The 57,671-nt window shown below is 31.3% G+C and carries 57 protein-coding genes, 1 tRNA gene and 1 pseudogene; 36 read left to right on the top strand and 23 right to left on the bottom strand.

Going from position 1 to position 57,671, the window contains the following annotated elements; genetic code table 11:
• Nucleotides 1-90 precede the first annotated feature (90 nt).
• Complete coding sequence (locus KTF99_RS02590; RefSeq protein ID WP_003538772.1) at nt 91-942, top strand: DMT family transporter; 852 nt, start codon at nt 91-93, stop codon at nt 940-942.
• A 127-nt stretch (nt 943-1,069) separates the two neighbouring features.
• Here the strand turns inward: KTF99_RS02590 and KTF99_RS02585 are convergent, their stop codons facing one another.
• Both KTF99_RS02585 and KTF99_RS02580 read right to left on the bottom strand, forming a co-directional pair.
• On the bottom strand, nt 1,070-1,672 hold the full coding sequence (locus KTF99_RS02585) for a Gfo/Idh/MocA family protein (protein ID WP_003538771.1): 603 nt from the start codon (nt 1,670-1,672) through the stop codon (nt 1,070-1,072).
• A complete protein-coding gene (locus KTF99_RS02580; RefSeq protein ID WP_003538770.1) occupies nt 1,672-2,022 on the bottom strand; it encodes a Gfo/Idh/MocA family protein in 351 nt (116 codons plus the stop codon). The genes KTF99_RS02585 and KTF99_RS02580 overlap by 1 nt, the downstream gene beginning before the upstream one ends.
• Nucleotides 2,023-2,124: 102 nt before the next feature.
• Between KTF99_RS02580 and KTF99_RS02575 the strand changes: the two genes are divergently transcribed.
• Both KTF99_RS02575 and KTF99_RS02570 read left to right on the top strand, forming a co-directional pair.
• Nucleotides 2,125-2,715, top strand: a complete 591-nt coding sequence (locus KTF99_RS02575) for an HdeD family acid-resistance protein (RefSeq protein ID WP_003538769.1) — start codon at nt 2,125-2,127, stop codon at nt 2,713-2,715.
• A 150-nt stretch (nt 2,716-2,865) separates the two neighbouring features.
• Nucleotides 2,866-3,732 carry a YwqG family protein gene (locus KTF99_RS02570; protein WP_008792192.1) on the top strand — a complete coding sequence of 289 codons (867 nt, stop codon included), beginning with the start codon at nt 2,866-2,868 and terminating at the stop codon, nt 3,730-3,732.
• On the opposite strand, the gene KTF99_RS02565 is transcribed toward KTF99_RS02570, so the two are convergent.
• A complete protein-coding gene (locus KTF99_RS02565; protein WP_003538767.1) occupies nt 3,729-4,142 on the bottom strand; it encodes a hypothetical protein in 414 nt (137 codons plus the stop codon). The genes KTF99_RS02570 and KTF99_RS02565 overlap by 4 nt on opposite strands.
• 11 nt (nt 4,143-4,153) lie before the next feature.
• Nucleotides 4,154-4,996 carry an AraC family transcriptional regulator gene (locus tag KTF99_RS02560; RefSeq protein ID WP_008792191.1) on the bottom strand — a complete coding sequence of 281 codons (843 nt, stop codon included), beginning with the start codon at nt 4,994-4,996 and terminating at the stop codon, nt 4,154-4,156.
• 262 nt (nt 4,997-5,258) lie between these two features.
• Between KTF99_RS02560 and KTF99_RS02555 the strand changes: the two genes are divergently transcribed.
• From KTF99_RS02555 to KTF99_RS02525, 7 genes are all read left to right on the top strand, one after another.
• Nucleotides 5,259-5,606: a cupin domain-containing protein gene (locus KTF99_RS02555; protein WP_003538765.1), complete on the top strand. Its 348-nt coding sequence runs from the start codon at nt 5,259-5,261 to the stop codon at nt 5,604-5,606.
• A 21-nt stretch (nt 5,607-5,627) separates the two neighbouring features.
• Nucleotides 5,628-6,212, top strand: a complete 585-nt coding sequence (locus KTF99_RS02550; protein ID WP_008792190.1) for a histidine phosphatase family protein — start codon at nt 5,628-5,630, stop codon at nt 6,210-6,212.
• A gap of 83 nt (nt 6,213-6,295) precedes the next feature.
• Nucleotides 6,296-7,306 carry an aldo/keto reductase gene (locus tag KTF99_RS02545; RefSeq protein WP_022007732.1) on the top strand — a complete coding sequence of 337 codons (1,011 nt, stop codon included), beginning with the start codon at nt 6,296-6,298 and terminating at the stop codon, nt 7,304-7,306.
• A 101-nt stretch (nt 7,307-7,407) separates the two neighbouring features.
• Nucleotides 7,408-8,925, top strand: coding sequence for a GGDEF domain-containing protein (locus tag KTF99_RS02540; RefSeq protein ID WP_003538760.1), 1,518 nt, complete (start codon nt 7,408-7,410; stop codon nt 8,923-8,925).
• A gap of 94 nt (nt 8,926-9,019) precedes the next feature.
• Nucleotides 9,020-10,573 (top strand): ABC-F family ATP-binding cassette domain-containing protein, encoded by a 1,554-nt coding sequence (locus KTF99_RS02535; RefSeq protein ID WP_003538758.1) that lies wholly within the window; start codon nt 9,020-9,022, stop codon nt 10,571-10,573.
• Between the two features lie 84 nt (nt 10,574-10,657).
• Nucleotides 10,658-11,737, top strand: coding sequence for a glycosyltransferase (locus tag KTF99_RS02530; protein WP_009008706.1), 1,080 nt, complete (start codon nt 10,658-10,660; stop codon nt 11,735-11,737).
• 256 nt (nt 11,738-11,993) lie between these two features.
• Complete coding sequence (locus KTF99_RS02525; RefSeq protein ID WP_217215432.1) at nt 11,994-13,253, top strand: exosporium glycoprotein BclB-related protein; 1,260 nt, start codon at nt 11,994-11,996, stop codon at nt 13,251-13,253.
• Between the two features lie 536 nt (nt 13,254-13,789).
• Here KTF99_RS02525 and KTF99_RS02520 read toward each other — a convergent pair.
• Nucleotides 13,790-14,374 carry a bifunctional 2-keto-4-hydroxyglutarate aldolase/2-keto-3-deoxy-6-phosphogluconate aldolase gene (locus KTF99_RS02520; RefSeq protein ID WP_233545912.1) on the bottom strand — a complete coding sequence of 195 codons (585 nt, stop codon included), beginning with the start codon at nt 14,372-14,374 and terminating at the stop codon, nt 13,790-13,792.
• A 267-nt stretch (nt 14,375-14,641) separates the two neighbouring features.
• On the opposite strand from KTF99_RS02520, the gene KTF99_RS02515 reads away from it, so the two are divergent.
• From KTF99_RS02515 to KTF99_RS02500, 4 genes are all read left to right on the top strand, one after another.
• Complete coding sequence (locus tag KTF99_RS02515) at nt 14,642-15,235, top strand: recombinase family protein (protein ID WP_003538749.1); 594 nt, start codon at nt 14,642-14,644, stop codon at nt 15,233-15,235.
• A 323-nt stretch (nt 15,236-15,558) separates the two neighbouring features.
• On the top strand, nt 15,559-15,816 hold the full coding sequence (locus KTF99_RS02510) for a hypothetical protein (RefSeq protein ID WP_003538747.1): 258 nt from the start codon (nt 15,559-15,561) through the stop codon (nt 15,814-15,816).
• Nucleotides 15,817-15,900: 84 nt separating this feature from the next.
• Nucleotides 15,901-16,230, top strand: a complete 330-nt coding sequence (locus KTF99_RS02505) for a hypothetical protein (protein ID WP_003538745.1) — start codon at nt 15,901-15,903, stop codon at nt 16,228-16,230.
• Between the two features lie 45 nt (nt 16,231-16,275).
• On the top strand, nt 16,276-16,497 hold the full coding sequence (locus KTF99_RS02500; RefSeq protein WP_003538743.1) for a hypothetical protein: 222 nt from the start codon (nt 16,276-16,278) through the stop codon (nt 16,495-16,497).
• Nucleotides 16,498-16,537: 40 nt separating this feature from the next.
• Here the strand turns inward: KTF99_RS02500 and KTF99_RS02495 are convergent, their stop codons facing one another.
• Nucleotides 16,538-17,881 (bottom strand): APC family permease, encoded by a 1,344-nt coding sequence (locus KTF99_RS02495; RefSeq protein ID WP_003538742.1) that lies wholly within the window; start codon nt 17,879-17,881, stop codon nt 16,538-16,540.
• Nucleotides 17,882-18,080: 199 nt separating this feature from the next.
• Here KTF99_RS02495 and KTF99_RS02490 point away from each other — a divergent pair, with 199 nt between their 5' ends.
• From KTF99_RS02490 to KTF99_RS02445, 10 genes are all read left to right on the top strand, one after another.
• Nucleotides 18,081-18,638: a DNA-3-methyladenine glycosylase I gene (locus KTF99_RS02490; RefSeq protein ID WP_003538740.1), complete on the top strand. Its 558-nt coding sequence runs from the start codon at nt 18,081-18,083 to the stop codon at nt 18,636-18,638.
• 52 nt (nt 18,639-18,690) lie between these two features.
• Nucleotides 18,691-19,419: an arginase family protein gene (locus KTF99_RS02485; protein WP_003538738.1), complete on the top strand. Its 729-nt coding sequence runs from the start codon at nt 18,691-18,693 to the stop codon at nt 19,417-19,419.
• 9 nt (nt 19,420-19,428) lie between these two features.
• Nucleotides 19,429-20,001, top strand: a complete 573-nt coding sequence (locus KTF99_RS02480) for an SOS response-associated peptidase (protein WP_003538735.1) — start codon at nt 19,429-19,431, stop codon at nt 19,999-20,001.
• A gap of 221 nt (nt 20,002-20,222) precedes the next feature.
• Entirely contained in the window at nt 20,223-20,831 is a 609-nt protein-coding gene (locus KTF99_RS02475; RefSeq protein WP_008792179.1) for a 4Fe-4S binding protein, read from the top strand.
• 3 nt (nt 20,832-20,834) lie between these two features.
• Nucleotides 20,835-22,376, top strand: coding sequence for an ABC transporter permease/substrate-binding protein (locus KTF99_RS02470; protein WP_009299537.1), 1,542 nt, complete (start codon nt 20,835-20,837; stop codon nt 22,374-22,376).
• A 9-nt stretch (nt 22,377-22,385) separates the two neighbouring features.
• Entirely contained in the window at nt 22,386-23,129 is a 744-nt protein-coding gene (locus tag KTF99_RS02465; RefSeq protein WP_022007453.1) for an ATP-binding cassette domain-containing protein, read from the top strand.
• 133 nt (nt 23,130-23,262) lie between these two features.
• Complete coding sequence (locus KTF99_RS02460; protein WP_009299539.1) at nt 23,263-23,730, top strand: RNA polymerase sigma factor; 468 nt, start codon at nt 23,263-23,265, stop codon at nt 23,728-23,730.
• Complete coding sequence (locus KTF99_RS02455; protein WP_217215430.1) at nt 23,723-24,922, top strand: hypothetical protein; 1,200 nt, start codon at nt 23,723-23,725, stop codon at nt 24,920-24,922. Before KTF99_RS02460 ends, KTF99_RS02455 begins: the two co-directional genes overlap by 8 nt.
• Before the next feature lie 29 nt (nt 24,923-24,951).
• Entirely contained in the window at nt 24,952-25,593 is a 642-nt protein-coding gene (locus tag KTF99_RS02450) for an HAD-IA family hydrolase (RefSeq protein ID WP_003538729.1), read from the top strand.
• Complete coding sequence (locus tag KTF99_RS02445) at nt 25,593-26,156, top strand: GNAT family N-acetyltransferase (protein WP_029481709.1); 564 nt, start codon at nt 25,593-25,595, stop codon at nt 26,154-26,156. The genes KTF99_RS02450 and KTF99_RS02445 overlap by 1 nt, the downstream gene beginning before the upstream one ends.
• Nucleotides 26,157-26,194: 38 nt before the next feature.
• Here KTF99_RS02445 and KTF99_RS02440 read toward each other — a convergent pair whose 3' ends face one another.
• The 7 genes from KTF99_RS02440 to queD form a co-directional block, all read right to left on the bottom strand.
• Nucleotides 26,195-27,361 (bottom strand): trans-sulfuration enzyme family protein, encoded by a 1,167-nt coding sequence (locus KTF99_RS02440; protein ID WP_029481708.1) that lies wholly within the window; start codon nt 27,359-27,361, stop codon nt 26,195-26,197.
• Nucleotides 27,362-27,460: 99 nt separating this feature from the next.
• Nucleotides 27,461-28,486: a zinc-dependent alcohol dehydrogenase family protein gene (locus KTF99_RS02435; RefSeq protein WP_009008719.1), complete on the bottom strand. Its 1,026-nt coding sequence runs from the start codon at nt 28,484-28,486 to the stop codon at nt 27,461-27,463.
• Between the two features lie 176 nt (nt 28,487-28,662).
• Nucleotides 28,663-29,139: a preQ(1) synthase gene (gene queF, locus KTF99_RS02430; RefSeq protein WP_009299540.1), complete on the bottom strand. Its 477-nt coding sequence runs from the start codon at nt 29,137-29,139 to the stop codon at nt 28,663-28,665.
• Nucleotides 29,140-29,141: 2 nt separating this feature from the next.
• Nucleotides 29,142-29,825 carry a 7-cyano-7-deazaguanine synthase QueC gene (gene queC, locus KTF99_RS02425; RefSeq protein ID WP_003538724.1) on the bottom strand — a complete coding sequence of 228 codons (684 nt, stop codon included), beginning with the start codon at nt 29,823-29,825 and terminating at the stop codon, nt 29,142-29,144.
• 11 nt (nt 29,826-29,836) lie between these two features.
• Complete coding sequence (gene folE / locus KTF99_RS02420; RefSeq protein WP_008792172.1) at nt 29,837-30,403, bottom strand: GTP cyclohydrolase I FolE; 567 nt, start codon at nt 30,401-30,403, stop codon at nt 29,837-29,839.
• A gap of 1 nt (nt 30,404) precedes the next feature.
• On the bottom strand, nt 30,405-31,067 hold the full coding sequence (gene queE, locus KTF99_RS02415) for a putative 7-carboxy-7-deazaguanine synthase QueE (protein WP_009299542.1): 663 nt from the start codon (nt 31,065-31,067) through the stop codon (nt 30,405-30,407).
• Nucleotides 31,064-31,486, bottom strand: a complete 423-nt coding sequence (queD, locus tag KTF99_RS02410) for a 6-carboxytetrahydropterin synthase QueD (protein WP_009008721.1) — start codon at nt 31,484-31,486, stop codon at nt 31,064-31,066. Before queD ends, queE begins: the two co-directional genes overlap by 4 nt.
• Before the next feature lie 274 nt (nt 31,487-31,760).
• On the opposite strand from queD, the gene KTF99_RS02405 reads away from it, so the two are divergent.
• Nucleotides 31,761-33,413, top strand: a complete 1,653-nt coding sequence (locus KTF99_RS02405) for a Na/Pi cotransporter family protein (RefSeq protein ID WP_003538720.1) — start codon at nt 31,761-31,763, stop codon at nt 33,411-33,413.
• Nucleotides 33,414-33,475: 62 nt separating this feature from the next.
• Here the strand turns inward: KTF99_RS02405 and KTF99_RS02400 are convergent, their stop codons facing one another.
• Nucleotides 33,476-33,775, bottom strand: coding sequence for an AAA family ATPase (locus KTF99_RS02400; protein WP_009299543.1), 300 nt, complete (start codon nt 33,773-33,775; stop codon nt 33,476-33,478).
• 191 nt (nt 33,776-33,966) lie between these two features.
• On the opposite strand from KTF99_RS02400, the gene KTF99_RS17605 reads away from it, so the two are divergent.
• From KTF99_RS17605 to KTF99_RS02385, 3 genes are all read left to right on the top strand, one after another.
• Nucleotides 33,967-34,137, top strand: coding sequence for a hypothetical protein (locus tag KTF99_RS17605; protein WP_442896713.1), 171 nt, complete (start codon nt 33,967-33,969; stop codon nt 34,135-34,137).
• A 180-nt stretch (nt 34,138-34,317) separates the two neighbouring features.
• Nucleotides 34,318-35,085 carry a 4Fe-4S binding protein gene (locus tag KTF99_RS02390; RefSeq protein ID WP_217215428.1) on the top strand — a complete coding sequence of 256 codons (768 nt, stop codon included), beginning with the start codon at nt 34,318-34,320 and terminating at the stop codon, nt 35,083-35,085.
• 151 nt (nt 35,086-35,236) lie between these two features.
• The gene (locus KTF99_RS02385; protein ID WP_003538716.1) at nt 35,237-36,208 is read left to right on the top strand and encodes a Gfo/Idh/MocA family protein; all 972 of its coding nucleotides are present in this window, start codon (nt 35,237-35,239) and stop codon (nt 36,206-36,208) included.
• Between the two features lie 696 nt (nt 36,209-36,904).
• On the opposite strand, the gene KTF99_RS02380 is transcribed toward KTF99_RS02385, so the two are convergent.
• The gene (locus KTF99_RS02380; protein ID WP_009008723.1) at nt 36,905-37,543 is read right to left on the bottom strand and encodes a hypothetical protein; all 639 of its coding nucleotides are present in this window, start codon (nt 37,541-37,543) and stop codon (nt 36,905-36,907) included.
• A complete protein-coding gene (locus KTF99_RS02375) occupies nt 37,540-38,247 on the bottom strand; it encodes a LytTR family DNA-binding domain-containing protein (RefSeq protein WP_029481706.1) in 708 nt (235 codons plus the stop codon). The genes KTF99_RS02380 and KTF99_RS02375 overlap by 4 nt, the downstream gene beginning before the upstream one ends.
• A gap of 222 nt (nt 38,248-38,469) precedes the next feature.
• Here KTF99_RS02375 and KTF99_RS02370 point away from each other — a divergent pair, with 222 nt between their 5' ends.
• From KTF99_RS02370 to KTF99_RS02345, 6 genes are all read left to right on the top strand, one after another.
• Complete coding sequence (locus KTF99_RS02370) at nt 38,470-39,057, top strand: cytidylate kinase-like family protein (RefSeq protein WP_003538713.1); 588 nt, start codon at nt 38,470-38,472, stop codon at nt 39,055-39,057.
• Nucleotides 39,058-39,224: 167 nt separating this feature from the next.
• Nucleotides 39,225-39,968: a Cof-type HAD-IIB family hydrolase gene (locus KTF99_RS02365; protein ID WP_118671890.1), complete on the top strand. Its 744-nt coding sequence runs from the start codon at nt 39,225-39,227 to the stop codon at nt 39,966-39,968.
• An 18-nt stretch (nt 39,969-39,986) separates the two neighbouring features.
• Complete coding sequence (locus KTF99_RS02360) at nt 39,987-40,652, top strand: Crp/Fnr family transcriptional regulator (protein WP_226910170.1); 666 nt, start codon at nt 39,987-39,989, stop codon at nt 40,650-40,652.
• Nucleotides 40,653-40,826: 174 nt separating this feature from the next.
• Nucleotides 40,827-42,170, top strand: coding sequence for a glycoside hydrolase family 1 protein (locus tag KTF99_RS02355; RefSeq protein ID WP_003538710.1), 1,344 nt, complete (start codon nt 40,827-40,829; stop codon nt 42,168-42,170).
• A gap of 42 nt (nt 42,171-42,212) precedes the next feature.
• Complete coding sequence (locus KTF99_RS02350; RefSeq protein WP_008792164.1) at nt 42,213-43,235, top strand: LacI family DNA-binding transcriptional regulator; 1,023 nt, start codon at nt 42,213-42,215, stop codon at nt 43,233-43,235.
• A 158-nt stretch (nt 43,236-43,393) separates the two neighbouring features.
• Complete coding sequence (locus KTF99_RS02345) at nt 43,394-48,907, top strand: discoidin domain-containing protein (RefSeq protein ID WP_029481705.1); 5,514 nt, start codon at nt 43,394-43,396, stop codon at nt 48,905-48,907.
• 35 nt (nt 48,908-48,942) lie between these two features.
• On the opposite strand, the gene KTF99_RS02340 is transcribed toward KTF99_RS02345, so the two are convergent.
• The 3 genes from KTF99_RS02340 to KTF99_RS02330 form a co-directional block, all read right to left on the bottom strand.
• Nucleotides 48,943-51,369 (bottom strand): CoA-disulfide reductase, encoded by a 2,427-nt coding sequence (locus tag KTF99_RS02340; protein WP_003538707.1) that lies wholly within the window; start codon nt 51,367-51,369, stop codon nt 48,943-48,945.
• A 642-nt stretch (nt 51,370-52,011) separates the two neighbouring features.
• Nucleotides 52,012-52,539, bottom strand: a complete 528-nt coding sequence (locus KTF99_RS02335) for a chromate transporter (RefSeq protein WP_003538706.1) — start codon at nt 52,537-52,539, stop codon at nt 52,012-52,014.
• The gene (locus tag KTF99_RS02330) at nt 52,533-53,102 is read right to left on the bottom strand and encodes a chromate transporter (protein WP_003538705.1); all 570 of its coding nucleotides are present in this window, start codon (nt 53,100-53,102) and stop codon (nt 52,533-52,535) included. The genes KTF99_RS02335 and KTF99_RS02330 overlap by 7 nt, the downstream gene beginning before the upstream one ends.
• 104 nt (nt 53,103-53,206) lie before the next feature.
• Between KTF99_RS02330 and KTF99_RS02325 the strand changes: the two genes are divergently transcribed.
• Nucleotides 53,207-54,073 carry a LysR family transcriptional regulator gene (locus tag KTF99_RS02325; RefSeq protein ID WP_008792162.1) on the top strand — a complete coding sequence of 289 codons (867 nt, stop codon included), beginning with the start codon at nt 53,207-53,209 and terminating at the stop codon, nt 54,071-54,073.
• A 223-nt stretch (nt 54,074-54,296) separates the two neighbouring features.
• Nucleotides 54,297-55,925 (top strand): SulP family inorganic anion transporter, encoded by a 1,629-nt coding sequence (locus tag KTF99_RS02320; protein WP_003538703.1) that lies wholly within the window; start codon nt 54,297-54,299, stop codon nt 55,923-55,925.
• A gap of 12 nt (nt 55,926-55,937) precedes the next feature.
• Here the strand turns inward: KTF99_RS02320 and KTF99_RS02315 are convergent, their stop codons facing one another.
• From KTF99_RS02315 to KTF99_RS02300, 4 genes and pseudogenes are all read right to left on the bottom strand, one after another.
• Entirely contained in the window at nt 55,938-56,807 is an 870-nt protein-coding gene (locus KTF99_RS02315; RefSeq protein ID WP_029481699.1) for an aminoglycoside phosphotransferase family protein, read from the bottom strand.
• A 4-nt stretch (nt 56,808-56,811) separates the two neighbouring features.
• Nucleotides 56,812-56,997 (bottom strand): CatA-like O-acetyltransferase, encoded by a 186-nt coding sequence (locus KTF99_RS17600; RefSeq protein ID WP_081446388.1) that lies wholly within the window; start codon nt 56,995-56,997, stop codon nt 56,812-56,814.
• Between the two features lie 22 nt (nt 56,998-57,019).
• Nucleotides 57,020-57,181: pseudogene (locus KTF99_RS17595) on the bottom strand (CatA-like O-acetyltransferase); the annotation flags it as partial.
• A 264-nt stretch (nt 57,182-57,445) separates the two neighbouring features.
• Nucleotides 57,446-57,530: transfer RNA gene (locus KTF99_RS02300), tRNA-Leu, on the bottom strand.
• Between the last annotated feature and the right edge of the window lie 141 nt (nt 57,531-57,671).

Below are 57,671 nucleotides of genomic sequence, written 5' to 3'. Positions count from 1 at the left end.
AAATGGACAGCGATGATATAGGTGGTTTATCTTTTTTTCTTGTTAAAAATGAGCTAAACTATTATTAACTATAAATAGGAGGGGAAAGTGATGAAAAAAGAAGTTGGATTATTACATTTGGCTGTTATGTTATTTGGCTTAGCCGGAGTAATTGGAAAATTTGTCACACTACCAGCTATTTTGATTACCTTTGGACGAGTATCTTTTTCTTCAATTTTTCTATTAATAATAATTTTAATAAAAAAAGAGAAAGTTAGATTGAGTAATAAAAAAGATTATATTCTAATCATCGCTGCTGGTATTGTTATGGCACTTCACTGGTTCACTTTTTTACAAGCAATTCAATTATCAACTGTTGCAATTGGAACAATTACTTTTTCAACTTTTCCACTTTTTGTGACTTTTTTAGAACCGCTAGTATATCATGAAGAGCTTAGAATAAAAAATATAATGATTGCGCTAACAATGTTTGCTGGGGTAATAATTACAATTCCAGAGTTCTCACTTAACAATCAAATAACACTGGGAATCTTTATTGGATTAATCGGATCTTTAAGTTATGCGGTGTTATGCTTGATGAATCGCTATTTTGCAGGTAAATATACAGGGAGAACGATTTGCTTATATGAACAAGGAATTGCTGCGATTATATTATTACCGTCATTGCTGATAGTTAAAGCTTCAATAACAAAACTTGATTTATTTGCGCTTATTTTTCTAGGAGTTATATGTACGGCTGTTGCTCATAGCATTTATGTCAGTAGTTTAAAGAAAGTAAAGGTGCAAACTGCAGGGATAATATCGGGAATGGAGAGTGTGTATAGCATTATTTTTGCGATATTTTTGTTACATGAGATTCCTGGAGTAAAGGAACTGCTTGGAGGAGTGATTATTTTGGGGGTGGCTTTTTATGCCACTGTTACTAATAATAAAAAGTTTTAGTTCTAATTTGAAATGAACTTCCATTATTTGGACACCCAATGATGTGTACCCTCTTTACTGAACAAATCAGTAAGGAGGGTACACATTACAAGTAATGGAGGTTCATTTTATTATGGCAAAGATTCTTTTATTTCCATTTTTGATATAACTGTTCAACAAGTTTAATTGTTTCAATAGTTTTTTCTTTATTCATGATAGGACTTTCTAATCGACCATTATTAATACATTGATGAATATGTTCAATTTCATAAACAAATTCACTTTGATAAGGAAAATCATAATGACTATGACTGCCATCATCGAGATAAAGATCTAACTGATTAGATTTCCAATAATTAGGAACAACGATATAACCTAGTTCTCCATAAAAAACAGCTTCATTTTTTAATGCCACATTCATAGCGATTGTTGAAGAAGCAAGAATACTATTATTTATCTTCAATTGGAAATTACATATTTCATCTGCTCCAGTAGAGCACTTGATACATGTACCATCAATTGTTAAATTTGGATGATCAAAAAGATATTGGAGATATTCAATTGTATAAGTAGCACTTCCATAAAGAGCACCACCACCTAATGATAGATCATACATCCAGTGATCGTAAGTAAAGCGACCTGGAAACCCAGCCTTAAATTCTAAGTATTTAATTTTTCCGATTATCTCACTATTGATTAATTCTTTAACTTTACTTGTTGTGGGAAGATAGAGAGCCTTTTGTGCTTCCATTAAAAAACAATTATTTTTTTAGCTAATGTGAATAATTCTTTAGCTTCTAAGACAGTTAAAGCAAAAGGTTTTTCTACAATAACATGTTTATGGTGTTTTAGAGCTTTTTTGCAGTTTTCATAGTGTTGACTGTTAACTGTAGGAATATAAACAATATCAATATTATTTGCACAAAGCAATTCACCATAACTGCCATAATAATTTTCAATGTTTAATCGTTTTGCTGCTTTTTTGGCAGTTTCTAAATTTCTTGATGCAATTGCTTGAACATAGCTATCTTGGCTTTCTCTAATCCCTGCAATAAAACGATCAATGATTGAAGCAGTGCTTAATATACCGTATCTGAACATAATAAACCAATTATAGTATAGGATTTTTTAGACAAAAGGACAAATTTGTTTATATTATTTTATTTTTTGAAGACTATAATATAAGTATAGAAGGTGATAGAGATGTTAAGATTTAATGATGATTTTGATTTTCGAAGTGAATTTGTTGGAAAGTGGAATAAAAAGATTCACTCATTAAGAGTAGCAGGAATTATTGTTGCTATTTTAATGATTATTTGTGCTATTCTATGCATGATTTATCCAGTAAAATCAGTTACTATAATTGGTACGATTGCAACCGGGTTAATTCTTATTTTAGGAATTTATCAGATCATTGATTATATAGCGGCACCACCATTATTTCGTGGTCCAGGTGGCCTTGTAAGCGCTATTTGTAATTTATTAATTGGTCTTTTGTTGATATGTTCACCAATTGAAATGACAATTAATACATTTGCTTTTATTTTTGGATTTATTTTAATGGTTTATGGGCTTAATAAGTTGAGTTTTGCTCATCAATTAAGCTTTTTTGGAATTGAAAGTTATGGTTGGGTTATATTTACGGGTATAATCAATGTTTTAGCAGCTTTAGCATTTATTATTGCGCCATTGATGTCAACCGTCGTATTAAATTATATTGTAGCTGCTTATTTACTTGTTGGTGGTATTGCTTTATTGGTCGAAGTAATTGCCATGCATGATTTAAAATTATAATTTTTAGATATTTAAAAAGCATTTCGGTAATCGGATTATAAATTATCGAGATGTTTTTTGTTTGCTTGTTTTTAAGAAGGTGCTAAAATTAAATAAAGAAATGATAATGGAAGCTGCTGTTTTATGTTTTAGTGAAAGGAGTGATGATGAGTGTTTGATTTTTTTAAAAAGAAAAAAGATCCAGTCGAAGAGTCAGGAAAACTAGAAATGAATAAAGAAATGTTTTTAAGTACGATGAAGGTGATTACAGACTATACTCAAAGAGATGTTATTAAAATTGAATTAAGTAATGATGAGTGTAGTATTTTTGATAGTAAATTTGGGGGATTACCATACTTAGGAGTAGATGACGAAGTACCATTAAGTACAGATAATAAACAATTGCGATTGCTGGGGCAAATTAATTTTGCTGATTTACCGATGAATAGTTATCAATTAGAAGCAGGGTTATTGCAATTTTGGGCTATGGATAATGATCTTTATGGTTTAGATTTTGAGAATATGATATCGCAAGCAGAAAGTCGGGTTATTTATTATTCAAGTATTGATAAAACTGTATCTGAAAGTCAGATACTTAATAAATATCATCCTGAAGGTGAGGGTTATTTTCCAATAGTTGATAACTTTAAGCTGCATTTTATTGGTGGCGAAGAAGGAATAAGTATTGGTGATTATCATTTTGATGGTTTATTTACACAAGAATGGAATAACTTATACCCAAATAATTTAATTTCATCATATTATGATTTACCAGATGAAATTTTGTATGAGGATGAATTTAATGAATTTAGCGGTTTTGGGCATAAAATGTTTGGATATCCTGCATTTACTCAAGAAGACCCCCGCAGTAGTGAAAAGTACGATGATTATATTTTATTACTACAAATTGATAGTGTAGGTATTGGTGATAAAGAGATTATGTGGGGGGATAGTGGTATTTGTAATTTCTTTATAACAAAAAAAGACTTAGAGAATAAGAATTTCTCAAAAGTCTTGTATAATTGGGATTGTTATTAAAATCGATGTTCTATTGCTTCTAAGACAGCTGTTAAATCACGAATATAAGCAGCTTGCTGTTTTTTTAAATATCTTTTGACAAAGGGTTTCATGAAGAATTTTTTAGGTGTGATATTTTCTGTAAAATCAATTGAAGTAATACCATTGTGAGATGAAAATAATCCTATCCAGTGACCTTTCATATTACTGTTTTCCATACTGAATTCATAACGCTGGTAGGGTCTAAAACAGGTAATCGTAAAAGTTGTTGGATAACCATTTTTAGTGTATTCGATAAATTGCTCTTGTGATTTGATAATTTCCAGTTTTGAAAGATCACTGCGCCAAGTATAATTATCTAGGGAAGTAACAATATTCCAAATAGTTTTTATATCGTTAGGAAAAGAGGCCTTAATATTTGTAATTACCATAACATAACTCCTTATTTTTTTATAATTGGTAACCAGTATTCGTAAATGGCATCATTTGGATCGGCTTTTAGATAAACTTCTATATCTGGGATATTAGCATATTCATATCCGGAAGTAGGCAACCACTCTGTAATAACACGACGCTGAAGCTCTTGAAGAGTTCTATTTGTTCCGTGACCAGAAAAGATGGCCCAGGTAGCGCTGCCGATATGATATTCTTCAAAATTTTGATTATGATTAGTTGAACTAACAGCAATGAAATAACGCCAGTCTTCGTGTTGATGAATATTGACTCCTAATAATCCTAGCGGAGTCTGATTATTAAGTCGATAAAGTTGGTTAAGGGTTCCATCATTTAATGCTTTGTCCCATTGCTTAGGGATTTGGACAAAGTTTTCTAGTAATTCTTTACTTAAAAGAGAGCTGATTCCTAGGATTTTAAAGCTATCCTTTTTTTCAATTCTAAAACTTAATTCATCAAGACCTTGAATTGAAAAGGTAAATTTTAGAGCTGGGAATGACTTGATTTGAACATTTTTCTTTCTAACAAGTGAGGGTGCAATTCCATGAACTGCTTGGAAAGCACGGTTGAATGCGGTTGGTGATTCATATCCATATTTTAAAGCTATATCAATGATTTTGTCTTCTCCTGTTTGTAAATCAACTGCAGCTAAAGAAATACGTCGTTTGCGAATATATTCTGATAATGAGATATTAGTCATGTAAAGGAAAGTTTTTTGAAAGTGATAACTAGGGCAGCCAGCTATTTTAGCGAGCTGCTCATAATCAATTTTTTCTGTTAAATGATTTTCGATATATTCAATTGTTGTATTTAGCCGTTCAATCCATTCCATTTATATTACCCTCTTTATTATAACTTCTTATTAATGATCAATCCTCGCTTTTTATATAAATAAAAAACGAGATTACACTTTTTTATTTTATCTTGACTTAGAGCTAACCACAAGATTTATTCAGGATTTAAATGATTTAGATTATCTTAATAAGATAGTAAACTATCATTTTAAAGTGAAGCAGTATCGTTAATCGCTTTATTTAACTTTTATGCTATAATATAAACATATCTTGGGAATAAATATTGATAGGAGGTAAGATATGAGCGATATATTTATTAAAAATATTCCCCATGAACAAATAACTACATTAGCATCGCAAGTGGAAGTTCAAGCGGGACAAGTAGTTAGTAAGACACTAGCACAAAATGATGCTTTAAGTATTACTATTTTTTCTTTTGATAAAGGTGAAGAAATTGGAACGCATGGCTCTAGCGGAGATGCGATGGTAACCGTGCTAGAGGGTGTTGGAAAGTTTACAGTTGATGGTCAAGAATATGTCTTAAAGCGTGGTGAAACATTAGTTATGCCGGCTAATAAACCGCATTCTGTATATGGTCAAGAAGCATTTAAAATGTTATTGGTTGTGGTTTTTCCACAAATAAAATAGTAAAAATAGGAGACTGATCGGGTGAAGAAGACTCTATATTTAATGCGTCACGGGCAAACGCTATTTAATGCTCGTAAAAAAATTCAAGGGTGGTGTGATGCCCCTTTGACAGAGTTAGGAATTAAACAAGCTAAGATAGCAGGAAAATATTTTAAAGACAATAACATCGTTTTTGATCATGCTTATAGTTCAACTTCTGAGCGGGCGTGTGATACTTTAGAGTTAGTCTGTGATTTACCTTATCACCGAGTCAAAGGACTAAAGGAATGGAATTTTGGAATATATGAAGGTGAAAGTGAAGATTTAAATCCGCCGCTGCCATATGGTGATTTTTTTGTCAATTATGGCGGTGAAGGAGAATTACAGATGCGCCAAAGAATTGCTGATACATTATTAGAAATTATGCAGAAGGAAGATCATAAAGTTGTGCTTGCAGTTTCTCATGGTGGGGCATGTCGTGGTTTTATGAGATATTGGCAGGAAACTAGTCAAGTTGACCAAAAAGGCGGCTTGAAGAATTGTTGTATTTTAAAATTTGAATTTGAAGATAATGAGTTCAGATTATTAGAAATTATTAATCATAATTTTGATGAAACGAAAGGTTAAAACCTTTCGTTTTTTACTTGACTTAAAGTTTACTCAAGGGAGTATAATAAAAATAGGAAATGTCGAATTGTAGGAGGATGAAAATGGAAACAGTAAGATTGGGGAGAACAAATATTGTTGTTAATCGAAATGGTTTTGGGGCTTTACCTGTTCAACGAGTAAATATGGAAGAAGCAAAAGTTATTTTAAAGAAAGCATATGATAATGGAATTACTTTTTTTGATTCTGCTCGGGCTTATAGTGATAGTGAAGAAAAGATTGGTGAGGCTCTTAGTGAGGTACGCCAAAAAATTTATATTTCAACAAAAACGATGGCAACGACAGTAACGGATTTTTGGAAGGATTTAGAAACAAGTTTATCGTTATTAAAGACAGATTACATTGATATTTATCAATTTCATAATCCGTCGTTTTGTCCTAAGCCAGGGGATGGATCAGGTTTATATGAAGCTATGCTAGAGGCTAAGAAACAAGGAAAAATTAGATATATTGGTTTAACCAATCATCGTTTACATGTAGCAAGAGAAGCTGTTGAGTGTGGTTTATATGATACTTTACAATTTCCTTTTAGTTATTTGGCTTCAAAAAAGGAAGAGGAACTAGTTGATTTATGTAAAGAAAAAGATGTTGGTTTTATTTGTATGAAGGCTTTGTCAGGTGGTTTAATAGACCGTTCTGATGCGGCATATGCGTATTTAGCGCAGTTTGATAATACATTGCCGATTTGGGGAATTCAAAAAGAATCAGAGTTAGATGAATTTATTGAGTATAATGATAATCCACCAATTATGAGTGAAGAAATCAAAGCGATAATTGCTCATGATCAAAAAGAGTTATCTGGTGAATTTTGTCGGGGTTGCGGATATTGTATGCCATGTCCAATGGGAATAGAAATTAATCAGTGTGCTCGAATGTCTTTGATGTTACGACGAGCTCCTAGTGCAGGCTGGTTGTCAGAACATTGGCAAGAAGAAATGAAAAAAATAGAAAATTGTATTAATTGTGGCAAATGTATGTCGCATTGTCCGTATGGATTAAATACACCTGAATTGTTGAAAAAAAATTATGAAGATTATAAAACATTTTTTAAATAATTAGATATACGATTCCTAGTTAAAACTAGGAATTTTTTAACCAATATTAGAACTATCTTATGTTATAATGAAATCAAAGTGCTTAAAGAAAGGAGAAATTAATGCGTGAGATAGATCGTTTAGTCGAAGAAATCCGTCATTTACAGTTTGATGATATCGAGAAAATGTATCAAAAATGTTTGCAGTTAAAAGAAATAGCACTAGAACAAAAAGATGATTACATATTATGTTTAGCTAGTAATTACATAATCGATTACTATTATTCTTGTAAATCGCAACAAGAAACAGTTAAATTAGCGAATGAGATGTTGGCTCTAAATGAAGAAAAAGGGTATCCAGATTTATTGATGCAGGCTTACAACCTATATGCTATTGCAGTATGTAATAATGATTATTCTCTTGCTACTGGTTTTTATCTCAAAGGATTGAAGTTAGCTGAGCAGTTAAATGACTATATAATGAAAGCAAAATTTAACTGTAATTTAGGAGATGTTTTTGTTAATTTAGGTCAATTTGATTTAGCGTTACCTTATTTTTTAGAATCGCTTGAACAGATCAAAAAGATTTCTCCTAAACTGCCGGAATATAAAATAAAACGTTTTGTGTTATGTTATCTTATTATAATTTATTGTGAAAAAAGAAGATTGGATCAAGCAATTGCTCTAATGGAAGAAAATAAGGATTTATTTAATGATACTTCATTTGATCCGATTGATCGGTTATGGCAAGCATTAAAAGCATTAATTTGCTATGGGCATGGTGATGTAGCAAAAGCTTTAGAGTTTATTGATAATATATTAGGGAATGAGATTCATGGTTTTCGTGCAAATGAAGCAATTTATTTTATTCATCATATTTTATTGTATATTACTTTTGCAATCAAGGATAAGGAGCGGACAAAATGTCTTTATCTTTTATTAAAGGAGAATGATTTTGGTAAAACTGGAATGCGTTATCAAATTGAAATGTTAGAAATGAAGATAAAGTATTGTATTGTTTTTGAAGAAAAAGAACAGTTGCCTAAATTATATGAACAATATTATTATTTGATGCATGAAAATCAAAAAGAAAGTATTGATTTTTGTTTAAATAGTGTTTTATATAAAATTGAACTATTTAAAGCAATGGAAGAAAAAAAAGATATCGTTAAGGAGTCTAGACTAGATGATTTAACTAAGATTTATAACCGACGATATTTTCATTATAAATATAGTGAGTTTAAAAATAAAAGTCGACTATTAGGAATTATTATTTTTGATTTGGATCATTTTAAAGAATACAATGATAGTTTAGGTCATTTAACTGGTGATCAAATATTAAAGGATTTTGCTGATAGTTTACAACAAGATGATGATAGAATAATTTCTTGTCGTTTTGGCGGTGATGAATTTATTTGTATTTGTGTAGATTGTAATGAGCAAATGATAATTAGTTTTATTGAACAAGTTTATAGTAAATTTGAGTTATATGGGTATGATAAAATCACTATTTCATCTGGATATTATAATTCTTTTAGTAATTGTTTATCTAAAGAGGAATTAATTAATAATGCAGATTATTATTTATATTATGTTAAAGAGAATGGAAAGAATGGATACTATGGCTTTTCAATTGAGTGATTGTTTAGACTCGACAGTTAGTAATTTTAATGTATAATATAGTTGAATTAGGAAGATGATAATCTTCCTTTAATATTGCAAGTTGAGGTAGAAAATGAGTATATTAAGTGTGGAAAATGTCAGTCATGATTTTGGTGGAAGAACTATTTTAGAAAATGCAAGTTTTAGATTATTAAATGGCGAACATATCGGTTTAGTAGGTGCTAATGGTGAGGGGAAATCTACTTTTTTAAATATTATTACTGGTAAGATTGCTCCGGATTCAGGAAAGATTGAATGGTGTAAAAGAATTTCAACAGGTTATTTAGACCAACACACAGCTTTACACCCAGGAAAAACTATATATGAAACATTACAAGATGCTTTTAAATATTATTATGATCTAGAAGCGGAGATGTTATCGATGTATGAACAAATGGCTGATTGTGATGATGAAACGATGAATCAGTTGATGGAAGAAGTTGGTGAAATTCAAGAAATTTTAGATCATGGCGGGTTTTATACAATTGATGTTAAAATCAAAGAAGTTGCAGGTGGTCTAGGGTTGAATGATATTGGTTTAGATAAACCGGTTGATGCGCTATCTGGTGGGCAACGTTCAAAAGTTTTACTAACTAAATTATTATTAGAGAATCCAATGATTTTAATTCTTGATGAACCAACTAACTATTTAGATGAGCAGCATATCAATTGGTTAATCAATTTTTTAAAGAATTATGATAATGCTTTTATTTTAGTCAGTCATGATGTTAGTTTTTTAAATCAAGTTATTAATATTATTTATCATTTAGAAGATGGTGTATTGACTCGTTATAAAGGTGATTATGACTACTATTTACAACAAGTTGAATTGAAAAAACGTCAGTTAGCTGCTGATTATCAAAAGCAGCAAAAAGAAATTGCTGATCTTGAAGATTTTATCGCACGTAATAAAGCACGGGTAGCTACTCGTAATATGGCTAGTTCACGACAAAAGAAATTAGATAAGATGAATCTTATTTCTAAACCAAAGGAAAAAATAAAACCGACTTTTTCTTTTATAGAAGCTAGAACACCAGGTAAAGTATTATTTGATTGTAAGGATTTAGTGATTGGATATGATAGTCCTTTAACGAAAGAAATGAATCTTGTTTTTGAAAGAAATAAGAAAGTTGCTATTAAAGGTGTCAATGGTTTGGGAAAGACAACTCTACTAAAGACGCTGATTGGGATGCAAAAACCTTATAGTGGAACAGTAGAAAAAGATCCATTTGTTGAAATTGGTTTTTTTAAACAAGAAGAATCTGCAGTTTCCCAAACTGCATTAGACTATTTGTGGGAGGAATTTCCAGATCGAAACAATGGTGAGATTAGAGCTATGTTAGCTAAGTGTGGTTTAACAACTGATCATATTGAATCTTTAATGAAAGTTTTATCGGGTGGAGAAAATGCCAAAGTTAGATTATGTAAGATTATGAATCGTGAAGCTAATGTTTTGGTGTTAGATGAACCGACAAATCATTTGGACGTTGATGCTAAAGATTCTTTACAAAGCGCAATCAAGGCTTTTAAAGGAGCTGTTATTTTAGTTAGTCATGAACCGGAATTTTATTTACCAATTGTTGATGAAGTAATTAATTTAGAAGAATGCTCAACTAAGATTATTTAGAAATGTTCTTTATTTAGAACATTTTTTGTTTTAAATATTTTCACATTTTAAGGGTTGTTGACATATATTATAGTGGTGAAATATATGATAACTATTAGTGTGTGTATGATCGTAAAAGATGAGGAAATGGTATTAGAGAGAGCTTTAAAATCGGTTGAAAGGATTGCAGATGAAATAATCATTGTGGATACCGGATCGACTGATCGAACTAAAAAGATAGCATTGAAATATACTGATAAAGTATATGATTTTGTATGGTGTGATGATTTTGCTAAAGCAAGGAATTATTCATTTTCAAAGGCAACTATGGATTACTGCATGTGGTTAGACGCGGATGATATTATTTCAGATAGCGATCAAGAAGGTTTGATTAATCTTAAAAAAACTTTATCAAAAGATACTTCTGTAGTTATGATGAAATATAATGCAGAATTTGATCAGAATAATAAGCCGACATTTACGTATTATCGTGAAAGATTATTAAGAAGAAAGGATAATTTTTATTGGGAAGGATTTATACATGAAGTAATAAGTCCTAGAGGTAAGGTGCTTTATAGTGATCTTGCAATTACACATAGTAAGGTGAAAAATAGTGATGTTAATCGTAATTTAAGAATATTTAGAGAAAAATTGAATGAAGGGGTAATGTTTAGTCCACGAGAAATTTTCTATTATGCTCGGGAGCTGTTTTATCATCAATTGTATCAAGAAGCAGTAGCTGAATTTAAAAGATTTTTAAATACCAAGAAGGGATGGAAAGAAAATAACATTTCTGCCTGTCAATTTTTAGGCTATTGTTTTTACAATCTTGGTGATATGCAAGAAGCAATAACCTGGCTTTTAAATAGTCTTTGCTATGATTTGCCAAGAGCAGAGATATGCTGTGATTTAGGTAAGTATTTCTTTGAATTGAAGCAGTATGAGCAATCTATCTATTGGAGTGCAGTAGCATTATCGTGTGAGCGTGATGATACATCTGGAGCATTTATATCTCCAGATTGTTATGATTATATTCCCTATATGCAATTATGTTTATGTTATGATAAGCTAAGTAATTATAAAACAGCAAAATATTACAATGAATTGGCAGGAAAATGTAAACCAAATGATCCATCATATTTGCATAATAAATTGTATTTTAATCGTATTGAAAATGATGAATAGAAGTAAAAAAAGATTTAAAAGGGACTAATCCTTAATAAAGGAGTAAGTCCTTTTATTATAATATGATAAACTATTATTTTTTATAAGGCGTTAAGGGTATACGATTTACATATGTATCTAGTAACTTTTTTATTTAGATAATTACTTTAGAAGTTTAATGAAAAAATTAGTCTTTTATTTTTTATGAGATTATTGACACAGTAGTTATTAAAATATTTGCGTATATTATATTAGATCACATAAAGGAGGTGATAAGATGAAAGACTGTAATTATAATGGTTGTATATGGTGTCCATGTTGCCGATGCAGGCCACCAATTATTATTAGATGTCCAACCGGACCGACCGGAGCAACAGGAGCGACAGGGCCAACCGGAGTAACAGGAGCGACAGGACCAACCGGAGTAACAGGCGTGATAGGACCGACTGGAGCAACAGGAGCGACAGGACCAACCGGAGTAACAGGCGTGATAGGACCGACCGGAGCAACGGGAGAAGACGGAGCAACAGGAGCGACAGGACCAACAGGATCAACCGGAGCAACAGGAGAAGACGGAGCAACAGGACCAACAGGACCAACCGGACCGACCGGAGCAACGGGAGAAGACGGAGCAACAGGAGCAACAGGACCGACAGGAGCAACAGGAGCGACAGGGCCAACCGGACCGACCGGAGCAACGGGAGAAGACGGAGCAACAGGAGCGACAGGACCAACTGGACCGACCGGAGCAACGGGGGAAGACGGAGCAACAGGACCGACAGGACCGACTGGAGCAACGGGAGCGACAGGACCAACCGGACCAACCGGAGCAACGGGAGAAGATGGAGCAACAGGGCCAACCGGACCGACTGGATCAACAGGAGCGACAGGGTCAACCGGACCGACTGGTACAAATGGTGCAAACGGAGATAGAGGACCGACAGGACCAACTGGGATAACAGGAGCAACCGGAGCAACAGGGTCAACCGGACCGACTGGATCAACAGGAGCAGCTGGAGCTTCAGCAATAATACCATTTGCATCTGGTTTACCTGTATCTTTAACAACTATTGCTGGTGGTTTAGTAGGTACCCCTGCATTTATAGGGTTTGGTAGCTCAGCACCAGGAATATCAATCATTGGTAATACAATTGATTTAACCAATCCATCTGGCACGTTAACAAACTTTGCTTTTACAATGCCAAGAGATGGAGTCATCACTTCAATCGATGTATTCTTTTCAACAACAGCAGCATTATCATTAGTGGGAAGTACAATTACGATTGAAGCAAAATTATATGAATCAATTGCTCCAAACAACACTATGACTGTAGTGCCTGGAACAACTGTAACATTAACGCCTTCACTAACAGGTGTAATTTCTATAGGAACGATTTCTAAGGGAATATTAACTGGCTTAAATATTAATGTTCCGGCGGGAACAAGATTAATGCTTGTTTTAACTGCACGGGCATCTGGATTGAGTTTAGTCAACACTGTTGCAGGTTATGTAAGCGCAGGTGTAGCAATAGACTAGCTAAAAAAGGAGTCTCTAATAACTTATAATAAAAAATATAGTTTTTGTGAAATGTAATATTTATGATTATAGGTATCTCGCAGTTAAAAAGTTCTTATTAAAATGAAGTGCACCCCAAAGTTTGATATATACTTGGAATCTTGGACATGTATATTCAAATGAAAGGGGTGCATCTTAATATGTAAAAATTATTTAAATAATTCGTTTATAAAAATATTTTTAAAATCATAAAAAGTGTTTTATAGATAAGAATATAAGACTATGTCAAGTATTATACTATTTAAATAATTACAATCAAATTAAAGGGAGTAGTTTCTATTCAATTCAGAAATTACTCCTTAATTTATATTAGTATTTAATTTATTGCAGAAATCTTTTATTTCTGCAATTGATAAGTTTGATTACACAAAGTGTTAGATAGCCGCAAAAAGTATTTTTATTTTGAATTATTAGTAATATTGGGAGTTCTCTTATAATCTAATTTTATAACAAAATATTAAATAATAGTTTTTTATTATATTATTGAGATATAAGAATTATTTTCTAGTTTTAGTATTTACATATTTTTGTGCAATTTCTTTGATTGTTTCAAATTGACCTTTAGCTGCCAGTTTGTTTAACTCTCCTCCAATGCCAATAGCATCAATACCAGCATTAAACCACTCAGCTGCATTATTTAGGTTAACACCACCAGTTACCATTAAGGAAACATACGGTAAGGGCCCTTTGATTGCGTTAATATAGTTAGGACCAAAAGCACTTCCTGGAAATAATTTGATAATTTCACAGCCATATTCCATAGCAGTAATGATTTCTTTAATGGTCATACAGCCAGGAATATAAGGAATACCATAGCGATTACAAATTATAGCAGTTTCTTGATTAAAAGCTGGTGATACTATATATTTAGCTCCAGCCATAATAGCGTTTTTTGCAGTTGGTGCATCTAAAACAGTTCCAGCACCAATTAAAACAGTATTATTATTTTGATAATCACTTGATAATTGTTTAATAATCATGTCAGCATTATTGTTAGTATAAGCAATCTCAATAGCTTTTAAATTTCCTTTAATACAAGCGGTGGCTGTTTGGTGACCTTCTTCATAACTTGTTCCTCTAATTACTGCAACTACACCTTGTTTTTTAATTCAATAATTGTATTTGATTTAGTCATAATTTTCTCCTATCTTGATATTTCCTGTTTTGATTTTAATAAATTATTTATTCATTAAAATCAATTTATAAAGTAATAATATTTCTAGCTAGTTAGTAACATCGACTTATTACTAACTTTTTTTACATTCAGTAATATAGATTTATCATAACTTGTTAATAATATTTATGCAGATATTTTTATAATACTGCATAAATTTAGGAGGTTTTAGTTTATGACAAATATTTATGGTTATGCAAGAGTTTCTTCAAAAGACCAAAATGAAGCAAGGCAAATTATTGCTTTATCACAATTTCCAGTAAAAAAGGAAAATATTTATATTGATAAGTTTAGCGGTAAGGATTTTGATAGACCCAAGTACAGTGAATTAATTAAAATATTGAAAGAGCAAGATATTTTAGTGATTAAAGAGATTGACCGTCTAGGTAGAAACTACGAAGAAATCTTAGAGCAATGGCGAGTCATTACAAAAGAAATAAAAGCAGATATCGTTGTTTTAGATATGCCACTACTAGATACTAGAACAAGAAAAGAAAATCTTACAGGGACATTTATTGCAGATCTAGTACTTCAAATTCTTTCATATGTAGCCGAAACCGAGCGACAAAGTATCAAGCAAAGACAGCGTGAAGGAATCGAGGCTGCTAAAAAAAGAGGTGTAAAATTTGGTAGACCGTGCATTCCTGTTCCAGAAGAGTTTTATGATTTAAAGGAAAAATGGTTAAATAAAAAAATCACCTCAAGGGAAGCAGCCACTACTATTAATGTTTCTCAAGATACATTTTTAAGATGGGTTCATTTGAAGTGATGATTATTATGAAAATAGTAGACTTTATCGTTCAACAAATGTATAATGAAAATTGACAGATAGTACATCAAAATTAATCATAGTAGAAAGAAATTTGTGTGTTTTTATAGTTTTTTCGTTAAAAATAAAGCTTTATCTTTTCGAATGAATAAGTCTACTTTATGCGGACGAATTTGTACTATGTGCAAGACAAATATAAACACAATTTTACATTATTAGTACTAGAATTATTGAGGAGGGATGAACGAATAAATGAGGACACAGTTATGTTGTTCAATTATAAATTTGTTTATCTGCTTCTAAGCTTAAAGTAAATTCAATTAATGAAAAAGACTAAAAGTCTAGTTGGCAGAAAATACGGTAAATTACTCGTCTTGGCTGAAACAAATAAATTAGAAGCTCGATATAAAGTATGGGAATGTAGATGTGAGTGTGGAGAAATAACATTTGTTAATACAAAAAAACTGAAACGAGGGACAATCACTAATTGTAGCTGTATTCCTAAAAACAAGGCTAAAAAAGGACAGAAGTTTGGCGACTTATGGCAATTTCTCCAACAGAAAAAAGAACACAGAAGTTAGTGAAACTGGGCTAATGCACGGGCAGTATGTCGGTTGTGGGTGTAGAAAAAAGAGATTACTGAAAGTGTTTATAATAATCTTCATTTGGTTGATGGTACATGTATAGAGTTTATTAACTCACAAAAATTAAAAAGAAATAATACTAGTGGAGCATGCGGTATTTATAAACTGAAAAATAATAAATATCGAGCTAGTATTGGTTTTAAAGGTAAACGTTTTGATTTAGGAACATATTCAAATTTCGAATCGGCTCTAGAGACTCGAAGAGAAGCTGAAGAGCTGGTTTATCAAACTTTTATTATTGCTTATGAACAGTGGAATTTAAAGGCTGCTGATTTAGTCTGGTTCCAGAAAAATCCGTTTATTTTTGAAGTTAATAAGGTCAATGGGAAATTACAAATCAAGCGGAGTTAGGATAAAGAGAAGAAATAGATATATGACTTGAAAGGATGGTTAATTATGCAAAAAGATATTTTTGAAGATGCTGTAAAACTTATGCGGTGTTACTTTATTTCAGATTTACGGATTTTGAAGAAAGAAGTATATGAAATGCTGTATATTGTGGATTTTAAACAATATGATATACCGAATTTGCAGCAATTTTTTGCTTATGTTTTTGATCGAGAGATTTCAAGTTATGAAGATATAGAAGAATTTTTATGGAATGAATCAACTTTATAAATAATAAACCATCTCTTGATTCTAAGAGATGGTTTATTATTTAGTGATTATTTTTTTGATAGTAATATAATGAGTATAGAAAAAGTAAAATACAAAATATAATATAGAAAATAAATAGTTTATTTTGAATACCTCCAGATAGGATAATCAATGAGCCGATAGTTGCTAAAATCGGGCAAACTAAACCTTTAAATTTACTCTTAATTTCCTTATCAAGATACATTTTAAATACCCTTATATATAATAAAGTATAGAAGATATAGGATATTCCGATAGCTCCCTCAGATACATCACTATTATATAATAGGTTGTATTTAGTACATAAATAATGGACGAACATCCAAATCGTACAAATAATCAAGCTACAGATAGCTGAATTTAAGGGCATTTGAAAACGTTTATCGATTTTACGCAAATGTTTAGAAAAGGGAAACATATTTTTACGTAAAGATAATGAATATGGCATGCGAATATAGCCAATGACTAAACCATTAACAGTTCCAATAACCGAAATAACTATAAAAATGATAATCATTTTACTAAAGGCTGGACCAAATAAATTTTGTGCTGCCAAACTGACATGACGATCTCCCAAAGTCATAACTACTTCAGGTGTAACATAACATGAGATACCAATAAAGTATAAAACATAGATACTTAAAACGATTAATGGGCCTAGCATTAATGCTTTAGGCATATTTTTCTTAGCATCTTTTAGTTCATGAGATATAGAAGTTGTTACGATCCAGCCATCAAATGAATAGGCAATGGGACCAAGGGCAGAAATCCACCCAGTACCACTTAGTGTATTGATACTAGTATTTGCTAAACCATTAATAGGATCACCAAAAATAATTCCCAATATTCCTAAAATAAATAAGGGGAGCAGTTTTATTAGGGTTGTACTATTTTGGATAAAAGCACCAAATTTTGGTAAAAGAATATTGTAAACAAAACAAAGTAGTAAAAAGATATAACCAATTAAAATTTCAAATTCTAAACTGGCTTGTAAATTAAATAATATGTTTATATAAACTCCAATGACCCAAGCTACAACAGAAGTAATTGTAGGATAGTAAACAAAGGTTTGAAACCAGCCCATAGCACATGCAACTTTACGAGTTAAAAACATTTCAGCATATGAGATTAGCCCTCCAACTTTATCAGTGCGAGATGCTAATTCACCGATTGTAAGACAACCAAAAATGATTGAAATTGCGGCTAAGATAAATGATAGCACGCCTAGTGCAATACTGCCGTTTGTAGCAATTAAAACATTATCACTTTTAAAGAATATACCCGAGCCAATACAAATTCCAACAATCATTGTAATGGCTGTAAATAATCCATATTTTTTTGTTACATCATTATTATTGTTATTCATTTTAAATCTCCTCTAACATCTTGAAATATTGTACTAAAAACTAAACAATATTAAAAGTAATATAATTTATTATTTTAGCTGCTGGAAAAAATATTTAAAAAGTTAAATATGATGAATGAGTAATTTTAACTGGGATAGTTTTTTTTGTGTAATATTTGCTTATTCTTATAAGCATGATAAAATAGTTAAAAAGGAGAGAATGATGATGGTAAAAAGGTGTTCATGGGTAGATGAAAAGTCAGAAATTTATAAAAATTATCATGATCATGAATGGGGTGTACCGGTTTATGATGATGAAAAATTATATGAGATGTTCTTATTAGAAACATTTCAAGCAGGATTATCATGGATAACTATTTTAAAAAAACGAGAAGCTTTTAGAGTGGCATTTGATAATTTCGATGTAATTAAAATAGCTAACTATGATGATAAAAAAGTAATGGAGTTATTAGCAAATGAAAAAATAATAAGAAGTAAACGAAAAATTGGTGCAGCAATTAATAATGCTAAAATTTTTATAAGTATTCAAACTGAATTTGGTAGTTTTTCTGACTATCTTTGGGGTTTTAGTAACCATCAAATTATTAAAAATAAGGATAATAATTTTAAAACAACAACGAAGTTATCTGATGATATTTCGATGGATTTAAAAAAAAGAGGAATGAGTTTTGTAGGCTCAATAACTATTTATTCATATTTACAAGCAATAGGTATTGTTGATGATCATGAATTAGAATGTTTTTGTTATAAGCATTAAATGGAGCTGGTTTTATGGGGTAAGTATTGTAAATGAAAAGAAATTAACTGTCATGGATTTTACTGGTATTTATGAGTTAGAAAGTTTTTATAAGCATAAAAATATTAATTGGATTGATTGTTTAGATATTAAGGGGACACGTGGTTATTGCAGTGAGGAGGCAAAAGCGAAGATCATTAAAAGAATAGGTGATTATCTGCCTGCAGGAATACATTTTATTGATTCAGGTAATTTTCATTATGTAAGTGAATTTTGGATAAGGAAGATAAATTATGATTTTATTTTAATAGTCTTTGATCATCATAGTGATATGATTAAACCGATGTTTGGGGATATTTTAAGCTGTGGATCATGGATCTTAAATGCTTTAAAAAATAATCAATATTTAAAACAGATCATTTTGATTGGAATTGCACAAGAACAAGTTGATTTAATCGATCCTAAGTATAGGGAGCGCGTTATTTATTTGTGTGATAATAATCTTGGTGATTTAAAAGTTTGGAAGATAATTGATGAACTTTTGAAACAATATCCTGTTTATTTTTCAATTGATAAAGATGTTTTAAGTGAACAAGTAGTCACGACTGATTGGCAGCAGGGGCAGATGCGGTTAATTGAATTTAAATTAATTTTAGCAGATTTAATTAAACGTGGCGATGTTATTGGGATTGATATATGTGGTGAATGTTGTAATGAAGTTGCCATGTTAAGTGAGATAAAAAATGATGATTCATTAAATGCGCAAATCTTAGAGTTTTTAAAATGTGAATTGGTAAAATAGGAGATTATTATGTGTGGCAGATATTTTTTAGAATTAAAAGCCTTGATGGAATTGGAAGAAAGAATTGACTATACATTTGAACGTGATTTATTAATTGCTAAAGATTATTATCCAAGTAATATTGTACCAATCATTATTGATCGAGATAATAAATTAGAATTAAAAAAGGCAAAATGGGGCTTTAGTACTTTTGATAATAAATTAATTATTAATGCGCGAAGTGAAACTTTATTGGAAAAACCATTCTTTAAAAAAGAAGTGATTACTCATCGTTGCCTTATTCCAGCTAGTGGCTTCTATGAATGGGACGGTCATAAACATAAGTTCACTTTTGAAAACGAAAAACGATCGTTATTGTTAATGACAGGAATTTATCGAAATGTTAACGGGCAAACAGAAGTGACTATTGTTACAACAAAAGCAAATAAAAGTATGTGTGAGATTCATGATCGAATGCCATTGATTTTAGAGGAGCATTTAAATCATGACTGGTTAGAAAATCGTCATATTGAAGCACTTTTAAGGACAGTACCACAGTCTTTGACGATTACTTCAGGTTTTTTGCAAAGTAGTTTATTTTAGGCATATGATTTGTTATTTTGATATTAGAACAGTATACTTATGGTGTGCCTAATACAATATTATAGAGTATAAGTTTGATTATTATTAGAGCTATAGCTATGAAGTTGTACACGACTAGCTATAGTTTTTTAGTTTCGTTAAAGTAACTAGGTTACAAAAAAGTGCCTTCTTTCATATAAAAATCAACTAGTGTATATTAAAGACGAGCGGAGGTAAGAGTGATGAAAGTTAATGATTATTTAAATGAACTTAGAAAAATAAAAGATGTAGCAATGGCAACTGTAGACAGTGACGGCTATCCACAAATTAGAATCATCGATGTAATGGCTGTGGAAAATAATAATTTGTATTTTTTGACTGCTCGGGGGAAAAACTTTTATCAAGAATTACTTGATAAAAATTTCGTTTCATTAGTTGCGCTAACAAAAGATTATGCATCGATTCGTTTAAAAGGAAAAGTTAAAAAAGTCAGTAATCAAAAAGAATGGTTAGAAAAAATATTTATTGATAATCCGAGTATGAATGAGGTTTATCCAGGTGATAGTCGTAATATTTTAGAAGTATTTTGTATTTTTGATGGTGAAATTGAAATATTTGATTTATCAAAAGTACCAATTGAACGTTCACAATATGATCTTTGTGATAATCGAATTTTTAATAAAGGATATCTGATTAGTAATAGGTGTATTGCTTGTGATCGCTGTAAGCGTGAATGCCCACAACAATGTATTAAAAGTGGAAGCAAGTATAAAATAATGCAAGATCATTGTTTACATTGTGGTTTATGTTATGAAAACTGTCCGGTGCGGGCAATTGAGAAAGTAGGTTAGATTATGTTAAGAGATATGCTATCTTTATTACAAGAAAAAGGGGATTTCTTTTTAAAATTATTAATTGAACATATGCAGATATCGCTAATTGCAATTATTATTGCGACTGTTATAGGCTTGATTTTAGGAGTAATAATCAGTGAATATAAAAAAAGTTCTAAAACAATTTTAGGAATTATTAATTTTATGTATACGATTCCCTCTATTTCACTATTAGGTTTTTTAATTCCTTTTTCTGGAATTGGTAATAGTACCGCAATCATTGCATTAAGTGTTTATGCATTATTACCAATGGTGAGAAATACATATACTGGAATTATTAATATTGATGATAATATTATTGAAGCTGCAACGGGGATGGGATCAACACGTTGGCAAATTTTATACAAAATCAAGTTACCGTTGGCACTTCCAGTAATTATGTCTGGTTTTAGAAATATGGTAACTATGACAATAGCATTAGCAGGGATTGCTTCTTTTATTGGTGCCGGTGGTTTAGGGGTAGCGATATATCGAGGAATTACTACCAATAACACGGCAATGACTTTGACAGGTAGTTTATTGATTGCAATACTTGCATTAATTACAGATATAGTATTAGGCTTTATTGAAAAGTTATTTACCATTCGAAAAGCTACTTTAAAATCTAAAAGAAAGTATGGCTTAGTAGTGATTGTGACAACTTGTGCAGTCTTGATCATATCAATGATTTCAGGCAATCTTAATCAAACAGTAACTTTAAATATTGCTACTAAGCCTATGACGGAGCAATATATTATTGGAGCAATGTTGAAAGAAATGATTGAACAAGATACGGATATTAAAGTTAAGATTACTCAAGGAGTAGGAGGAGGAACTTCAAATATTCAACCAGGAATGGTTAGCGGTGAGTTTGATTTATATCCTGAGTATACGAGTACGGGTTGGAATACAGTTTTAAAACATGAAGGTTTTTATAATGAAACAATGTATGAACAGCTAGTTAAAGAATATCAAGAAAAATATCAATTTACCTGGACAGGGCTGTTAGGGTTTAGTGATGCATATGGTTTAGCAGTAAGAAAAGAGATTGCTGAGCAGTATAATTTAAAAACTTATTCAGATTTAGCAGGAATATCTAATCAATTAGTTTTTGGAGCTGAATATGATTTTTATGAAATTCCTGAGGGTTATGATGCACTATGCCAAAAATATAATTTTACTTTTAAGAATACTATGGATTTAGACATTGGTTTAAAATATCAGGCAATAAATGAAGGTAAGGTTGATGTCATGGATGTCTTTACAACCGATGGTCAACTATCAACAGCAAATGTTGTTGTCCTTGAAGATGATCAACAATTCTTTTCAACTTCGATGGGGGCCTTAGTTGTACGCAATGAAATTCTTGAACAATATCCAGAATTAAATAATGTTTTTGATAAACTTACTGGTATTCTCAATGAAACAAAAATGGCACAATTGAACTATTTGGTTGAAACAAAAGGACAAGATGCTGAAGATGTGGCTCACGAATTTTTAGTTAGCATTAATTTAGTGAAATAGGAGGAACATATGGATACAGCTATTGAATTTAAACATGTAAAAAAGGTTTATGGTGAAAAAGTAATTATTGATGATTTTAATCTAAAAATTACACCTGGTGAGTTTTTAACTGTAGTTGGTAGTTCAGGGTGTGGAAAAACCACTATTCTAAAAATGATCAATGGTTTAATAATTCCTGATGAAGGACAAGTTCTTGTACATGATCAATGTACACAGGCAGTTGATTTAATTGAATTAAGAAGAGGAATTGGTTATGCAATTCAAGGAAGTGTCTTATTTCCGCACATGACAGTAGCTCAAAATATTGCTTATGTGCCTAACTTATTAAATAAAAATGATAAAAAAAGAACTTATGAAGCACTATCAAAATGGATGAAAATAGTAGGGTTAGATGAAGAGTTAATTCATCGATATCCTAGTGAATTAAGTGGTGGGCAGCAGCAACGAGTAGGGATTGCTAGAGCACTAGCTGCTTCCCCAGATATTCTTTTAATGGATGAACCATTTGGTGCTGTTGATGAAATCACACGGTCTACTTTACAAGATGAGATTTTAAGAATTCATCATCAAGAAAATATCACGATTATTTTTGTAACACATGATATTAATGAAGCTTTGAAATTAGGTAGTCGGGTTATGGTAATGGATCAAGGTAAAGTCGTACAATTAGCATCACCAAGAGAAATTTTAGAACATCCTAAAACAGAATTTGTTAGAAAATTAGTTCAGCGTAAAGACGATTTTCTTCAATAACAGCCTTTTGGGCTGTTTTATTTTACTAAATCGATAAAAAAGTAAAACAATCGATTATAATGAAAGTATAAAAAATAATTATTAATGCACCCGTTGAACGTTTTTAATCGTATTCATAGTGGAAGGGATCGTTATGGAAAAAGAAAGATATGAAGAAGTTGTATATCAGTATAGTGACATGGTTACTAGAATTGCTGTTATGAATGTTAAAAATTATGATGATGCTAAGGATTGCTATCAAAATGTATTTATGAAATTATACTGTTACAACAAGAAATTTGAAAGTGAGGAACATTTAAAAGCTTGGTTGATTAGGGTAACTATCAATGAATGTAAAGATTATCAAAAACAATTTTGGAAAAGGGAAATTGATATTGATAAGTTGATTTTAGGTCAAGAAGATCAGCGTTTAATTATTCTACCAATTGTAATGAATATGCCAAGTAAATATCGTAATGTTTTATACTTGTATTATTATGAAGGATATTCAACTAATGAAATTGCATCTATTTTAAAAGAAAATCACAATACGATAAAATCACAATTAATTAGGGGAAGAAAATTGTTAAAGAAAAAGTTGGGAGATGATTTTTATGAATAAATTTAATGAATTTGACTTAATAAAAACTCCTAGAAACTGGATCGATGAAGTGACTGCAACTAATTTTGAACCGACAAAAAGAGCGAAGGTGATTAGAATTAAGTATATATTTGCAATTGTTTTAATTGTTATGACAATAGGAATTTCTTCATTGGGAATTACTTATGCATTTTCTGATTCATTTCGTACTTGGTTGAGTCAGCGATTTAGCAGTAATTTGAAAATTAGTTCAGCTCTTGAATTTTCTTCAATCAACAAAAATACTCCCACATTAAAACTAGATTATGGGCATTGGCGTGCTGAAAATGAATTTTTTGGAATCATTGATGAGGATTATAATTTTCTTAAAGTTTTTACGTTAGAAAATGAACAAATAAGAGAATGTCCTATTAATGAGTATTACGGGAGTATAGCTGGTCATGAATTCAGTTTTAAATATGCGGATTATCAAGAGCGAATAGTTGCATTTGATTTTAATGGATGTATATATAGTGTTTTGCCTAAAATTATTAATAATGATATTTATGTTTGTGTCGATATTAATGATGGAGAGCAGCGTGCTTTAAATATTGCTAAGATTAATTTAGAAAGTAAGCAAATAAGTTTTATTACTAATGATAATATTTCAGTAAATCCAATTACTTCACCACAACAAACTAATATTTTAATTAATAAGAGTGATCAGGGGTGGGAAAATTATAATATTGAAACTGGAGAAACCAATCTCATTAAAAATATCGATCCATATATGCATAGTAATTGTATTAGTTTTATTGATGAACAGACTGTTGTTACTTATGATGAAAATGGACATTCTTATTTAATTAATATTTTAACAAATGAAGTTAGAACGTTAGATAAATATCCTTTGGAAGGAACGATTGTCAATATTGAATATAGTGATGAAACGATTAAGTTAACAAATATTATTACAGGCGCTGTTTCAAGAATTGATTATCATTTTTATGGTACTAATTATATGGGAACTTATTGTAGCATAGATTATCTTGTTTTATTTAATAATGAAAAACTTTATCTTTATGATATTGAAAGTAATCAGTTAGTTGATTTGGATCCACAAAAAGAATTAGATGAGCAATTAAAAGAAGTAATGATCATTGATCAAAAACATTTATTAATTACTACAGATAAAAGGGCATATATAGTTGCTAATGTAGGGAATAATGGATAAAATATAAGTTAGTGTAGTGGAGGACTTATATGAATAAAAAATATATTTTGTTTGATTTAGATGGAACCTTAACTGATCCGATGAAGGGGATTACTAAATCAGTACGTTATGCTTTAAATTATTATGGAATCGAAGTTAATGACTTAAATGATTTGTTACCTTTTATTGGACCACCTTTAAGAGATTCTTTTCAAGAATTTTATGGTTTTGATGCTTTAAAAGCCGAAGAGGCAGTAGTTAAATATCGCGAATATTTTTCAACCAAGGGAATTTTTGATAATAAAGTATATCCGGGAATTGAAGTGTGTTTGCAAACTTTGAAAGATCAGGGAAAAGTATTGTTAGTTGCTACTTCAAAGCCAGAAAAATTTGCTAAAGAAATTATAGAACATTTTGGTTTAGCTAAGTATTTTGATTTTGTTGGCGGTAGTGAGTTTAATGGACGAGAAAAAAAGGCTGAAGTAATTGATTATGTTTTAACAGCAAATATGATTGATAAAGATGAAGCGATTATGGTTGGGGATCGAAAGCATGATGTGATTGGAGCCCATGAAAATGATTTACCTTGTATCGGAGTGTTGTATGGTTATGGGACAAAAGAAGAATTGATGGCTTGTAATAGTGATTATTTAGTTGCAGACATTAATGCATTGCAAGAATTACTTGGATAATGGAAGAAATTACTGTTTATTCTTTGGACTATTATCAAATGTCCAAAGAAATAAAAAGAGAAATTGTACATCTTTTACATGTTGTTTGGCCTAGTGATGATTGTAATGATGCCCATAACGAAGAACTTACAGTGCAGTCATTCTATATCATGAAAGATAATCAGGTTGTTAGTTACGGAGCAGTTCTTCGGATGGAAACAACGATAGATAATGAAAAATATCAAATTGGTGGATTGAGTTGTATTGCTACCTTGCCAAATTATCGTAGGCAGGGATTAAGTTCAAAAATAGTTCAAACAGCGACTAAATGGATTGAGGATAATTTAGATTTTGGAATTTTTACGTGTAAACGAGAGCTTGAAGATTTTTATGCTTGTAATGGCAAATGGCAGGTGGCAAATAATGTTGTTTTAATTGCTAATCGTGATAATAATGCTCTATCTAGTAATAAACTTGCAGTTATTGTACTAATACATCTTTTTTCAAATAAAGCTCAAGTTAATGGACAAAAAATTTTAAATGCGAGAATTTATCTGGATTTGCCTCAAGGTCAATTTATTTAAAGAAAGGGTTGAGTAATATTGCTCAACCCTTATTTTTATTACTGATATGCTTGATCCAAGGCATTTTTTAAATCACTAATCAATAATTCACTATCTTCAAGTCCGATATACATGCGAAGTTGTCCTAAAGATAGACCACGTTCTTTTATCTCATTAATATTGTTTCCTTTATAAACTGACATTACTAAACTTTCAAAACCACCCCAACTATAGGCTAAAGTAAAATGTTCTAATGAATCGATAAAACGTTTAATGATTTCTGGATTTGCATCTTTTAAGACAACCCCTAATAAACTACCATATCCTTTAAGATATTTATGAGCAAGTTCGTTTTGTTGCTCTCCGTTACAAAGAGGATGATAAATTCGTTCGATTCGAGGATCCTCTTGTAGAAAATTAATTACTTGTTGAAGTGTTTCTTGTTGTGATTTTAGACGAACCGGTAATGTTCTTAGACCACGAAGTGCTAACCATGCATTCATTGGTGACATCGTTGCGCCTAGTAAAACTTGTCCAAATTCAACTATTTCATCAATAATTTTTTTGCTGGAAATTACGACTCCACCGACTATATCACTATGTCCACCAATATATTTGGAACATGAGTGAATAACAACATCAATTCCATGAACTAATGGATTTTGTAATAATGGTGTTGACCAAGTATTATCGATTATCGTGAAGATACCTTTATCTTTGCTAAATTTACTGATTAGTTCTAAATCTAACATCTCAAATTTTTGTGATGATGGACTTTCAAAATAGATGATACTGGTATTGTTTTTGACATAATCAAAGATTTCTAAAGTATCACTGACATCAATTTTAGTACTTTCGATTCCAAATTTTGATAATTGTTTGATTAATTTAACTGATGAGCTATAGACTGTATTAACAATGATAATGTGATCACCAGCTTTTGCTAAGGTTAAAATTGATGCTGAAATAGCGCCCATTCCTGAGGCGAACATTTGAGCTGCTTCGCCTTTTTCTAAACGTGCTAATTTTGTTTCTAGTAAATTAAGTGTTGGATTCCCGTCCCGTGTGTATGTATAAGCAAATTCTTCTTTAGCATTCACTTTCACATAGTGGTCAAAATTTTTAAATTTAAATGATGATGTTAAAACAATATCTGGACTAATTGGACTATAGTTGTCGAAATCTAACTCATCAACTTCTAAACATACATTTTCAATATCTTTCATATTCGTTCTCCTTACAGTTAAATCTTAACCGACAAAATGGCGAATGTCCATTTTTTTTCATATATGGCAAAAAAAGAATGTACATAAAATTGTACATTCTTATTGCCATGGGTTAATAATATATTTACCTTTATTTCTTAATTCTGGTTTTGAAAGAATATCGGCTAATTTATCTAAACTGCAAATATCACAAACCATTGAACTAACATCGATTTTTTTACTATTGATTAAGTCTAAAGCTCGTTGTTGAGTATATGGGTTGATGAAAGAAGCTTTAATTTCAATTTCCTTTTGGAAAATTTCAAATGGTTTGATAGCCACTTCATCATCAGGTTTAGTTAGCCCAAACATCATTACTACAGATTTATTACCAGCTAAGCTGATTGCTTGTTTAATTGTTGCAGGTAGACCAGCACACTCGATAACAGTGTTGATACGATGAATTCCTTTATCAGCTAAAAGAGCTGGAATATTGTCATTGATTGGATCGACGGTTAAAGTAGCACCCATCTTAAGCCCCATTTCACGTTTAACAGCAACTGGCTCTGACAAGATAATTTCATGAGCACCAGCTAATTTTGCTAATTGAACCATTAACAAACCAATCATGCCACCACCAATAACAAGAACTGTACTAGCCGGAGTAATGTTGCACATGTCAAGACCATGTAAGCAGCAGGCAACTGGCTCGGTCATTGCCCCTTCTTCAAATGATGTTGTATCGGCTAGTTTATATACTTGAGATTCGTTGACTGCACAATATTGGGCAAAACCACCATCCCGTGTTGTTCCGATGCCAATCATATCTTCACAAAAATGACCAATACCACTACGACAATAGTAACAAGTTCCGCATAGTTGATTAGGATCCACACAGACACGATCACCAACTTTTACATGTTTTACTTCATGTCCCACAGCTTCGACGATTCCAGCAAATTCATGTCCTAAAATAGTAGGAGGAGTAGTATTTGCTGCTCCTTTATCACCCTCATAAATATGGACATCAGTACCACAAATTCCACAGGCCATAACTTTGATTAATACATCTTGATTACCTAATTGTGGCATTTCTACTTCTTCAACCTTAATATCATGTTTTCCGTAAAATACTGCACTTTTCATTTTTCTTCCTCCAGACATCTTATATAAAATAGTTTTATAAAAGTATTTAATGTAAGTATAAATGATGATTAATATGATGTCAACGGTTTTAAAATATATTATTTTTTTGAGCTAACTCTTTGATGTAAAGTTGAAAACAAATTAGAGACCTTGAAAAAGGTCTCTAATAATTATATTTAACGATTATCAATTTTCTCAGGATATAAATCATGATTAGCTAAACGGTTGAAAGCAATGGTTTCCCACTTTGTTTCTGGTTTTCCATAATTACAATATGGATCAATTGAAATACCTCCACGTGGTGTAAATTTTCCCCAAACTTCAATGTATTTAGGATTCATTAATTTAATCAGGTCTTTCATAATGATATTCATACAATCCTCGTGAAAATCACCATGATTCCTAAAACTGAATAAATACAGTTTTAATGATTTACTCTCTACCATCTTTTGATTAGGAACATAACTAATATAGATAGTAGCAAAATCAGGTTGTCCTGTAATGGGGCATAGACTAGTAAATTCAGGGCAATTAAATTTTACAAAATAATCATTTTCAGGATGTTTGTTATCAAAAGTTTCTAATACTTCAGGGGCATAATCATCTTTATAAACAGTGTTTTGATTACCTAATAAGGTTAAATTTTTTGTCATTTTTATTCTCCTAATAATGGATCTTTGATTCCATTTTTCAAAAAAGCATTTTGGCGGTCAATACAAGTACCACATGTGCCGCAAGGGGTATCATTTCCTTCGTAACATGACCAAGTTAATTGATAAGGTACGCCTAATGAAAGACCGATTTTAACAATATCTGCTTTGGTCATTTCAACAAAAGGGGCTTTGATTTCCAATTGATGGCCACTGCCTTCATAAATAGCTTGGTTCATCGCATTATTAAAAACTTTACTACAATCAGGATATGCGCTTCCAGCTGCATCATCACTATGAGCACCATAATAAATAATATTACAGCCTTTAGAAAGGGCAATGCTAGCAGCGCTAGATAAAAATAAACCATTTCTAAAAGGCACATAAGTAGAAACAGGATTGCCATCTGTTTTATTTAATTGCTCATTGTACGATTCGTGGGGAATCTCATTATCTGAATGTTGTAGTAATGAGCAATTACTATAAGTGAAGATTTTTGCTAAATCTAAATACAAGTGTTCAACTTGATAAAATTGGGCAATTTTATTTGCGACTTCTATCTCTTTGGTATGTTTTTGACCATAACTAATTGAAAGAGCAACTACATTGTCCTTTCCGTGTTCTTGGATTGCCAGTGCTAATGCAGTGGTGGAATCAACTCCACCACTAAATAATACTAATACTTTCATCTTACTACTCCTTAATGTAAATAAATTTGCAGCTTACTATCAGTTTTAAAACGACCGGTTAGAGTACTTGTGACAGTAGTGCTATTAACTTTTTTGATTCCACGAGATGACATACAGCTATGTTTACCTTCAATGATTACAGCGATATCTTTAGAGTTTGTTACTAGACTAATAATTTCAGCAATATCTGTTCCGATTCGTTCTTGAAGTTGTAGACGTCTCGCTGCCATATCAGCAATCCGTGCAATTTTACTAAGACCAATTACTTTACCACAAGGAATATAAGCAACCGTAACTTTCATGTCATACATTAAAGCGAGGTGATGCTCGCAATAACTAAAGATATCAATATCCTTGATTACAACAACCTCTTGATTATCGAAGTCTAAATCGTCAACAAATGTTTTATCAAACATCGTTGCAATTTCTAGATTACTATAGTTCATTCCAGCAAAAACTTCGCCATACATCTTCGCCACTCGTTTAGGCGTATCTTTTAATCCTTCGCGTTCTGGATCATCACCTAAGGCTTTAAGAATACCGTAGATGTGTTCCTCTATTTTTTTAGTATCAATCATTTTAGACACCTCTTTGATTAATATCCCAAATGAATTTGTGCATTTGTAGTTGCATATTAATACCATTTAGATGATGTTTGACCATATAATCGACGATCCTCCGTGGTTCAATCTTACCAAAGACTGGGCTAAAATAAACTTTGGTACGATTGACAAGGTCATAAGTATCAATTATTTCTTTTGCTTTATTTAAATCACTGAGATTGCTAACTACAAATTTAACAACATCATTTTTAGTCAAATATTGATAGTTATTTAAGCACATTTCATTTTCCATTGTACTGCTAGGTACTTTATAATCTAAAGTAAAGATTGGTCGAGTTTCTTTAATAAAGGGTTTAATATCAATACTACCATTAGTCTCAATTTCAACACTAAAACCATTTTTAAGCAGTAAATCAATTAAATAATCAATATTTTGTTGAAGTAATGGTTCACCACCAGTTAAAGTGACATTAACGACTTTATTTGCTTTTAAATAATCTAGGATATTTTGAGCACTTAAAAGTTCATAATTGCTATTTGAATCATTAGCATACCTAGTATCACAATAACTACAATTTAAATTGCAATAATGAAAACGAATAAAGGCGGCTAATTGACCTGCACGACTTCCTTCACCGTTAATACTAATAAATTTTTCAACAACCTTATAATTATTCATAATTTACCTCGATAACTTGCACAGTTATTTGGGGTTTCATATACATCAAGACAATCAACTAAATAATTTTTACTTAAAGCCTCGTAAATATACTTAGCTAAATTTTCAGCAGTTGGACGAAATGGTAAGTTGATTATTTTGAAATTTTCATCGATCAGTGCTTGGTATAGTTTTTCTGATAAACTGCCTGTTTCAATAATTAAAGCATGATCAAAACTATCTGCGATAATTTTTAAATCTTTTTTTAAATCTCCAAAATCAGTTACCATTCCTTTATTTTGGGGATCTTCTAGCAGTTTTTCACTTTTGATAGTTGCAATGACTTTCCAGCGATGACCATGAATATTAGCACATTTACCATGATAACCAGCTAAAAAATGTGCACTATCAAAACTTTGTTCCGTTTTTAAAAAATACATCTTTCCTCCTTCTATACCATCAAATAAAAAAGCAGGCTCACTAAAAAGCCTGCTTAAAAACAACATAAAAAGCATAGCCCTAGTTTTGTTTATAGACAGGATGGTACAAATGAACTGTCTATAGTAATAGTATCTTAAATTGGAGGATTGTCAAGAAAATTGAATAAACTTAATAAAATGCGTAAAAATATGTAAAGAAAAGTTAAGAATTTGTTAACAATCTTTGCAGTATGTAAATTTTATGTTAAAGTAACCGTGTAACAGGGGGAATAAGATGGAACTTACAGATTTCTTTGCTATGTTTGGTGGTTTAGCGCTATTTTTATACGGGATGACGATGATGTCAAATGGTCTCGAATTAGCAGCTGGAAACAAAATGAAAACAATTTTAGAAAAACTTACGACGAATCGCTTTCTAGGCGTTGGAGTAGGAGCAGTTATTACTGCAGTAATCCAATCATCATCTGCAACTACAGTCATGACTGTTGGGTTTGTTAATGCTGGGTTGATGAAATTGGAAAATGCGGTTTGGGTAATTATGGGTGCTAATATCGGTACTACAATTACAGGTCAATTGATCGCAATTGATATTACAGCTTTAGCACCAGTTATTGCATTTGTCGGTGTTGCTTTAATTGCTTTTTTCAAAAGTAAAAAACTTGATGCAATTGGTGGTATTATTGCGGGACTCGGAATTCTCTTCATGGGAATGGAAATGATGTCTAGTGCGATGGTACCGCTTAGAAGTTCACCGGAATTTGTTAATCTTGTCACTACGTTTGAAAATCCATTAATCGGTATTTTAGTTGGTGCTGGATTCACAGCGATAATTCAAAGTTCTTCAGCTTCGGTTGGGATTTTGCAAGCTTTAGCGATGAGTGGCGTAATTACTTTACCATCAGCAATATATGTATTATTTGGTCAAAATATTGGTACATGTATTACTGCCGTTTTAGCTAGTATTGGAACAGGGCGTAATGCAAAACGTACAACGATCATTCATCTTTCATTTAATATTATTGGAACGATCGTCTTTGTTTTTATTAGTATGTTAACACCGTTTGCATCATTTATGCAGTCATTGACGCCAACAAATATTCCGGCACAAATTGCTAATGTACATACGGTATTCAATGTTGTTACAACATTATTATTGCTGCCATTCGGGGCGCAGTTAGTTAAATTGTCATATTTGGTTTTACCTGAAAAAGAAGGTTTTGAAGATAAATTATCTGTTAAGTTCTTGGATAATAGTATCTTTACCAATGATTATCACATTGGAACTAGTGCAATCGCTAACACACAATTATTTAATGAAACACAAAATATGTTAAATATAGTTCAAAAAAATGTTCAAAGAGCTTTTGATTTAATTATTAAGTATGATGAAAAGACACATGAAAAATTATTAAAAGATGAACAATATATTGATTATTTAAACAAAGAAATTATTCAGTTTACAACCAATGCTATTTCTAATGAATTTCCAATCGATGATTCTAAATCAATTGGCTTATTCTTAAAAACGGCTGGAGATTTAGAACGAGTTGGAGATCATGCGGTTAATATTGCTGAACGTGCTGAGAAATTATATAGTGAAGATGAACATTTTTCAGATGAAGCGATGAGAGAAATTAAAATTATGAATGACCTGACAAGAAATATCTTAGAGGAATTAAATGTCTTAAATCGCGATGAACTTCATAACATTGTTGAAAAAGTTGATGTTATTGAAGATAGTATTGATATTACAACACATGAATTTTCACTTAATCAGTTAAGACGTTTGCGAGATAAAAAATGTACGCCGGAACATAGTGCATTATATACAGAAACATTAATTGATTTTGAAAGAATTGGTGATCATGGTTTAAACATTGCCGTTGCTTTTGATGAAATAAAAGATGATTTAACAGAAATGGCTTAACTAGCTGCTTATGCAGCTAGTTTTTTTATAAAAATAAAATCATATTGAAAGGGTAGATGATCTTATTTATTTAATAATTTATTTAATAGACCGGCACGATTATTAATAAAGAGTTCTGTTATTTGATAACTCTCAGTATCTTGATAATCAATAGGTGTTATCTCTTTTGAGTCAAAATTAAGTATTTTTGCCCCAGGGATTCCTAATAGGATCGGTGAATGACTAGCAATAATAAACTGTGAGCCCTGCTTTGCTAATTCATAAATAGTAATTAATAAAGTTAGCTGGCGCTGGGGTGATAATGAGGCTTCAGGTTCGTCAAGAATATATAGACTATTCTGATTAAAACGATTTTGAATCAATGTTAAAAAACTTTCACCATGTGATTGCTGGTGTAATGATTTACCACCATAATAGCGATAGGGATTAAAAACATTTTTTTATATCGTTCTAATTGTGTTGCGACATTATAAAAACTTTCTGCCCTTAAAAAGAAGCCTTCATCAGTACGACGATAACCACGATCAAGGATTATTGTATGATGCAAAGATGAATGAGTATTGTTAGTGTGAAAATTAAAGTTCAAAGTTCCCCCTCAGGGTTAAAGCCATATTTAATAGCGATTGCTTCTAATAAAGTGGATTTTCCTGTGCCGTTTTCTCCAACAAAAAAGGTAATCGGATTATCAAAAATCAAAGTATTTAATTGTAGCAATTGTATTTAGATAACTGTTTCGCTCGATTAAATCATGATCAATAGTTATACGATTTATAAAATAGGTACTCATTTCATCACCTCTAGTTTAATCATAATACAATTTATTGTGATAATCTATTTTTAATTAATAGATAGTACATATTTTAATGATATAATAAAAGAATAAATAAAGGTGGGAGGATATATTATGAAGATTGATCGGACATATGCAATTTATTTTTCACCAACTTACACTTCCAAGAAGTCAGCTGTTAGTATTGCTCGTGGACTTGAGGGAGAGTTAAGTGAAATTGATTTAACACTAGAAGGAACGATTCCAGAGATGACATTTAGTCGTCATGATATTGTAGTTTTTGGTTTTCCGGTTTACGGTGGAAGAATTCTTCACGAGGCTTTGGAACGGTTAAAATCATTTCGGGGTGATCATACATCATGTGTAATTACTGTTACATATGGAAACCGTCATTATGATGATGCATTATTAGAATTATTTAATACTGTTAAGGAGCAAGGATTTATTCCTATTGCTGGTGCAGCTTTAGTGGGTGAACATACTTATGGTCAAATTCAAGTGGGTCGTCCTAATCGTGATGACTTATATCGTGATGAATTGTTTGGTAGTTTGGTGCGGCTAAAAATTAAAGATGATAATTTTTCATTTGTTTCAGTACCAGGGAAATACCCATATAAAGAAGGAGGAACTGGGGGAAAATTTCGCCCAGAAACTAATGAACAGTGCAGCGGCTGTGGGGTTTGCATCAATATGTGTCCTACAAATGCTATTGATATAGAAGATTGTAAGACAATTAATAATGATTGTATTGCTTGTTTTAGATGTATTCGTATTTGCCCAGTCCATGCTAAGAGTATGAATAACAATCAAGAATATCAAACATTTGCAGAAAGCTTTAGCAAGAAACTGGCAACACCTAGGGAAAATGAATACTTTATTTAAATTTTTGAGTTTTTTATTAAGCTTTAAGAGATTTTAAAATGTCAGAAAGATAGGCTTTTATGAAACTGGTGAGAAAATTATTTTCTTGCTAGTTTTTCTATTTGTAATCTATGTATAATATATCTATGAAGATTAGACGGAGGAAATAATAATGAAAAAATTAAATTGGGGAATTATTGGCAGTGGTGTAATTGCTAATGAAATGGCTCAGGCTTTGTTGGATGTAAATGGGGAGATATATGCGGTTGGACATCGTGATATGAATAAAGCAATTGATTTTGCAATGAAATATAAAATTAAAAATGCTTATGGAAGTGTTGAGGAATTATTAAATGATCCTGATGTTGATGTTGTTTATATTGCAACACCCCATAATAGTCATTATGAAATCATGAAACAGGCTGTAGCAGTGAAAAAGCATGTTTTATGTGAAAAAGCAATTACTGTAAATGATCGTCAATTGGAAGAAATTGTTGCTTTAGCTAAGAAAAATAATGTTGTTGTACAAGAGGCTATGACAATTTTCCATATGCCGCTATACAAAAAATTAAAGGAAATGGTTGCTGCAGGAGTAATTGGAAATGTAAAAATGATTCAAGTCAATTTTGGCAGCTGTAAAGAATATGATGTTAATAATCGTTTCTTTTCAAAAGAATTAGCTGGTGGGGCATTATTAGATATTGGTGTTTATGCAACAAGTTTTGCCCGGTACTTTTTATCATCAAAACCTAATGTTGTAATTACAACTGCTGATTATTTTGAAACTGGGGTTGATGAACAATCAGGAATCATTATGAAAAATCAAGATGGTCAAATGGTTGTAATGGCTCTAACAATGCGTGCAAAACAACCGAAGCGTGGGGTCATATCAGGAGAATTGGGGTATATAGAAATTAATAATTATCCGCGGAGTAATCAAGCAACGATAACTTATACTAAAGATGGTCATCAGGAAGTCATTGAATGTGGTGATGATAAACAGGGACTACAATACGAAGTTATTGATATGCAAGATTATATTATAAATAATCTTGGTGAATATGAATTACAGTTAACTCGGGATGTAAGTTCACTGCTAAGTCAAATTCGGACTCAATGGGGAATGATTTATCCATTTGAATAATTTAACATTTAAGAGGGGATGATGATTAAGAATTATTATGCATGATTAGTGTACTGATTTTTGCTGATATTTTCATTGTTACATTTATTAGTGTGGCACTTCAACATCAAATGAAAGCTCTAAAAATATATCGACTTATAAAAAACAATTGTTAGTTTTAGATAGCAGTGATAATTTTTGGAATGAGGAACGAATAAAAAAAAGTAGAAAATCGTTATTATGCGATTTAAATGTCATGGTCAAATCAAGATCATGAAACATTAAAAGATTATTTGCCCCCACATTGTTAGAAAAATGGGAAACTAAGAAGGAACGTATAAAAAAGATTAAATTATTGGATATGGTTGTTGAACTATACGATAGAAAATGATAATGAGGATTGTTTGTGGGCTTATATTGAGGAGAAAATAGAGTAATTACGTGTGAAACAAAAGCTTTTGTAGAATACTGGAAATTTATAAGAAATAGTAATAATATATGTTTAGATAAGTTTGAAAATTGATTGGAAAGAATTGTTATGAAAAGTTCAAATCAAAATTTGAATATAGTAATAGGGTGTTTGAAAAGGTGCTATTTAATTATAAAATTTATCAATTTTGTATAAGTAGTCTTGGGAAAACTGTGAGCAGGATAGTTTTATGATATATTATTTAAATTTTGAATAATAAAGAATAGACGTGTGAAATATTCGCACGTCTATTTATATAGATTTGGTTTGATTATTTTGTTATGAATGATACGTTCAATATATTCGTATACAGTAATACTGCGATCGTTCATTGCTAAAACTAAATGGTAGGGATCTTTAAAGTCTTTTACATGACTTTTAAGAAGATTAGCTAACTCAATAATATGCTCATTATTTGAAGTTAAATCCGTTTTAATAACCATCTGTTCATTAATCTTAAAATAAATTGGATGAGCGACTTCACTTCCAAATGAGTGTATTCTAAATGTTTGATTATACCATCCAATTTCACATTTTTTAATATCCTTAAAGGCAATTTTATCTTGATACATTTCTTTATTAAAAAGCGTATTAATAATTAATTTAAGGATATTAAAATAACTTGTTGATTTATAATAATATATATATTGATTATCATATCCGTGCTGGCGGTAAAATAACGCTCTTACAGTGAAGATGAAGTAAGTGATAAAGAAAATTATTCCAATTGTAATGATGGCTGGAGCCCAATAAGGACTATTTAAATTTTTGGCCCAAGTACTTTTAGCTGCGAGTAAGACAATGATCAGCATGATACTCCATAAACCAGCTAATAATAATAAAGATAAGATTTTTTGTTTAGATGCTTTTGTAGATAGTGTTTTCATTTTTTTAGTTTCCTTTCTGTAAAAGAAATAGCATGTTTTTTTAACACTACAAGTAAATCTTGATATCTTCTTCTTGAAATAGCAATATCTTTATTTTCGTAGTTTTTCATAATTACATTTTCACTGCTTAAAGTAATTAATCTAAAGATATTGATAATTGCTGAACGTGAGATTTTAAAAAAGGTTTTTGGAAGCATTTTTTGTAGATATTCAAAGTTTTGAATAAAAATGCGATATGTTTTGTCTAATGTGTTTAGATATGTCATGCGATTTAAATATTCAAAATAAACAATATCATTTGTTTGGGTATTGACGATGCCCTGATCACTTTTAAATAGTAGTAATTTTCGTTTATCAAGATAATCGATGATATCTTGAATTGCTGGAACAAATTTCGCTTTAATATCTTGATAGCGCAGATAGCTGGAAATATTAATACCTACTGCATCGAAAATAGTTGAACCGTCTTTTGAGATAATTAGTACAAGCATATCATTATTATTTTCAATTAATGTTTTAGCATAATTGATTCCTTGATTATCAAAAGAATCTTCAATAATACAGAAATCCATTTTTTTTGTAAATAACATTTCCTTATCATGAATCTCAATGATACGATATTCACTGTCAATATTTTTAATGATTAGTTCCTTTAATTGTTTGATCACACTATTATCAACAACCATTAATCCAATTTTTTTCATTTAGAAATCTCCTTTATTACTTGCAGTTATCTTTTACACCTTTATTATAGGGGCTTACTTTTAGTATATTTTAATTATTGTATGAATGGTATAGTTTATTGTATGAATGGTATAAAAAATATCTTTTGGACAATAAAATTAGTGATTTCTCATTACTTTTCGCTTGTAAAGTAGTAAAATTAAAGTATAGATAATGACTAAGATTAGGAGGAGGTGCAGATCATGCGCAAGAACATTATTACAATTAGCCGTGAATTTGGTAGTGGCGGTAGAACAATTGGTAAAGAGGTAGCAAAACGATTAAACATACCTTTTTATGATAAGGAATTAATTGAAAAAGTAGCTCGAGAGAGTGGATTAAATGTGAATTATATTGAAGAACATGGTGAATATGCACCATCTAGTAATCCTTTTGCTTATGCTTTTTTAGGTCATTATATTGATGGGATGTCAATGAATGATTATATTTGGATGATGCAAAGAAAGATTATTTTAGAATTAGTGCAAGAAGGACCATGTGTAATCGTTGGGAGATGTGCAGATTATATTTTAAGAGATCGAGATGATTGTTTTAATGTCTTTATTTGTAGTGATCTTGATAAAAAAGTGGAACGGATCGTCAGATTATATGGGGAAACAGATGAGAAGCCTGAGAAACGTTTAGCTGATAAAGACAAAAAAAGACGAGCAAATTATAAATATTATACTGATCAAGTTTGGGGGTTAGCGCAAAATTATCATTTATGTTTAAATAGTGGTGAAATTGGAATCGATAAATGTACTGAGTTGATTGTTGATTTAGTCAAATAGTAGTTAAGAGAAAGTAACTATTACTTTCTCTTTTTATGAATTGAAGGATTACATATGCTATACTGTATTGGAAAACATTATAATAAAAAGACGATTATTTTATTATGTTAAGAACTAAAAGATAAAATAATATGAGGATAAGTAGATGATAAAAGCAATTTTTTGATATTGATGGAACACTATTGGATCATGATACACACTTAATGCCATCTAGTACTTTTGAAGCATTAAAAAAATTACGGAAGAATGGAATTAGATTATTCGTTGCTACTGGGCGGCCACCTAATAATCTTAAAGTGATTCAAGATTGTTTCGAGTTTGATGGTTTTCTCACAAGTAATGGACAGTATTGTTTTAATCATGAAGTGGTTATTCATGAAAAATATATTGAAAGAGAAGATATTAGAAATTTATTACCATATATTAACAAAAATCAGATTCCCGTATTATTTGTAGAAATAAATGGTAATTATAGTAATATCCAAAATTATTGTCTTGATGAAGCTGCTAGATCACTGAATAAAGAGGGCTATCCCATTAAAGCTGTTAATGAAATAATTGAAAGTAAGATAATTCAACTAATGGCATATATAGACGAGACTAAAGATAGTGAACGATTATCATATATGCCTAATTGTAAATCAGCACGCTGGACATCGCTCTTTGCGGATATCATCCCTATTGATGGCGGAAAAAATAAGGGAATTGATCAAATGATAAAGCACTATCAAATTAATTTAGGTGAAGTAATGGCATTTTGCGATGGGAATAATGATATTGATATGTTAAAACATGTTGGAGTTGGTGTTGCTATGGGGAATGCTAATGATTTAGTTAAGGCAGCTAGTGATTTTGTTACTGACACGATTAATGATGATGGCATTTTTAAAGCATTAAAAAATTTGAATTAATTTGAAAGGGTGAAAATGATGGAGCAAGAATTAACAAAATTCTTAACTTTTTGGGATCATTTAAATGAAAACGAAAAAGAGTTATTAAAACAAAATGCCACCTTTCAAACTTATGCTAAAGGCATAACAATGCATCGTGGTAGTGATGATTGTTTAGGTGTGGTTTTAGTGAGAAAGGGTCAATTGCGGACATATATGTTATCACCAGATGGACGTGATATTACACTATATCGTTTATTTGCAGGTGATGTATGTATTCTTTCGGCATCATGTGTTTTAGAAACGATTACATTTGATGTTTTTATTGATATTGAAGAAAATAGTGAAATCATTACAATCACGGCAACTTTATTTCAACAATTGGCGAAGCAAAATATTTATGTTGAAACATTTGGGTATAAAATGGCAACCAATCGTTTTTCTGATGTTATGTGGGCGATGCAGCAAATTTTATTTATGTCTGTTGATAAACGCTTAGCTATTTTTCTTAAGGAAGAAGCTGAAAAGAATAATTCTTTAGAGTTAAAAATTACTCATGAACAAATCGCTAAATATATGGCGACGGCTCGTGAAGTTGTAACTAGGATGTTAAAATATTTTAGTCAAGAGGGTATTGTAAAAATATCACGAGGAAAAATAACAATAGTTGATAAACATAAATTAGATAAACTAACTATTGATTAATTATGGAATAATCATTATGATTATTCTTTTTTATTCAAGTTAATTAATTTTTTTTCAAGTGATTATGAGTTGAAATTCAAGCTGACATTAAAGATAATAAATCTATATCAGTAATAGTAATTTGTTATATAAAAAATAGCTATACTGCTAGAAATAGAATGGGAGGAAGAAGTAATGTTACGAAAAGATTTTTTATGGGGTGGGGCAGTTACAGCTCATCAAAGTGAAGGTGGATATACACTGGATGGTAAAGTACCAGCGGTTTGTGATTTAACAGTTACCGGTGAATATTCTGATTTTAAAGACGGAATCGATAGTTACCATCGTTATGAAGAGGATTTTGATTTATTTCAGGAAATGGGATTTAATGCTTATCGTTTTTCACTTGATTGGTCACGTTTAATGAGCGATGAAGGAGTATATAATGAAAAAGGATTTGTGTTTTATGAACATTTTATTGATGCACTGCTTAAAAGAGGAATTCAACCAATTCCAACTTTATATCATTTTGAAATGCCAGCATTTTTATATGAGAAGTATAATGGATTTTATAGTCGCAAAGTAGTCGATATATTTGTAGAACTGTGCAAAAAGATTGTTGATCGTTATCATGATAAAGTTGAAAATTGGATTATTTTTAATGAACAAAATGGAATTTTACAGAAAGGGCCAAAAATGTTTTTTGGGGCAGTTTGTCCGGATGGAGTTGATACTCAAACGTTTGATAATCAAATTATGCATAATACTTTGATTGCTCATAGTCTTATTAATGAATATATTCATCAAAAAGGTGGTAAGGTTATGGGAATGGCGACAGTGGTTCAAAGTTATCCAGAAACTTGTCATCCTCTTGATACACTTGAAAGTATGAAGGCTCAAAGTGAAGCTTATGTTTTTTTAGATGTTTTTGCAAGAGGACATTATAATTCATATTATTTTGCAAATATGAAAAATGAAGGAACAATGCCTGAAATCTTAGATGGTGATTTAGAAATATTAAAGAAAGGGATTACGGATTCACTATCTATTAGTTATTATATGTCGACAATTTCACATTATGGTGAGGAGAGTCTAACAAATATTAATGATGTTGTAATTAAAAAGAATCCTTATTTGGAAATGTCAGAATTTGGCTGGACGATTGATCCAACTGGTCTTAGAATTACTTTAAGACAATTGTATGATCGTTATGAAATGCCAATATATATAGTGGAAAATGGTTTTGGTTATAATGATCAAATAAATGCAGATGGCCAAATTATCGATGATTATCGTATTGATTATATGAGGAAACATCTTGAGGAAATGAAATTAGCGATTCAAGAAGGCGTTGATTGCCGTGGTTACTTGTCATGGGGACCGGTTGACATTTTAAGCAGCCGGGCACAAATGAAGAAAAGATATGGTTTTATTTACGTCAATCGTGAAAATGATGATTTAAAAGATATGCGTAGAATTAGAAAAAAATCATTTGCCTGGTATCAACAAGTAATTGCATCAAATGGAGAAGTACTATAATCGAGGAGCATGTGCTATACTATTTAATGAGGTGAAACAAAGATGAAAGTGACGATGAAAGATATTGCTAATAAATTAGGAATTTCAATTAATGCCGTTTCAATTGCACTAAATGATAAACCTGGTGTCAGCGATGAAATGCGTTTAGAAATTTTAAAAATGGCTGATAAAATGGGTTACATTAATCAAAAAAGACAATATCTATCAGTTTATTCTAAATCAAATATTTGTATTTTAATGCAAAGTTATTATGCAGATACAGGACACTTTTATTCGATTGTTTTACGGTCAATCGTTGAACAAGCAAAAGTATTTGGTTATTTTTCAATTTTAAATTATTTTGAAGACGGGCACTTCGTAGTACCTGAATGTATTGAAGAAAGGAAAGTGGCTGGAATATTAGTTGTAGGCAAAATATCTGATAGTAACCTGCTGCTGCTTAAAAATATTGGTGTACCCGTTGTTCTAGTAGATTTTACATCATTATGTACACCGTGTGATTGTGTTTTGACGCATAATAAACAAGGTAGTTATATGATGACTACGCATGTTATTAATAAAGGGTATCAACGGATTGGTTTTTTTGGAGATCTTGATTATTCCTTTAGTTTTGAGGATCGTTTTATTGGATTTAAACAGTCACTGTTAAAGAATAATATTGTTAGTTATTCAAAGGTTGATGAATATATTCAAAAATATTCTTTTCTACAAGGAATTGAAGAATATGTTTTAACTAATCAAATTGATAAAATAATTGAAATTTTGAATACTAAAAAATTACCAGAGGTCTTAGTATGTGCAAATGATTCTAATGCATTTGCTGTGATTACTGCGTTAAAAGATATGGGCTTAAAAGTTCCCAAGGATATTAGTGTCGTTGGATTTGACGATACACCGTTGTGTGTTAAATCAGTACCGCAGATCACAACAGTTCAAGTTCAAAAGGAACTGATGGGCGAGGTGGCGGTATCTAATCTAATTGATCGGATTCATCGTAAAGATAATATTCCGATGACACAATTATTAAGTGTGAAAATAGTTGAACGAACGTCTTTAAAAATTTAAAGACGTTTTCATCATTTATAATTCAACTATATTCTACTGATTATAAAGGTTTATAAAAAAACTTTTTCAAGTGATTTTTCGTTGAAATTCAAGTGATAATAACTAAAAATAATAGATGTAGTAAGCGTTTTCAATATTATTTAAAAGGAGGATATTATATGATTAAAAAGGCATTGAGAATAATCCTGTCATTAGTTATGTCTTTTGGGCTTGTTTTAAGTTCCATGAATGTAACTTATGCAAGTGAGAGTGATTTTGCAACAATCAAAACGCGTTTAAAAGATTACTTTTTAACTTTAGACACGATTGATGATGGGTCAAAAGTAGAAACATGCTATGTTTCAAAAGCAAAAGATTATCTTGATTTGATTCAAGAAGATGGCGCTTTTGGGGATGTTGACTACAAAGCGACATCAAGTGCTGCTAATGGAACAGCATGGTCACCTTATTTAGCTCTTGATCGTCTACAAGCAATTACAGTTGCTTATCATAAAGAGGGAAACGCTCTTTATCATGACGAAGAAGTAATTAATAAGCTAAATAAAGCAATTGTTTATTGGGGAAAAATGAATCCATCTTCTTCTAACTGGTGGGAGAATCAAATTGGAGTTCAATTAAGATTTTCTAGAATTGCTTTATTTATGGAAAGCATTGTAAGTAAAGATGCAATGGATATTATGCTTAATAAATTATTGGAAAAAACACCAGTTAAATATGGTACAGGTCAAAATAATTTATGGTTTGATCAAAATTATGTTTATTACGCAATTATTACAGAAAATGGGACTAAACATACCAATTCTACAGGATTTAAGAAATTAGATTTAAAAGAACTTGTAGATGATTATTTAAGTTATTGCTTAGTTGTTCAAACTGATGATAATACTGCTGAAGCAGTTCAGGTTGATAACAGTTTCTATATGCATGGTAGGCAGTTCTATTCTAATGGATATGGAATGTCAATGTTTAGAGATATGAGTTTTTGGATTTATATGCTAAGAGAAACTAGTTATGCATTTGAACAAGATGTCATTGATTTAATGGCTGATTATATGATTGATGGGACAAGCTGGACAATCAGAGGAGATATTATGGAGCTTTACCTTGGATATCGGCCATATGATTATGATGTTGGCTATGATAACTATGCAGCAGAGTATATCGATCCACTTAAGAGAATGATTGAATCAGATCCTGATCGAACTGATGAATATCAAGCAATCCTTGATAACATCCAAGGAAAAAATACAGCTAATGGAAAAAATGGTAATTATTATATGTGGCGTTCTGGTTATGCTTCTCACATGCGAGATGGGTACGGAGTTAATATTAAAATGGACTCTAACCAAATCATCGGTGGTGAATGGCGTGGCAGCTGGTCAGGTTATGATAAAGACGGAGGACAATTAATTTATTGGACATCATCAGCAGCTTCAACAATCACAGTTGACGGAGATGAATATACTAACGTTTATCCAACATATGATTGGGCTCATTGTCCAGGAACAACAACAGCAGCACGAATCGTTCAAGATTATGCTAATGCAGGTCGTTTTACAAATGGAACTGAACATACAATTGGGGTATCCAATGGTAAATATGGAAATACTGCTTATGATATGAATAAAAAGGGGACTCAAGTAAAGAAAGGATATTTCTTCTTTGATGATGAATTTGTTGCTCTAGGTTCGGGGATCAATTCTACTGAGGGAGTCAATATCCATACAACATTAAATCAATGCGAAGCTGAAGATGTAAATGTTGGTGGTCAAAGTGTGGCTGAGGGAACGAAAGAACAAATTTATAACACTAATTGGCTATATAATGGAAAAGTTGGATATGTTTTCTTAGAAAATACGGATGTAGTTGTAAGTAATAGTGTTCAAACTAATAATCCGTCATTCTGGGATGAAGCAAAAAAGAATGAAACTCCGGCTACTTTTACAGCCTATTTAGATCATGGATTAAAGCCAAGCAATGATAGCTATGCCTATATTGTCGTACCAAATACCACAGCAGGTGCAGTTAGTCAATATGCCGGTAATACACCAGTTACTGTAATTGCTAATAACGAAAAAGTTCAAGCGGTAAGACATGACGGTTTAAAACAAACTCAAATTAATTTCTATCAAGCTGGTTCATTGGAATATAAAGATGGCTATATAATTACTGTTGATCAACCTTGCAGTATTATTATTGATGAATCAGAGGATACAAGAAAAATCTCTGTAGCAGTCAATGATACAGCAGCCAATCAAACTGTAAATGTAAATTTAAATTATGATAATCAAGAAACACAAACAACATTTGTTTCAGGAGCATTACCATATGCTGGACAAACAATGACGTTATCAGAAGGCTCAGATAATCGTTATCATACTAATTCTTCAATGATTGGACACGAAGTCGAAAAAGCTTTTGATGGTGATGAAAATACATATTGGCAAAGTGAAGAAACGCAAAATGAATGGATCAGTATGTTTACTGGCAACAATAAACATTTAGCATCTATGAATATTCTTTGGGGTGATAATTATGCTAGTGCTTATGATGTTATGGTTTCTCAAGATGGTAAAAATTATGAATTATTGAAATCTGTAAGTAATGGTGATGGTAAGACAGACACGATTGAATTAAAAGGAGTCTACCCATATATTAAGATTATCATGAAAGATGGAAATGGAAATTGTTTTGAAATTAAGGAAATTACATTTAAAGCAAGTGATTCAATAGCGCTTAATAAATCTGTTGAAGCAAGCAGTACGTCAACAAATGACCCTGGAAATACTAAAGAATTAGTTGTAGATGGTAATACAAGTACAAGATGGAGTTCATTACGAAATGAAGATGAGAACTGGATCATGGTTGATTTGGGACAATATTCGGAAATTAATGCTATGAGCATTCAATGGGAATCCGCTTGTTCTGATGATTATGATATTCAGGTCTCTAGTGACAAAAATAACTGGATAACGGTTAAAGATAGTATGGCAACTGGAAGTAGCTTATTGGATGAATACAATTTTGATGAACCTGTATATGGGCGTTATGTTAGAGTTTCGTCACATAAATCAAGAACTTTAAAATATGGTATTAGTATTTATGAAATTTCTGTGTATGGTTCTTATAAAGATGAGGATATTGCAGCTAATAAAAATGCATTTTCAAGTACAATAAAGGATTTGAACTTACCGACTCATGCAATTGATAATAAAGCCAATACGTCTTGGATTTCGAGTGCAGCCGGTGATCAATGGATCTATGTAGAATTAAAAGGAATTTATAAAATTTCAAGTATGCAGGTTGATTGGGGAAATAATTATGCACCTAATTATGAAATTCAGATTTCTGATGATGCACAAATGTGGCAAACAGTAAAAACTATAATTGATGGACAAGGTGGTAATGAGAACATTTCAGATTTAGGTAATCAAGAAGCACGATATGTTAGATTAAAATTAAATGGTTCTAGTGGCTCATCATACCAAATCATCCAGTGGTCAGTTTATGGCGAACTTGTTGAAGCAGAAAATTTAGAGAATATTGCTTTAAATAAAACAGCAACAGCTTCTTCAGTTTATAACAATGTTTATACTGCAAATAGAGCTATTGATGGAAGTTTTGAAAATAATGGTGGAAATGATCAATCAAGATGGGTTTCAAATAGAAATTCGAATGATGAATATATTCAAATAGATTTAGAAGCGAATTATGATTTAACGGGTGTAAAACTTTATTGGGAAGGAAATGGTGCTAAAAAATATCAAATTCTTGTCTCTGAAGATGGAAAAACATGGCAAAAGGTTTATCTAGAAGAGAATGGACAACCTGGAATTGCAAATATCCCATTTAATGAAACTGTTACTGCTCGGTATGTTAAAATGCTAGGTATAGAATGTGCTTCTAAATACGGATATTCATTATGGGAATTTGAAGTGTATGGAAAATTACACCAAGAACCAGTGGTGCCTGAAGTAAATATTGCATTGAATAAAACCTCTAAGGCAAGTAGCGAGTTTACTGACCCTAATGATGGTAATAAAACATATCAATCTTTATTAGCGTTTGATGGCAAAGGTACAAATGAAACAGTTGATGGAAAGCAATCACGCTGGGTATCTTTAAGAACAAAAGATGATCCAACAGCAACATCACAATGGATCTATGTTGACTTAGAAGCTGATTACGATATTTCTAAAGTTGTTCTTAACTGGGAAGGAAATGGTGCTAAAGAATATAAAGTGCAAATTTCTAATGATGGTCAGAATTGGACAGACATATCACATATTACAGATGGTAAAGGTGGTATTGATGAACTGACATATAAAAATACAACAGGCAGATACGTAAGAATGTTAGGAATCGAGCCTGGAGGAATTTATGGATATTCATTATGGGAATTTGAAGTTTACGGGGAAGCTGTATTAGAACCTGAAAATCCAAATGTAAATTTAGCTTTGAATAAATCTTCGAATGCGAGCTCAGAATATGTTGATTCGAAAGATGGAAATAAAACATATGAATCTTCGCTAGCGTTTGATGGTAAAGGTACAAATGAAATAGTTGATGGAAAGCAATCACGCTGGGTATCTAATCGGAAATCTAATGATGAGTGGATATATGTAGACTTACAAGATATTTATAATATTTCTAAAGTTATTTTGAATTGGGAAGGAAGCGGTGCAAAGAAATACAAAGTGCAAGTTTCTAATGATGGTCAAGTTTGGACAGATATATCAGATATTAATGATGGCGATGGAGGTCTTGATGAATTATCATATAAAGATGTAACAGGACGATATGTAAGGATGTTAGGGATTGAAGTTGGAAGTGATTATGGGTATTCACTATGGGAATTTGAAGTTTATGGAACAACTTTAAAATCTAAGTTACAGGAAATTTATAAGAAATATAAAGATTTAGATATTTCATCATACACCCCTAATAGTATTGCGCGATATCAAGAAGCATTAAATAATGCTGTTAAAGTTTATAACGATGATGATGTTACATCTGAAGATATCTTAAAAGCAATTGATCAGTTGGAAGATAGTGTTAAAGGACTTACTAAGATTGTTGATAAAATGGAGTTGGAAGAAACAATCAATTCAGCAAGTAAACAATTAGATACAGCTAAATATACCCCTCAATCAATTGAATTACTTACAGTCACTTTACAAAAAGCTAAAGAAGTTTTCAATGATGATAATGCTACGAAACATGAAGTTGATGAAGCAATTAATAAATTAAATGAAGTAGTCGCAGCATTAGTTGAAAAAGCTGATAAAAATAATTTAATATCAATTTTTAATACTGCATTGAAACTTGATAAAGAAAAATATACTTCTGAAAGTCTTACTAAAGTTGAAGCCTTGTTAGAGAAGGTAGAATCAATTATTGATGATGAAAATGCTGCACAGGCAGAAGTCGATGAGATGTATGACCAATTGTATCAAGCGTTAGATCAATTAGTGATAAAAGAAGATGTAAATACAAACGATAAAGTTGAAGGTGATGTAACAGTTATTCCTACGCCAGAAAAAGAGATACCAAAAGATGATAGTACTTCAGCAGCTAAAACTGGTGATTCAGTATCTATTCAAATATTGGCGGGAACATTATTGATCAGCATCTTAGGAATTGGAATTTTAAGAAAAAAGAAACAATCATAAAAAGGAGACTTGGAATTAATTCCAAGCTCCTTTTATTATATAAATAGTGACATATCAGATTCTTCACCGTTAGCTAACATAGTAGCAACTCCCGATAATGTAACACCATCAATCAATTCTTCTTGTTTAATGCCCATTACATCCATACTCATCGAACAGGCAATTAGTTCAACACCATTATCTTGAGCTAGTTTGATTAAATCTTCTAAACTGTCAATATTTTTATCTTTCATAATAGTACGGATCATTTTAGCTCCCATACCACCCATATTCATTTTTGAAAGCGATAGTTTTTTTGAACCACGAGGCATCATCATTGCAAACATTTTTGAAATAAAATTTTTTTTGATTTTAACCTTTTCTGGTCGTCGAATGATATTTAGTCCCCAGAAGGTAAAGAACATTGTGACTTTTCGTCCCATAGCCGCTGCGCCATTAGCAATAATAAATGATGCAATTGCTTTATCTAAATCTCCAGAGAAAACAATCATATTTTTATTATTTTTATTTCCGTTTGAGATACTGTTCTGTCCTTTCTTTATTTTAGCACTGCTAATTCCTTTATTACAGCTAAGCTCTATTAGTTCATTACCAGTACGACGACAATAGCCATCTAGATCTGTAGCAAAAGCCGGGTCCGTAGTTTGAATTTCAATAATATCGCCATCTTTAGCAGTTTCTAGTGATGCTGATAATTTTACAATCGGACCTGGACACTGAAGACCGCAGGCATTAATTTTAATTGTTTCTGGATTTTCTATGGGACAAGCAGGATGCATTGTCTTGATTTTGGGTTCATCATGTTCTTGATTAAAAATTGTATTATATAAGCGATATCCTCCATTGAGATTATAAGTATCAAAACCATTTTGACTTAAAATCCGTGATGCTATATAGCCTCTAAGTCCAATCTGGCAGGTTACATAAATAGGTTTATTTAAATTAAGCTCATGAAGACGAGTTCGCAAGGAATCCAATGGAATATTAATGTAACCATCGATGTGACCATTTGCATATTCTAATTCAGTACGAGTATCTAATAGAATCACACTGCCATCACGGGGCAGTGATGCAACATCATCCCAATTATATTGTTTGATCTTGTCAGTAAGAATATTTTCAATTACAAAACCAGCCATGTTAACAGGATCCTTTGCTGATCCATATGGTGGAGCATAGCAAAGTTCTAATTCAGTTAAATCAAAACCCGTCATTTTGGCACGAATAGCAGCTGCTAAAACATCCATGCGCTTGTCAACCCCATCATAACCAACTATCTGAGCCCCTAAAATGGTTCCCGTTGATTTATCAAAAAGGACTTTTATTGACATATTGACCGCACCTGGATAATAGCCGGCATGATTAGCTGAATATGTGTAGACTTTATCGTAATTGAGATTTAATTCCCTAGCAGTTTTTTCATTGATTCCGCTACTTGCAACAGTTAAGTCAAAGACTTTTAAAATTGATGAACCTTGTGTTCCTTGATAATGGCGATCAAAACCGCAAATATTATCAGCTGCAATTCGTCCTTGTTTATTAGCTGGGCCTGCTAGGGGTACATAACTTGCTTTATTAGTAACAAAATTTTTGATTTCAATAGCATCGCCTACAGCATATATATCTTTGATTGATGTTTCCATCTTATCGTTGACGATGATTGCTCCGCGAGAATTAGTTGCAATTTCTGTATTTTTTACAATCTTAGTTTCAGGTACCACACCAATTGCCATAATTACCATATCTGTATCTACAGTTTGATTATTTAGAGTAACTGTCAGCTTGTTATCGGCTTCATTAATAGCTTGAAGTTCTGTTTCTAAAACTAAGTTAATTCCTTTGCTTATAAGATGTTGATGAACTTCACAAGCCATCTCATAGTCAATCGGAGAAATGACTTGATTAGCCATTTCTACAATCGTTACATTTATTCCAGTTGAATGTAAATTTTCTGCCATTTCAATACCAATAAATCCCCCACCTACAACAATTGCATGTTTTGGTTTATGGGTATCAACGTATTCTTTTATTGCATAAGTATCAGGGATATTTCTAAGTGTAAAAACTTTATTTGAATTGATTCCAGGAATATTTGGCTTGATTGGTTTTGCTCCCATTGAAAGAAGTAATTTATCATAACTTTCCTGATATTCTTTTTGTAATTGATGATTATATACAGTAACGGTTTTAGTTTCAGGAGTAATAGCAGTAACTTCGTTAAAGTTGCGAACATCGACATTAAAGCGTGCTTTAAAACTGTCAGGAGTTTGTAAGGTTAAAGCCTCTTGATCAGTGATTTCACCACCAATATAATAGGGTAAACCACAGTTAGCAAATGATATATATTCATCTTTTTCAAACATAATAATGTTGGCAGATTCATCTAAACGTCTTAGACGAGCAGCAGCTGAAGCGCCACCAGCGACTCCGCCTACGATAAGAATTTTTTGATTAGTATTCATTTTTTTCCTCCATAATTATTAATCTATGATTCATTTTCAAGATTATTATAATTTTAATTTAAAATTAGTTCTGTAACTAGGTCACACAATTATAAGAATAGTGGTTTAGTAAGGAAAATTATTTAATAATGAGATATTCATGTATTTTGAATTATGTATACATTTATTATCTTCAATATTCAATGAAGTCAAGTATTGATTTATATTAGAAGTAAGATTGTTATCTTTCAATAATGTTAGGAAAGCTATACTAAAACTAAATATTTTGATAATTATCAAAGAAGTGATAAATATTTGTAATAAAAAATACAATTATTTTTATCTATTCAGAATAATTAATTAGAGTTTAGGATATGAATATCAGCGTTATTAATAAAGTAATTTAGAATCTAGACAATTATCTATATTAAATTGATTGACTAATTTGTTGATGTAATGTAAAAAATGGATTGTTGATATTAAATTAGACAAGACCAAAACCATTCATATTAGACACTTCTTAATGTCATATAGGCAGTTTTTTTTTTGATTTTGTTAAAATGTTCATTGGAAATAAAGATAATCTTTAGTTAGGCATTTTAGAACTAGCTGAATAAATAAGAAATCAAAGGTCATTATTAGATTTAGTAACCGGGTTTTGTCTTAATATACGAAATATCCAATAATTCCTGTGATAATCATTAGGGCAATCGGATTAGGTTTCTTTTTTTGTAACCATAATAAAGAAATTACAAAAATAATTATTGCTAAAAAGTTGATAGAGTTATTTTCAACAAAAGTTAGAATTAAAATTGTTGCACCGGCAGACATGATCAAACCAACTGATGTAGCTTTTAAAGTATTTAGAATATTTGTAATTATTTCTAGTTTTTGATATTTAGTAAAAAGAAGATAAAGGATAATTGAAATTGTTGCTCCAGCAAAAATACAACCAATTGTAGCAACGATAGCACCACTAATTCCAGCTAGTTGAATACCCACAAAAGTAGAGGTATTAACTGCTAAAGGGCCAGGTGTCATTTGCGAAATTGTGATAATGTCAGTAAATGTATTGGCACTGATCCAATGATAGTTATTGACGACCTGTTCTTGAATCAAAGGAATGATTGCATAGCCGCCACCAATACTGAATAATCCAATTTTAAAGAAAATTATAAATAAATTTAACATTGGCAGTACCTCCGGCGATAGTATAGTTGAGCAGTGGCTACGATAATTGTAATTAAGATTATTACAACGATATTAACTTTAAAGATATAGCTGGCAATGAAAGTAATAGGAATCATCGCGGTTAATAATTTTGAATGTTGTTCATTAATAGCTCTTGTCATTCCTATTAGGATATCCACGATAATAGCAGCAATTCCGGCTTGCATTCCTTTTAAGATAGCCATAATGATGTGATTTGTACTAAAAACTTGATACCATAATGAAACAACTGCCAAAATAGTAATTGGCGGAATAATCGCTCCAATGCAACTAACGATAGTTCCAATGGTACCGGCAACTTTATAACCAGCTAATGCCGCAAGATTGATTGCGATTGCTCCAGGTGTTGTTTGGCTAATTGCCGACATGGTGATTAAGTCACTTTCATTGAAAATTTTTCTTTTTTCAACAAAATACTTACGAACCATTGATACAACCACATAACCACCTCCAAATGTAAAGCTGCTAATAAAAATATTGATAAAGAACAACCATGTAAGGTCTTTTAGTTTATTTGCTTTCATTAATATTCTCCTTTATATATCAAGATTATATAAGTTGTATATACATTAGTAAAATGATATAATTTAATGAAATACATTACTTTTATTCATGATAGGAGAAAGCTATGAACCTTAGACATTTATTAATATTTAAAACAGTAGTTGATACAGGGAGTTTTACTAAAGCAGCAAAACAATTATTTATTACGCAATCTGGAGTATCGCATGCGATTAGGGAATTAGAACAACAAACAAATGCTGTCCTATTCGATCGTTTATCAAAGGCAATTATATTGACTCCTGCAGGGAAATTATTATTGGAAAAAGTTATTCCAATTTTATCACTATATCATGACTTAGAAAAACAAATAGATGTTTTGGAAATGAGTGCGCCTCTAAAAGTTGTTTCAAGTATTACTATTGCAACTTTTTGGTTACCAAAGATTCTAAAACAATTTGCAAGCAGCTATCCTAATATTAAGGTTGAGGTGCAAGTGGTCAGTGCAAAAGAAGCGTTAGCAGTTTTGGAATGTGGAGAAGCCGATCTTGCTTTGGTAGAGGGAGTAGTTCCACCAGGACCCTTTATTGTAATAGATTTTTCTTCTTATCAATTAAACGTTTTATGTGCACCAGATTATTTTGCGGATAATGAAATTACATTAAAAGAACTTTGTACTCATGATCTTTTGCTTCGTGAAAAAGGGAGTGCAACTAGAGATATTATTGATAGTTGTTTATATTTGCGAGGATTGGCAGCATATCCTAAATGGACAAGTGTAAATTCAAAGGTCCTGATTGAAGCATGTAAGGCTGGATTTGGTTTTGCGGTTTTACCTACTCTTTTAGTTACTGAGGAGTTAAAGCATGGTACTTTAAAAACGGTGGAAACAGATGAATTGCTTTATAATAAAACAAAGCTTTTATATCATCAAGAAAAATATATAAGTGAACCATTGGCTAAATTAATTGATATTATTGGAGAGGCTGAATAAAAGAGGCTATAAGGAATAAAGTTTTTTAAACTTTTAGGTGTTATAGCCTCTTTTAATGTATTTAGAGTAGAAGTAGTAGTCTTTTTATGGTTGATGATTTTATCGATATTTTTATAATAAGTTAGAAATATTAATAAAAAACAGTAAAATATTTATTTTTTACTTTAAATCACTAATATTTATCATTATAATAAAAAAGTATTTTGAAAGGATAAAGGGTAGGATGTTTAAAGATTATGTATTAAGTTTGAAAAAAGAATTTGCAGGTTATAATGGTCAAAAGCTAGTAATGGATATTTTGGCAGGATTAACCGTAGCTGCGGTTGCGTTGCCGTTAGCTTTGGCTTTTGGGGTGAGTAGTGGTGCTGATGCTGGGGCTGGTTTGATTACAGCGATTATAGCAGGATTATTGATCGGTGGCTTATCTGGGGCATCGTATCAAATTTCTGGACCAACTGGAGCAATGTCAGCAATTTTAATTGGATTGTCAACTACATATGGTTTACAAGGGGTGTTTGTTGCTAGTTTTATTTCTGGGGTAATGTTATTAATTGCTTCATTATTTAAGTTTGGTAAGATAGTATCATTTATACCAGCTAGTGTAATTACTGGATTTACGAGTGGAATCGCAATAATTATTGCAACTGGACAAATTGATAATTTTTTTGGAGTTACTTCGAAAGGAAGCAATCCGATTGAAAAAATCTTATCTTATCGTATGTTAGGCTTTAATGTAAATTTAGAGGCACTGTTTTTTGGGATACTAGTAATAGCAATTATTATTTTATGGCCTAAAAAATGGGGAAATATATTTCCGGCTTCATTAGCTGGAATTATTATTGCTTTGATTATTAATTTAGTATTTAAATTTAATGTAGCAGAGGTCGGGAGTATTCCATCTACATTATTGCCTAAAGCTCGTTTGTCATTGAATAGTTTAAATTTAACAGCAATAACAAATCTAATTATTCCTGCATTTAGTATTGCTATGTTAGGAATGATTGAATCACTTTTATGCGGTGCTAGTGCTGGAAAAATGAAAAATGAAAAGTTAAATGCTGATCAAGAACTTTTTGCACAAGGGATTGGTAATATGGTTATTCCTTTTTTTGGAGGTGTTCCTGCTACAGCTGCTATTGCTAGAACGAGTGTTGCGATTAAAGCTGGCGGTCAAACGCGTTTAGTTAGTATTTTTCATGCAGCGGCTTTACTAATTTCAATGTTTGTTTTAGGTCCATTTATGTCAAGAATTCCTTTATCAGCTTTAGCCGGTGTGTTAATTATGACCGCCTGGAAAATGAATGAATGGCATGAAATTAAACAATTTTTTTCGAAACGAATAAAAACAAGTATGACACAATTCTTAGTAACAATGTTAGCGACCGTTGTATTTGACTTGACAGTTGCAATTGTAATTGGAGTGTTTATATCTATGATTTTATTTGTAATCAATAATTCTGATTTAGATATTGAAACAAGTGATATTGAACCACAACGACTTGATAAGGAGTTAAATTATGATCATCAAAGGACTAAAGTAATTTATATGGCTGGTCCATTGTTTTTTGGAAATCAAGAACAAATAATTACAAAAGTTAATGAGATTTTAAATGAATGTAATAATATTATTTTTTCAATGCGTGGTGTACCTTCAATCGATGATTCAGGGATCCGGGAGTTTATTGATGTAGTAGAATTATGTCGCCAAAATAATATTAATGTTTTATTTGCTGGAGTCCAAAAAAATGTAATGAAACAATTCAAGCGACATCATTTCGTAGAATTAGCACAACCAAATAATTTTTGTTGGGATGTTATTAAAGCATTAGATAAAATTGAACAAAAAGGATAAAAAAACTTGGATTTAACCAAGTTTTTTTTCATCTTTAATAATTTCATTGATTGTATATTGAGCATTTTCCGCACGTTCTGCTTCATCGCTATTATATGTGATCAGGGCCTTCCATAAAGCCCAGCCACAAGCACGATCAATCATCCTTTGATCTAGTTTTTTTAAGAATCGCTGTCGGCTTTCTTCTTCAAAAAAAGTCCAAGCCATTGCATAATCACAAGAAGGATCTCCAACACCTAAAACACCAAAATCAATTACTGCTGCTAATTTACTATTTTTAACAAGTAAATTGCCAGGGGCTATATCGCCATGAACCCAAACATTTAAATCAGATACTGATGCATTAAGGGCACGTTGCCAGATTTTCAGTAGCAGCTCAGTTGGTAAAACGGTTTTAAGATTTTCTAAAGCTTCGATTGTTTCATTGTGATATACTGCTAGATAACCACCACGATAATAGTTGTGAAGTCCTGCTTGAGGACCATTGGTTGTATCAATTTTCTGAAATTCTTTTAAGAATTTAGCTAGGTCATCAGCAAATTCATTTAAATTATTAATGTTTTGCTTTGTTAAAGTATCACCTTCTATATATTTGTTGATTGACCAAGAAAATGGATATCCACAGCTTGGATAACCTTTAGCTATTGGCGAAGAAATTGTCATGGTTAAATTTTTTTGGAGATAAGGTAGCCATGTAAGTTCTTTTTCAACTTGGGCTGCATAGCCTTTACCACTAGGCAAACGGACAGTCATCTTTGATCCTAAATGAAATGTTCGATTATCATGTCCGCTTTTAGCGACTGGTTCAATTACTAAATCTTTCCATTGAGGAAATTGTTCGTTAATTAAGTTTTGTACTAGTTTTTTATTAATTTCAATCATATCATTATTCCTTTATAAATTTATGTTCATTAATCATAATTTGTAATTCATTAATAAAATGAGAAACATGGTAAGCACCACATAATTGATGATGTACTCTAATTGATAGTGATAGAAGAGTTTTATCATTTTGTTTGTAGTATTTACCAATTGCGAAAATTGGTAATAAGTAATGTGGCTTATCATTAATTGTTAAAAAAACTCATTGAATGTTAACTAGGGTGGACAGGAAAAGTTAAATGAATTAACAGATTCTTGTTTAGGAAATATTTTTTAATTTCACCGTAAGTTTTAAGATTATTTAAGTAATTTGGATAGAAATATTTAAATTTATAATTATATTCACTCCATAGGATAGAAAAAGTTTCATCGTCGAAATGAAAATAGTATAACTTGGATTCATTGTTTTATATGTTCCTAAAATTCCTTGATTTATATATAGTTAGTTTTTCTATTTTAAGAAGGCTGATCTTCGTGTTCTAATCATATTTACTTACCTCGCTTTTCTTATATTCTATCAGATAGTAACCTAGAGTAAAAGTTTTTTCACTTTAGTGTGAGTTTAGCAGGGGGCTTTAGGCTATTAAATAAATACAAAAAAGTTTGTAGATAACAATCGACAAACTTTAAATTAATTATGGTACAGGAAATGGGACTTGAACCCACACGAGAAAATCTCACTAGAACCTGAAACTAGCGCGTCTGCCATTCCGCCACTCCTGCATTATTAATAAGTACAATAATTGTTGAGAAGATCTTGAGATAATTTGATTGCATGGAGGATAGTTAATATTGAGAAAAAAGAGTAAGCAAAAACATATGTTTTAAAAACAAAAACCATTACTAAACCAATGAATCCTTCTA

Origin of the sequence: Erysipelatoclostridium sp. MSK.7.34 (genome assembly GCF_019041935.1) — a bacterium.
Taxonomy (GTDB): Bacteria; Bacillota_I; Bacilli_A; order Erysipelotrichales; family Coprobacillaceae; genus Thomasclavelia; species Thomasclavelia ramosa.
This window is presented reverse-complemented; position numbering and strand designations above follow the sequence as displayed.

What these genes read in the sequence shown, in the direction of transcription:
- KTF99_RS02590 (WP_003538772.1), top strand. Translation starts at nt 91, where the DNA reads ATGAAAAAAGAAGTTGGATTATTACATTTGGCTGTTATGTTATTTGGC.
- KTF99_RS02585 (WP_003538771.1), bottom strand. Translation starts at nt 1,672, where the DNA reads ATGGAAGCACAAAAGGCTCTCTATCTTCCCACAACAAGTAAAGTTAAA.
- KTF99_RS02580 (WP_003538770.1), bottom strand. Translation starts at nt 2,022, where the DNA reads ATGTTCAGATACGGTATATTAAGCACTGCTTCAATCATTGATCGTTTT.
- KTF99_RS02575 (WP_003538769.1), top strand. Translation starts at nt 2,125, where the DNA reads ATGTTAAGATTTAATGATGATTTTGATTTTCGAAGTGAATTTGTTGGA.
- KTF99_RS02565 (WP_003538767.1), bottom strand. Translation starts at nt 4,142, where the DNA reads ATGGTAATTACAAATATTAAGGCCTCTTTTCCTAACGATATAAAAACT.
- KTF99_RS02560 (WP_008792191.1), bottom strand. Translation starts at nt 4,996, where the DNA reads ATGGAATGGATTGAACGGCTAAATACAACAATTGAATATATCGAAAAT.
- KTF99_RS02555 (WP_003538765.1), top strand. Translation starts at nt 5,259, where the DNA reads ATGAGCGATATATTTATTAAAAATATTCCCCATGAACAAATAACTACA.
- KTF99_RS02545 (WP_022007732.1), top strand. Translation starts at nt 6,296, where the DNA reads ATGGAAACAGTAAGATTGGGGAGAACAAATATTGTTGTTAATCGAAAT.
- KTF99_RS02540 (WP_003538760.1), top strand. Translation starts at nt 7,408, where the DNA reads ATGCGTGAGATAGATCGTTTAGTCGAAGAAATCCGTCATTTACAGTTT.
- KTF99_RS02535 (WP_003538758.1), top strand. Translation starts at nt 9,020, where the DNA reads ATGAGTATATTAAGTGTGGAAAATGTCAGTCATGATTTTGGTGGAAGA.
- KTF99_RS02530 (WP_009008706.1), top strand. Translation starts at nt 10,658, where the DNA reads ATGATAACTATTAGTGTGTGTATGATCGTAAAAGATGAGGAAATGGTA.
- KTF99_RS02525 (WP_217215432.1), top strand. Translation starts at nt 11,994, where the DNA reads ATGAAAGACTGTAATTATAATGGTTGTATATGGTGTCCATGTTGCCGA.
- KTF99_RS02515 (WP_003538749.1), top strand. Translation starts at nt 14,642, where the DNA reads ATGACAAATATTTATGGTTATGCAAGAGTTTCTTCAAAAGACCAAAAT.
- KTF99_RS02510 (WP_003538747.1), top strand. Translation starts at nt 15,559, where the DNA reads ATGAAAAAGACTAAAAGTCTAGTTGGCAGAAAATACGGTAAATTACTC.
- KTF99_RS02500 (WP_003538743.1), top strand. Translation starts at nt 16,276, where the DNA reads ATGCAAAAAGATATTTTTGAAGATGCTGTAAAACTTATGCGGTGTTAC.
- KTF99_RS02495 (WP_003538742.1), bottom strand. Translation starts at nt 17,881, where the DNA reads ATGAATAACAATAATAATGATGTAACAAAAAAATATGGATTATTTACA.
- KTF99_RS02490 (WP_003538740.1), top strand. Translation starts at nt 18,081, where the DNA reads ATGATGATGGTAAAAAGGTGTTCATGGGTAGATGAAAAGTCAGAAATT.
- KTF99_RS02485 (WP_003538738.1), top strand. Translation starts at nt 18,691, where the DNA reads ATGGATTTTACTGGTATTTATGAGTTAGAAAGTTTTTATAAGCATAAA.
- KTF99_RS02480 (WP_003538735.1), top strand. Translation starts at nt 19,429, where the DNA reads ATGTGTGGCAGATATTTTTTAGAATTAAAAGCCTTGATGGAATTGGAA.
- KTF99_RS02475 (WP_008792179.1), top strand. Translation starts at nt 20,223, where the DNA reads ATGAAAGTTAATGATTATTTAAATGAACTTAGAAAAATAAAAGATGTA.
- KTF99_RS02470 (WP_009299537.1), top strand. Translation starts at nt 20,835, where the DNA reads ATGTTAAGAGATATGCTATCTTTATTACAAGAAAAAGGGGATTTCTTT.
- KTF99_RS02465 (WP_022007453.1), top strand. Translation starts at nt 22,386, where the DNA reads ATGGATACAGCTATTGAATTTAAACATGTAAAAAAGGTTTATGGTGAA.
- KTF99_RS02460 (WP_009299539.1), top strand. Translation starts at nt 23,263, where the DNA reads ATGGAAAAAGAAAGATATGAAGAAGTTGTATATCAGTATAGTGACATG.
- KTF99_RS02455 (WP_217215430.1), top strand. Translation starts at nt 23,723, where the DNA reads ATGAATAAATTTAATGAATTTGACTTAATAAAAACTCCTAGAAACTGG.
- KTF99_RS02450 (WP_003538729.1), top strand. Translation starts at nt 24,952, where the DNA reads ATGAATAAAAAATATATTTTGTTTGATTTAGATGGAACCTTAACTGAT.
- KTF99_RS02445 (WP_029481709.1), top strand. Translation starts at nt 25,593, where the DNA reads ATGGAAGAAATTACTGTTTATTCTTTGGACTATTATCAAATGTCCAAA.
- KTF99_RS02440 (WP_029481708.1), bottom strand. Translation starts at nt 27,361, where the DNA reads ATGAAAGATATTGAAAATGTATGTTTAGAAGTTGATGAGTTAGATTTC.
- KTF99_RS02435 (WP_009008719.1), bottom strand. Translation starts at nt 28,486, where the DNA reads ATGAAAAGTGCAGTATTTTACGGAAAACATGATATTAAGGTTGAAGAA.
- queF (WP_009299540.1), bottom strand. Translation starts at nt 29,139, where the DNA reads ATGACAAAAAATTTAACCTTATTAGGTAATCAAAACACTGTTTATAAA.
- queC (WP_003538724.1), bottom strand. Translation starts at nt 29,825, where the DNA reads ATGAAAGTATTAGTATTATTTAGTGGTGGAGTTGATTCCACCACTGCA.
- folE (WP_008792172.1), bottom strand. Translation starts at nt 30,403, where the DNA reads ATGATTGATACTAAAAAAATAGAGGAACACATCTACGGTATTCTTAAA.
- queE (WP_009299542.1), bottom strand. Translation starts at nt 31,067, where the DNA reads ATGAATAATTATAAGGTTGTTGAAAAATTTATTAGTATTAACGGTGAA.
- queD (WP_009008721.1), bottom strand. Translation starts at nt 31,486, where the DNA reads ATGTATTTTTTAAAAACGGAACAAAGTTTTGATAGTGCACATTTTTTA.
- KTF99_RS02405 (WP_003538720.1), top strand. Translation starts at nt 31,761, where the DNA reads ATGGAACTTACAGATTTCTTTGCTATGTTTGGTGGTTTAGCGCTATTT.
- KTF99_RS17605 (WP_442896713.1), top strand. Translation starts at nt 33,967, where the DNA reads ATGAGTATTGTTAGTGTGAAAATTAAAGTTCAAAGTTCCCCCTCAGGG.
- KTF99_RS02390 (WP_217215428.1), top strand. Translation starts at nt 34,318, where the DNA reads ATGAAGATTGATCGGACATATGCAATTTATTTTTCACCAACTTACACT.
- KTF99_RS02385 (WP_003538716.1), top strand. Translation starts at nt 35,237, where the DNA reads ATGAAAAAATTAAATTGGGGAATTATTGGCAGTGGTGTAATTGCTAAT.
- KTF99_RS02380 (WP_009008723.1), bottom strand. Translation starts at nt 37,543, where the DNA reads ATGAAAACACTATCTACAAAAGCATCTAAACAAAAAATCTTATCTTTA.
- KTF99_RS02375 (WP_029481706.1), bottom strand. Translation starts at nt 38,247, where the DNA reads ATGAAAAAAATTGGATTAATGGTTGTTGATAATAGTGTGATCAAACAA.
- KTF99_RS02370 (WP_003538713.1), top strand. Translation starts at nt 38,470, where the DNA reads ATGCGCAAGAACATTATTACAATTAGCCGTGAATTTGGTAGTGGCGGT.
- KTF99_RS02360 (WP_226910170.1), top strand. Translation starts at nt 39,987, where the DNA reads ATGGAGCAAGAATTAACAAAATTCTTAACTTTTTGGGATCATTTAAAT.
- KTF99_RS02355 (WP_003538710.1), top strand. Translation starts at nt 40,827, where the DNA reads ATGTTACGAAAAGATTTTTTATGGGGTGGGGCAGTTACAGCTCATCAA.
- KTF99_RS02350 (WP_008792164.1), top strand. Translation starts at nt 42,213, where the DNA reads ATGAAAGTGACGATGAAAGATATTGCTAATAAATTAGGAATTTCAATT.
- KTF99_RS02345 (WP_029481705.1), top strand. Translation starts at nt 43,394, where the DNA reads ATGATTAAAAAGGCATTGAGAATAATCCTGTCATTAGTTATGTCTTTT.
- KTF99_RS02340 (WP_003538707.1), bottom strand. Translation starts at nt 51,369, where the DNA reads ATGAATACTAATCAAAAAATTCTTATCGTAGGCGGAGTCGCTGGTGGC.
- KTF99_RS02335 (WP_003538706.1), bottom strand. Translation starts at nt 52,539, where the DNA reads ATGTTAAATTTATTTATAATTTTCTTTAAAATTGGATTATTCAGTATT.
- KTF99_RS02330 (WP_003538705.1), bottom strand. Translation starts at nt 53,102, where the DNA reads ATGAAAGCAAATAAACTAAAAGACCTTACATGGTTGTTCTTTATCAAT.
- KTF99_RS02325 (WP_008792162.1), top strand. Translation starts at nt 53,207, where the DNA reads ATGAACCTTAGACATTTATTAATATTTAAAACAGTAGTTGATACAGGG.
- KTF99_RS02320 (WP_003538703.1), top strand. Translation starts at nt 54,297, where the DNA reads ATGTTTAAAGATTATGTATTAAGTTTGAAAAAAGAATTTGCAGGTTAT.
- KTF99_RS02315 (WP_029481699.1), bottom strand. Translation starts at nt 56,807, where the DNA reads ATGATTGAAATTAATAAAAAACTAGTACAAAACTTAATTAACGAACAA.